The sequence below is a fragment of the Picosynechococcus sp. PCC 11901 genome (assembly GCF_005577135.1).
Taxonomy (GTDB): Bacteria; Cyanobacteriota; Cyanobacteriia; order Cyanobacteriales; family MRBY01; genus MRBY01.
Genome location: NZ_CP040361.1, coordinates 115344 through 169328 on the forward strand (window position 1 = coordinate 115344; position 53985 = coordinate 169328).

At 47.9% G+C, this 53985-nt stretch carries 40 protein-coding genes and 3 pseudogenes (1 of these 43 cut by a window edge); 21 read left to right on the top strand and 22 right to left on the bottom strand.

Annotated elements, in window-relative coordinates:
• The 12 genes from FEK30_RS16360 to FEK30_RS16415 form a co-directional block, all read right to left on the bottom strand.
• Positions 1-2408, bottom strand: partial view of a TonB-dependent receptor domain-containing protein gene (locus FEK30_RS16360; RefSeq protein ID WP_255448036.1) — the 5' portion only. 112 nt of this gene lie to the left of the window's left edge; the window shows 2408 of its 2520 coding nt (coding positions 1-2408); its start codon is at positions 2406-2408; its stop codon lies off the left edge, out of view.
• A gap of 156 nt (positions 2409-2564) precedes the next feature.
• Positions 2565-3545 (bottom strand): AraC family transcriptional regulator, encoded by a 981-nt coding sequence (locus tag FEK30_RS16365; protein ID WP_138073897.1) that lies wholly within the window; start codon positions 3543-3545, stop codon positions 2565-2567.
• A 178-nt stretch (positions 3546-3723) separates the two neighbouring features.
• On the bottom strand, positions 3724-4770 hold the full coding sequence (locus FEK30_RS16370; RefSeq protein ID WP_138073898.1) for an ABC transporter substrate-binding protein: 1047 nt from the start codon (positions 4768-4770) through the stop codon (positions 3724-3726).
• A gap of 49 nt (positions 4771-4819) precedes the next feature.
• Positions 4820-7315, bottom strand: a complete 2496-nt coding sequence (locus FEK30_RS16375; RefSeq protein ID WP_138073899.1) for a TonB-dependent receptor — start codon at positions 7313-7315, stop codon at positions 4820-4822.
• Between the two features lie 189 nt (positions 7316-7504).
• Positions 7505-8593 (bottom strand): helix-turn-helix transcriptional regulator, encoded by a 1089-nt coding sequence (locus tag FEK30_RS16380; RefSeq protein WP_138073900.1) that lies wholly within the window; start codon positions 8591-8593, stop codon positions 7505-7507.
• A gap of 210 nt (positions 8594-8803) precedes the next feature.
• Positions 8804-10579 carry an ABC transporter ATP-binding protein gene (locus FEK30_RS16385; RefSeq protein WP_138073901.1) on the bottom strand — a complete coding sequence of 592 codons (1776 nt, stop codon included), beginning with the start codon at positions 10577-10579 and terminating at the stop codon, positions 8804-8806.
• A gap of 27 nt (positions 10580-10606) precedes the next feature.
• Positions 10607-11008: a DUF1636 family protein gene (locus FEK30_RS16390; protein ID WP_138073902.1), complete on the bottom strand. Its 402-nt coding sequence runs from the start codon at positions 11006-11008 to the stop codon at positions 10607-10609.
• Complete coding sequence (locus FEK30_RS16395) at positions 11005-12030, bottom strand: ABC transporter substrate-binding protein (RefSeq protein ID WP_138073903.1); 1026 nt, start codon at positions 12028-12030, stop codon at positions 11005-11007. Before FEK30_RS16395 ends, FEK30_RS16390 begins: the two co-directional genes overlap by 4 nt.
• A gap of 24 nt (positions 12031-12054) precedes the next feature.
• Positions 12055-14532, bottom strand: a complete 2478-nt coding sequence (locus FEK30_RS16400; protein WP_138073904.1) for a TonB-dependent siderophore receptor — start codon at positions 14530-14532, stop codon at positions 12055-12057.
• Between the two features lie 231 nt (positions 14533-14763).
• Positions 14764-15717, bottom strand: a complete 954-nt coding sequence (locus tag FEK30_RS16405) for a helix-turn-helix transcriptional regulator (protein WP_065711855.1) — start codon at positions 15715-15717, stop codon at positions 14764-14766.
• Between the two features lie 167 nt (positions 15718-15884).
• Positions 15885-16070, bottom strand: coding sequence for a DUF433 domain-containing protein (locus FEK30_RS16410; RefSeq protein WP_397429013.1), 186 nt, complete (start codon positions 16068-16070; stop codon positions 15885-15887).
• Positions 16071-16129: 59 nt separating this feature from the next.
• Positions 16130-17482, bottom strand: coding sequence for a cytochrome P450 (locus FEK30_RS16415; RefSeq protein ID WP_138073905.1), 1353 nt, complete (start codon positions 17480-17482; stop codon positions 16130-16132).
• A 249-nt stretch (positions 17483-17731) separates the two neighbouring features.
• Here FEK30_RS16415 and FEK30_RS16420 point away from each other — a divergent pair, with 249 nt between their 5' ends.
• The gene (locus tag FEK30_RS16420; protein ID WP_138073906.1) at positions 17732-19330 is read left to right on the top strand and encodes a hypothetical protein; all 1599 of its coding nucleotides are present in this window, start codon (positions 17732-17734) and stop codon (positions 19328-19330) included.
• A gap of 148 nt (positions 19331-19478) precedes the next feature.
• On the opposite strand, the gene FEK30_RS16425 is transcribed toward FEK30_RS16420, so the two are convergent.
• The 3 genes from FEK30_RS16425 to FEK30_RS16435 all read right to left on the bottom strand — a co-directional run bounded on the left by FEK30_RS16425 (position 19479) and on the right by FEK30_RS16435 (position 22621).
• On the bottom strand, positions 19479-21209 hold the full coding sequence (locus FEK30_RS16425) for an ABC transporter ATP-binding protein (protein WP_138073907.1): 1731 nt from the start codon (positions 21207-21209) through the stop codon (positions 19479-19481).
• Between the two features lie 145 nt (positions 21210-21354).
• Positions 21355-22095, bottom strand: coding sequence for an SH3 domain-containing protein (locus tag FEK30_RS16430; protein WP_138073928.1), 741 nt, complete (start codon positions 22093-22095; stop codon positions 21355-21357).
• Between the two features lie 250 nt (positions 22096-22345).
• Positions 22346-22621: a hypothetical protein gene (locus FEK30_RS16435; protein ID WP_030008123.1), complete on the bottom strand. Its 276-nt coding sequence runs from the start codon at positions 22619-22621 to the stop codon at positions 22346-22348.
• Between the two features lie 376 nt (positions 22622-22997).
• Between FEK30_RS16435 and FEK30_RS16440 the strand changes: the two genes are divergently transcribed.
• Complete coding sequence (locus FEK30_RS16440; protein ID WP_065711860.1) at positions 22998-23759, top strand: hypothetical protein; 762 nt, start codon at positions 22998-23000, stop codon at positions 23757-23759.
• Positions 23760-23762: 3 nt separating this feature from the next.
• Here FEK30_RS16440 and FEK30_RS16445 read toward each other — a convergent pair whose 3' ends face one another.
• On the bottom strand, positions 23763-24671 hold the full coding sequence (locus FEK30_RS16445; RefSeq protein WP_138073908.1) for a zinc ribbon domain-containing protein: 909 nt from the start codon (positions 24669-24671) through the stop codon (positions 23763-23765).
• Positions 24672-25215: 544 nt separating this feature from the next.
• On the opposite strand from FEK30_RS16445, the gene FEK30_RS16450 reads away from it, so the two are divergent.
• The 11 genes and pseudogenes from FEK30_RS16450 to FEK30_RS16500 all read left to right on the top strand — a co-directional run bounded on the left by FEK30_RS16450 (position 25216) and on the right by FEK30_RS16500 (position 38109).
• Positions 25216-27042 (top strand): hypothetical protein, encoded by a 1827-nt coding sequence (locus FEK30_RS16450; RefSeq protein ID WP_138073909.1) that lies wholly within the window; start codon positions 25216-25218, stop codon positions 27040-27042.
• A 238-nt stretch (positions 27043-27280) separates the two neighbouring features.
• The gene (locus FEK30_RS16455) at positions 27281-28285 is read left to right on the top strand and encodes an extracellular solute-binding protein (protein ID WP_255448037.1); all 1005 of its coding nucleotides are present in this window, start codon (positions 27281-27283) and stop codon (positions 28283-28285) included.
• A complete protein-coding gene (locus tag FEK30_RS16460; RefSeq protein ID WP_138073911.1) occupies positions 28285-29877 on the top strand; it encodes an ABC transporter permease in 1593 nt (530 codons plus the stop codon). The genes FEK30_RS16455 and FEK30_RS16460 overlap by 1 nt, the downstream gene beginning before the upstream one ends.
• Complete coding sequence (locus FEK30_RS16465; protein ID WP_138073912.1) at positions 29874-30530, top strand: ABC transporter ATP-binding protein; 657 nt, start codon at positions 29874-29876, stop codon at positions 30528-30530. Before FEK30_RS16460 ends, FEK30_RS16465 begins: the two co-directional genes overlap by 4 nt.
• Complete coding sequence (locus tag FEK30_RS16470; RefSeq protein WP_138073913.1) at positions 30517-31569, top strand: ligand-binding sensor domain-containing protein; 1053 nt, start codon at positions 30517-30519, stop codon at positions 31567-31569. The genes FEK30_RS16465 and FEK30_RS16470 overlap by 14 nt, the downstream gene beginning before the upstream one ends.
• Before the next feature lie 2 nt (positions 31570-31571).
• Complete coding sequence (locus tag FEK30_RS16475; protein ID WP_138073914.1) at positions 31572-34079, top strand: AI-2E family transporter; 2508 nt, start codon at positions 31572-31574, stop codon at positions 34077-34079.
• Positions 34073-34861: a double zinc ribbon domain-containing protein gene (locus FEK30_RS16480; RefSeq protein ID WP_138073915.1), complete on the top strand. Its 789-nt coding sequence runs from the start codon at positions 34073-34075 to the stop codon at positions 34859-34861. The genes FEK30_RS16475 and FEK30_RS16480 overlap by 7 nt, the downstream gene beginning before the upstream one ends.
• A 175-nt stretch (positions 34862-35036) precedes the next feature.
• A pseudogene (locus tag FEK30_RS17335) lies at positions 35037-35186 on the top strand (GFA family protein); the annotation flags it as partial.
• 191 nt (positions 35187-35377) lie between these two features.
• Complete coding sequence (locus FEK30_RS16490; protein ID WP_138073916.1) at positions 35378-36109, top strand: DUF4386 domain-containing protein; 732 nt, start codon at positions 35378-35380, stop codon at positions 36107-36109.
• A 17-nt stretch (positions 36110-36126) separates the two neighbouring features.
• Positions 36127-37140, top strand: a complete 1014-nt coding sequence (locus FEK30_RS16495) for an AraC family transcriptional regulator (RefSeq protein WP_138073917.1) — start codon at positions 36127-36129, stop codon at positions 37138-37140.
• A 108-nt stretch (positions 37141-37248) separates the two neighbouring features.
• Positions 37249-38109, top strand: coding sequence for an NAD(P)H-binding protein (locus FEK30_RS16500; protein WP_138073918.1), 861 nt, complete (start codon positions 37249-37251; stop codon positions 38107-38109).
• 47 nt (positions 38110-38156) lie between these two features.
• Here FEK30_RS16500 and FEK30_RS16505 read toward each other — a convergent pair whose 3' ends face one another.
• A complete protein-coding gene (locus FEK30_RS16505) occupies positions 38157-38777 on the bottom strand; it encodes a hypothetical protein (RefSeq protein WP_138073919.1) in 621 nt (206 codons plus the stop codon).
• Positions 38778-39191: 414 nt separating this feature from the next.
• Here FEK30_RS16505 and FEK30_RS16510 point away from each other — a divergent pair, with 414 nt between their 5' ends.
• Positions 39192-41390, top strand: a complete 2199-nt coding sequence (locus FEK30_RS16510; RefSeq protein ID WP_065711873.1) for an amino acid permease — start codon at positions 39192-39194, stop codon at positions 41388-41390.
• Between the two features lie 117 nt (positions 41391-41507).
• The gene (locus tag FEK30_RS16515) at positions 41508-42083 is read left to right on the top strand and encodes a DUF4126 domain-containing protein (RefSeq protein ID WP_012305601.1); all 576 of its coding nucleotides are present in this window, start codon (positions 41508-41510) and stop codon (positions 42081-42083) included.
• A 1062-nt stretch (positions 42084-43145) separates the two neighbouring features.
• Here the strand turns inward: FEK30_RS16515 and FEK30_RS16525 are convergent.
• On the bottom strand, positions 43146-43727 hold the full coding sequence (locus tag FEK30_RS16525; protein ID WP_255448038.1) for a DUF4360 domain-containing protein: 582 nt from the start codon (positions 43725-43727) through the stop codon (positions 43146-43148).
• A gap of 535 nt (positions 43728-44262) precedes the next feature.
• Between FEK30_RS16525 and FEK30_RS16530 the strand changes: the two genes are divergently transcribed.
• Both FEK30_RS16530 and hemB read left to right on the top strand, forming a co-directional pair.
• Positions 44263-45056 (top strand): IS5 family transposase gene (locus tag FEK30_RS16530; protein ID WP_138071976.1). Its coding sequence is split into 2 segments (ribosomal slippage): positions 44263-44596 and positions 44596-45056, totalling 795 coding nucleotides; the frame shifts between segments, so codons are not numbered across the junction.
• A 423-nt stretch (positions 45057-45479) separates the two neighbouring features.
• A pseudogene (gene hemB / locus FEK30_RS16535) lies at positions 45480-46352 on the top strand (porphobilinogen synthase); the annotation flags it as partial.
• A gap of 14 nt (positions 46353-46366) precedes the next feature.
• On the opposite strand, the gene FEK30_RS16540 reads toward hemB, so the two are convergent.
• Positions 46367-47245: an IS982 family transposase gene (locus tag FEK30_RS16540; protein WP_138071026.1), complete on the bottom strand. Its 879-nt coding sequence runs from the start codon at positions 47243-47245 to the stop codon at positions 46367-46369.
• A 73-nt stretch (positions 47246-47318) separates the two neighbouring features.
• Between FEK30_RS16540 and FEK30_RS16545 the strand changes: the two are divergent.
• Positions 47319-47537 (top strand): annotated as a pseudogene (locus FEK30_RS16545) (porphobilinogen synthase); the annotation flags it as partial.
• A gap of 121 nt (positions 47538-47658) precedes the next feature.
• On the top strand, positions 47659-48297 hold the full coding sequence (gene folE, locus FEK30_RS16550) for a GTP cyclohydrolase I FolE (protein ID WP_099238270.1): 639 nt from the start codon (positions 47659-47661) through the stop codon (positions 48295-48297).
• A gap of 94 nt (positions 48298-48391) precedes the next feature.
• On the opposite strand, the gene FEK30_RS16555 is transcribed toward folE, so the two are convergent.
• The 3 genes from FEK30_RS16555 to FEK30_RS17190 form a co-directional block, all read right to left on the bottom strand.
• Positions 48392-49132, bottom strand: a complete 741-nt coding sequence (locus FEK30_RS16555; RefSeq protein WP_138073921.1) for a metallophosphoesterase family protein — start codon at positions 49130-49132, stop codon at positions 48392-48394.
• Between the two features lie 2 nt (positions 49133-49134).
• On the bottom strand, positions 49135-49953 hold the full coding sequence (locus FEK30_RS16560) for a metallophosphoesterase family protein (protein ID WP_138073922.1): 819 nt from the start codon (positions 49951-49953) through the stop codon (positions 49135-49137).
• A gap of 67 nt (positions 49954-50020) precedes the next feature.
• Complete coding sequence (locus FEK30_RS17190) at positions 50021-50830, bottom strand: GTP-binding protein (RefSeq protein ID WP_255448040.1); 810 nt, start codon at positions 50828-50830, stop codon at positions 50021-50023.
• A gap of 101 nt (positions 50831-50931) precedes the next feature.
• On the opposite strand from FEK30_RS17190, the gene FEK30_RS16570 reads away from it, so the two are divergent.
• Positions 50932-52197, top strand: a complete 1266-nt coding sequence (locus tag FEK30_RS16570; RefSeq protein ID WP_255448041.1) for an FAD/NAD(P)-binding protein — start codon at positions 50932-50934, stop codon at positions 52195-52197.
• 417 nt (positions 52198-52614) lie between these two features.
• Positions 52615-53859, top strand: coding sequence for a hypothetical protein (locus tag FEK30_RS16575; protein ID WP_138073923.1), 1245 nt, complete (start codon positions 52615-52617; stop codon positions 53857-53859).
• Positions 53860-53985 lie beyond the last annotated feature (126 nt).

Here is a 53985-nt window from a genome sequence, read left to right on the forward strand (position 1 = left end):
ACACCAATTTGTAGAGTGCCGCCGCCGAGACTCACACTGCTGATGTAATCCACAACGACATAACCTTCAATTGCCTTAGGATCGACTGGTCTACCACGATCATCAAGGGTTTCAAAGGCGCGATCGCGATCACCGACATATAACAGTTGCAGACGATTATTCCAGCCTGGCAAAGTTTCATGTTGCACATAGGCGGTTAGTTTGAGTGGCTGAATGCTGAAACTATTGAGAGCTTGGAAATTACCATCGTCGTTGGGATCAGATTCCCCCTCGTTCCAACCAACGACGGCCCCAAGTTGCCAGCGATCACTCGGTTGCCAGTCTACACTCGCTTCTAGCCCGTAGATTCTCTCTGGAGCCCGTTGTAGCGTGAGAATACCTCGGTCGTTTTCCACTAATCTGGCACCCAAATCTGAAGTATTGTAAAAACCAGCTAGAGAAAACTGCACCGTATTCCAACGACCACGAAGGCCTAGTTCATACTGATTAACTTTCTGGGGTTGTAGATCATCGATAGAGCCATCAATAGTAAAAGTAGAAGGCGTAGGCGGAAAGCCCAAAAAACTTAAAAAGCGAGGCACAGAAAAACCTTGGGAAAAGTTGGCAAACGCACTCAACTCAGGTGTCATTTGATATACAGTCCCAACATTGAAAACCGTTGCATCAAAGGTGCGCTCTCCTCCCTCGATAGTCGCTTCAGCCTCATCAAAGCCCGGATCAAAAAAGCGATTAAAATCATCATCGTAGAAGGTTACGTAGTCATCAACGCTGAACCCAAAACGGTCATAGCGTACCCCACCACTCAACAGAAATTTATCGGTTACATCCCATTGCAACTGTCCAAACAAACCTAAGTTATCAAGATCATAGGCCGGAGCGAGGTTGTCATATTCATTGATCGTGCGAAAAATGCCGTCTTGATCAAATGCAACGGGATCTGCTTCTTCCGTAACGCTAGCGCCGTTTTTCTGAAATTCAAAATCAGCTCCCCACAATAAATTGGCATTCTCTGCTAGAGGAGTATCAATTTGCAGTTGTCCACCAAATGCCTCTTCCTCGGCCCGAGTTAAAACAATGGCATCAAAGAAGAAATCATTTCTTGCGTCACTGGGAATGCCACTCTGGAAGCTATTACGATAATAGGCCTGAACATCAACTTGGCTATCTAAAAAAAGATTGTCGTGGGTGTAGGTGAGATAGGTACTTAAACTCCGGATTTCGGGATCCGTAGCACCTGAAAAACCAATAGTGCGGCGGGTTGCGAGGGTTTTGCCATCGGGGTCACTGTTGGGAACAGGGAGAATTTCAATGTCGCGATCATCGGAATTATAGGTAAAGTTAAATTCCAACCGTTGCGCTTCATCAATATCTATCCCCAACTTCGCCAAAAGACCAAGGCTCTCTGTGTTATCCAGAGTACGGTTATCTGTCGGAATTAAATCTCCTTCTGCATCGTAAAAATCTCCCGTTGTTGTCCGACTTAGGGAGAGCCGATAGTCAACATTGCCTTCCTTGCCGGAAATGTCATAGCGTAAATCTGTACCAACACTTTCTTCTTCGCCAAAGGCAAGATTATTAAATCCAACTTCAGCTGTAGAAAGAAACTGTTCTTCTTGGGGCTGACGGGTAATGATATTAATCACCCCCCCTAGGGCTTCTGCACCATAAATGGCTGTGGGGCCACTGACCACCTCAATGCGTTCGATCTGATCGGGGTCAATATACTCTAATTGAATATTCGGGCTACGATTGGAGCGTTGGGGAATGCCGTCAATTAAAACAGAAAAATCCCGGCCTCGTAGGGTTTGTGCGTTGGCACGATTTGATAGGTTAGGAGCGCCCAGGCCAGGCACGAAGCGAGAGATAATATCAGCAGTGTTGTTACTCACAGCACTTTGTGCTTCGATCTGTTGGCGATTAATAACCGTAATTGAGCGGGGAATATCAAGGGGGTCTTCCTCTGTCCGGGTGGCAGTGACCACTAACTCAATGACCTCTAAGTCTTCAGTTTCTGCCATGGCAGTCACCACATTGAGGCTTAACCCTTGGGGACTTTGGACAATCTCGGCTTGAGGAGCGTTTATGTCTCCGGTAATCGTTACTTGAAGGGTGTTGGGATCGAGATTGAGAGCTGTTATTTCCGTTATTCCCAGAATAGGATCAACTTCACGAAATGTACTTCTCGATAATTGAGCATTGGGAATAGTCGCAATAATACTATTGCCTTCTTTTACAATGGCAGCTTCTAAGGGGACATTATCTGAAGTATCTAAAATAACTTCTAGTCCGAAATCCGTTGTCAAAACTCGAATATCAGTGACGATGCTCACCTGGGCAAAAACAGGTGCAGTGGCAATGACTGAAGTGATTCCAGCCACGAGCATATGGCTCAGTAAAGTTCTTTTCATGTCTGTCCTCACACAAAACTAAATTGCTCAATCGTGATCTTGGGAAATATCCCCAAGCAACTGTTGCTAAAGATATCCAATAAGCCTACAGGGTGAAAAAGTAATTTTGGAGGGGTTGACCTCTTTGAAACGGACCCTCGACCTCTTTGAGGCGGACTAAATTTGTTTTTGGGTGCAGTATAAACTTGGTGCAATCCCAAATTTCTTGCGGAAAGCGGTGTTAAAGGAGGTGGGACTGGCATAACCCACGGTCTTTGCGGCGTCTTTAACTTGCATTTGTCCGCTCAAAAGTAATTCCTGTGCTTGCTCAAGACGACGATCGCGCAAATATCCAAATACTGTAGTGCCAAAGACTTCGCGAAAGCCTTGCTTCAGTTTGCGGTCATTGATGCCGACTAATTTTGCGAGCTCTGTCAGGGAAGGGGGCATCGATAATCGTTGCAGGAGAATTTCACTCGCTTCATAAATACAGTCAATGTCCTTATTGGGTAACTTGGGAGAAGATTTTCTATGGGTTTGATCAAGTTGATCAATTTGCAGCGAAATTAATTCTAAAATTTTCCCTTCTAAATAGAGTTGTTTTGTTACACCTTGATATTGACAGTTAAGAATTTGCTGAAGCACCAGTTGAATGACTGGGTTGATAGGCAAAGATTTTCGGTAAACCCAATCTTCTGTGGGTGAGCTTAGTCGGTATGCAATTGAATTTTTGGTTGACAAAAAAGGAGAGATTAATCGATTAAAATAATCCACGCCCATATGAATGCTAATGATTAATCGTTTCTCCCGTTCTGGATGTTGCAGGCAGTCTTGGGGAGCAATTCCACCGCTAAAGACAAAACTTTCTCCTGCCTTAACTTCGCCTAATGATGAAATTTGACAACTACCTTGCAGATAAAAACAAAATTCTAAACAATGCTTTCGTTCTGGCAATTTGAGTACCAGAGCATTTTTGGAACGGTAGTTCGTAATTGAGAGGGAAATGTGGGGATTAATCCAAATTTCTTTCTCGATGCCATGACCCAATTGAAAACTATATTGCCAGCTTTTTTCAAAGTTACTATTAATTGAATGCTGCAGGACTGCTGCTTCTTGCATTAATTCCCAATATTGATCTAGTGAGATAACAATAGCCATTAATCAGCAATAGCTCGCATAAATAGTAACTCTTGCCCAAGATTATACAGGAGATGGATATTTATTGCTATACACTTGCAATAAACTGCGTAGATCATAGTCCCTGAGTTTCTGATTAGCGATCTGGTCTATTGGCAAGTGGCGATCGCCGGAAGAAAAAGACCAATAATCAAAACAACTACTGAGCCAACAAAAATTGACGTAACTCTTCTAGGATCAGTTCTGTGCCGAGGGGTCCATTGAGACCATTCCACATCCAGTAAGTTGCGAAATAAACTTGATCTGCTTGGCTGGCAGGTAGGGCTTGGGCGATCGCATTCTCTGCCCAATCTTTCTCAATGCCTGCCGTCTGTGCCGCCAATAATTCATCGGTATTGGCTGTTGAGATATCTTGGTTATTGCCCACATCATAGCCCAAAACAAAAATACGGTCTGCTTCATCCATTGTCGGTAACACTTCCAGGGAAAGAGGTGCATAGTTCAGGGTCGTAGGCGGCGCAATCACTTGAAAGCCCAAACTTTCCATCAATTCACCAAGGTAGCTTTTTGGAGTAATCGCAATAATTTCACCACTGTTAAGACGACTAGCACCCAGGAGCAGGGCTTTGGGTGCGGCTTCGATGGCAACACTTAGATCACTACGGGCTTCGGCAACGAGGTTATCATAACGGGCGATCGCCGCTGTCTCTTTTTCTGGACTACCAAGGGCTAAGGCCAAGGCTTGGATATTTTTTTGCCACTGTCCTTCCTTGGTGCGAATATCCCAGAGCAACGTCGGCGCAATTTGGGAAAGCAGTTTATAGTTGTCCTGATTACGCCCCCCTTCGCCAACGATGAGATCCGGTTTTAACTGGGTTAAGACTTCTAGGGAGGGTTGACTAGAATCACCAACATTAACGGGCTGAGTCGTTACAAATTGGCCAAGGTAGGGGATCTGGGCCTCAGGGTTATCAAAGGTTTCTAGGTGAGCAAAGGCATTGACACTCCCAAGTCCCGCTGGTTGACGTCCCAGGGAAAGCAACAAATCGAGCGAATGGTCCCCCAGTACCACTACTTTTTGCGGTGTGCCACAGATCGTTGTGGAGCCCATCAGATGGGGCACTTCCCGACAATCGGTAGTAACGGGAGTCTCCGGCATTTCGCCAGCACAAGCCCCCAGCAAAATCGCAATTAAGAAGCCGCACACACTCAGCAGCCAATAGGGTAAGTGAAAAAATCGCAGCATAAATCGATTGTTGCGCCCCCAGCGCGGATAAAATTTACCGAAAATGTTTTTAGAACTCAACCGCGAGGGTACCCAGAAGCGTAAAGCCTTCGCCAGGATACACCTCAAAGCGATTATTGCGGGTACCTGTGATGTGCTCGACATCAAAGAGATTGCGGAAATTTAAAGCCGCCCGCCAGTTGTCCTGTCGGTAGGCGATCGCCGCATTAGTGAGGAAATAATCCCCTAGGCTAAAGCTGTTGTTGAGATCCCCGAAGCGATCGCCGACATAATTCACGCCGACCCCAAAACTCAGCCCCTTAAGCGACCCCGTTTGTAACTCGTAGGTCGTCCAAAGATTAGCGCTATGGTAAGGGGAATTGATCAGACGATTTCCCGCTTGACCATCATTGTTCGCCGTCACCCGGGCGTCGGTATAGGCATAGTTCGCCACAATTTTCCAGCCGGGGAGAATTTCCCCCATCACATCCAGTTCAATCCCTTGGCTGCGTTGCTGACCCGCATTAATCGAAAAACCAATATTGTCTGGATCCGAGGTGGCAACATTATTTTTACGGATATCAAAATAAGCAAGATTGGTAACTAAGGCTCCTTCTAGTGCCTCAGCCCGCACTCCAACTTCAAACTGCTCTCCCGCTTCGGGCGGTAATGTGTCCCCATCGACATTTGTGCCACTGTTGGGCGCAAAAGACTGACTATAACTGGTATAGAGAGAAATCGGTTCGATGGGACGGTAAACCACTCCTAGACGAGGCACAAAAGCATCATCATTCTGAGTTGTTTCAGCTAGTGAGGTAGGATTCACAACACGTTGGGAAACGGTGTCATAGCGCAGCCCGGCTAAAAGATGGAGGCGATCGCCGATATCCATCTGATCCTGGAGGTAAATGCCAACCGCATTAATATAAGTATCTCCAAAACGGATGATGGGTTGGGTCTCAAAGTCTGGTCGCGGCACTGTACCGTAGATTGGATTAAAAATATTTTGAGTAAAGGATGAATTTGGCCCAAAACCACGAAGGTTGTTCCCTGACTGATTCCGATGAATGTAATCAACGCCCATCAGTACAGTATGGTCAACTGCTCCTGTGGAAAATTCTCCAACAACATTCGTTTGCACAGCGTAGGTACTACTGGGTTGATCTAGTTGAATATAGCTCCGGTCTAGATCACCAGTGGTTGGATCAAAGCCTAACGTGAATGAAGACTCAAAAATGGTGTTGTAAGCAATGTAGTTAAACCCATTCCGCACTTTCCAGTTGTCACTAAAGCGATGCTCAAACTCATACCCTGTGCGCCAGTAAGTTGCTTCGTTAATATCATCAAGCTGACTCAAGTTTCGATCAAAGGGGATGTCTGCCACGCTATCCCCAATTGCCACCAGGCCTGTATCATAGGGCCGCTGGTCAGCGGAATATTCCACAAACAGATCTAAATCCGTGCGATCGCCAATCTGCCAAGTCAGTGTTGGGGCGATAAAAGTCCGTTCTAGATCAACATTAAAATTTCGATAGTAATCGCTGTTCCGGTAGAGGGCATTTAGGCGGTAGAGCAAATTACCATCCTCATTTAGGGGGCCTGACAGATCCACCCCCACCGCAACCTGATTTCGATTACCCAACTCCAGGGTTGCCTCATAGAACGGTTCAGACAGAGGTTTTTCACTGACTAGGTTAATGACCCCACCCGGCTCCGAGACTCCATAGAGAATTGCGGCTGGCCCCTTCAATACCTCAACTTGTTCGATATTTGCCAGCTCAGGATAACCAATGTTGCCACTGAAGCCGAAGGTCGGCCGAAAACCATCCCGTAATACCGAAGCACTATCAAAACCTCGCACGACGAACCGTTGTCCCCGCGCATCCGCCGAATTTTGTAGAACACCACTGGTATTACGCAAGGCATCATCGAGGCTACTTACCCCTTGATCTGCCAAAATAGCTTTGGGAATGACCTGAATTGATTGGGGAATTTCTGCGAGGGGAGTATCAGTACGGGTTGCTGTTGTCGCTTCACTGACAGTGTAGCTGTTCGCCGTCGCATCTGCCGTGACCACAAGCTCTAGATTTTCAGCAGTTGATTCATCCGGCGTTACTTCAACAATCAATTGTTCGCCTGTTAATTGTGGCGCGGCCATCGGCGGCGCTGTTAAACCAGTAATAACAATTCGTCCACCACCATTTTCTCCTGGAGATATCTGCACAGATTCAATCTCTGCCGTTGGTTGAAGCACCTCAACGATATTTTCTCCTGGCAAACTCAGGATCACATCAGGAATCTCGATAATTAGGCGATCGCCGACCGTTGTCGTTGTTACGGCTGGTAATGCTTCTGCCGTCGTCTCAAACGTGATCACCAGTCCGCTTTCTGTAGCCTGAACTTGCACATCGGTAAGCACATCAGCATTTTCTGAGCTTATTTCGATAGTGGGTGGCAGCACCTCAAAATCCTGGGTCTCGGCTATGACAGGCGCGGCGTTCAGGATTGCAATTCCTGTTACTCCTAGAATGGTTAACGCACTCCAATGACATAGATGATTATTCATTTGATTCCTCACGACCTTCGATTACAGGCTTTCCCTGCAACTCCTTTATTGACTACGCGGATTCGTAAATTACGACAGCCCATTGATTGAGCTTGGAACAAAATATTCTCAATAAAGATAGAAGAAGGACTAATCCTTGCCTAGATATTTTTCGCCCTAAACGCATTTTTTTTGACATGTATGTCAGGATTAGCTTGCTAATTGCCAAGCTTGCAACTGAAAGGCTTTGGGGTTGAGGCCAAATTGCTGGCGAAAGGCTGTGGTAAAACGACTGGGACTGCCATAGCCGACCTGACAGGCGACATCACTAACCGATAGTTCCGTGGTCATCAGCAATTTACGGGCCTGCCTCACCCGACAATCCCGTAGGTAGCGAAAGGGGGTAGTGCCATACATTTGATGGAACCCTTGGTTCAGTTTGAGGCGATTTGTCCCTACCTGGCGAGCAAGGGCTTCAATAGAAGGAGGATTTGACAGTTCTTTCCTGAGAATGGCAGCAGATTCATGGATATAGTCAAATTGCTTTTCGAGGCGGGCATAGGCGGCGATCGCCTGGAGATAGAGAGAGACCAAGGTGAAGGCCTGTTCTTGTAGATAACGACGGCGATTTGCACCGTGGTAAGGACAACTTAGAATATGTCCAAGGGTCTCCTGCATTGCTGCTGTAATTGGTGCCTGGGCAGCATAATCTAAGACCATTGCATCGGTATATAAACTATCTTGCAAAACTTCTTCTAGCCGCACTGGCAAGCAGCGATCGCCCTGTGTTGCCCTGGGGTACAGATGTCGTTTATGGCCAATGGTTGAGACATTGGTTTGTAATTGATAAATAGCTTGGAGTAATTGCTCTGCAACCTTTTGACTCCGGCTAGATAAATGGTCTAAACAGGCTTGAAAGTAAGCGTTGAGGGTTGGTTGCCGAAAAAACAGTTCTACTTTAAAAAACCGTTGACCAGCGGGCTTGATGTAGAGACTGTTAAACCCAAAATAAGGTAGAAAAAAACTATAGCCTGCTTGGGAACCGCTCAACTGAAATTCAAATTCTAAACAATCTCGATCTTCTATCCCATCGATAATGACATCTTGCTCAAGGGTATAGTCTAGTACCCAAAGACTCAGATCTTCCTGTAGCGGAATCTCTTGCCTATATCCCCGTCCTAAAGCCGAGGGACAAACCCAGACTCGATCTGAAGGATCCCCATGGAGCAGAGCTGGATTATCTGGGCTACCCGGCACAAACCAGTTTGTTTCTTCGTTTAATGACAGCCGGATAGCCATAGTTAAGTCTTTGATGTTGTTTGTTGCTTAAGCTTCGATTTTAGTTAATGAAAAAGTTTAGCATGTATTTTGCACATTTATATTAATAAGAAATACACCGCTCCCTAATTCTCGCTTGATAGGTTTAGGCGAATGGTCGTTGACTTTGAACACCAGATTAATCCTCAAGGTAAATTTCGAGGCAAGGGTAGCAATTTCTCCTGATAAGGCCTAAGTTTGGGTGATTATTTTTTCCAGCCGTCCTGCCTGAAGATAAAGGATTTGATCAGCCTGGGTGAGGATCTGGGGTCGATGGGAAACAATCAGATACGTTTGAGAAGATTTAGCCTCTTGGGAATGGCCTTTGGTGCTGAGAAGACGCCGCCAAAGCCGTTGTTCTGTTTCGATATCCAAGGCGCTAGAAAGGTCGTCACAGATCAGAAGTTGGGGTTGACGGAGGAGCATCCGGGCGATCGCCACCCGTTGTTTTTGCCCTCCGGAGAGGCGTAAACCCCTAGTCCCAATTGGCGTTTCGAGGCCTTCTGGGAAAGTTTTGAGATCAGTGTCTAGGCTAGCGGTGGCGATCGCCCACTCCAATTCGGCGGTGGTATTGGGCCAATTGAGGCAAATATTTTCCCCCAGGGAGGAGCTAAACAATTGGGGGATTTGTGGCAAATAGGCCACCTGGGGCGGAATCAGCCAATGCTGGGGATTGGCGATCGCCTGCCCATTCCAAAACCAAGCCCCTCGCTCACAGGGCAATAGCCCCAAAAAGACTTGCAATAAGGTTGTTTTACCCGCACCAATTGGCCCCGTAATCACCGTTAAACTGCCCTGGCGGAGAGTAAAACTGATATCCTCAATGCCCCGCCGTTGATCTGGGTAATAGTAGGTCAAACCTTCGATCCGTAGCGTTTTGAGGGGAGAAATCTGGGAACAACGCTGGGCAGGTGGTAGCGGGGGAGCGGCCTTTAGGGGAGAAGGAAGATAAAGGGGGGCGGCAAGGGTCAGGGGGTGAATATCGGGGGGAGCCGGGGGCGCATCGAGGATCTCGCCCATCCGCTGGCAGGATACGTCGCTTTGTTTCGCGGAAGCAAGGAAGCTTCCCAGAAAGCTGAAGAAATGGGTAATCAGGTTTAGATAATACACAAACAGAGCAAAATCACCCACCGTTAAACCTTGGCTTAATTTTGGTGCAGTCAGGAGGAGGACTAAACCCGTGCCGAAATTGGTCATTTGCGCAAAGCCCGCTTCCAGTAAGGCGGTAAAAACGCGATCTTGAACCATCAATTTTTGGCGGCGATCGCCCCGTCGGTGGAGTTCTGCTAAAACATAAGCTTCTGAGCCTGTCACCTTAACGGCTTGCACAGCGGTAAATAGTTCGTTGATCAAAGCCGTAACCCGTTGGGTAGCGTGGCGGCTGGCCTGGCGGTAGCGTTTAAGACGATGTTCCGACCATTGCACCAGGGCAATAATGATGGCGAGGGGCAAAAAGAGAAATAAGGTAATCGATACATTGACCGTGAGTAACAAACCCAAGGCGGCGATCGCCGTAATCCCAGCGGCCATAATTTCATTTGTACCAACGACGAGATCCTCTAATTGCAAGACATCTTCGCGGAAGTGGTTGACCACGCTGCCGATGGAGTGGGTTTGACCCTGGGCATTGGTTTGGGTGAGGGTTGCCGCCGGACGTTGGAGGAGGGCTTGCAAAAGATTGTGGCGCAGCAGGGTACTAATGAGAAAGCGATGTTCTGTTTTAGTGAGTCGTCCCGCAAAAATTGCCACCACCCGCGCTAGGCCCGTTGCTAACACCAAACTAATCCAGAGCCAACGGGAATGGTCGGCGGGTGATCGCCCCGTGAGTTGGTCGAAAAAATTTCGAATAAAAATCCCCGGTAACGCCCCCAAAGCAGCCATCAAAAACCAAAGCGCCGCATCCAGCCAATACAACCGTTGGGCATAGCCAATTAAATGCCAAAGAATGCGCCAGATAGAATTCGCCATGATTTGTCTGATTTGAGGTTAAAAACTTTAGGGAGCCGGAGGAAGGCGGGCGATCCGGTGGGGTCGCAAGGATTTAGGGAGTTGATAGAGGGGCACCATACCATCTTCGCTTTCCACGTACAACGCCGCTGTAGTGAGAAGATCTGCCGCTGTGGTTTCTGGATCGAGATCGCCAAAGAGAAAACTGGGTTTCTGTCGCCCCACAAAGGCGATCGCACAGGGGTTATCACAGATACACAGGCAACTGGTGGTTTTGAGACTGAGCTGATCCCGGTAAGGCCACCGTTGATGCAGTGCTTGAAGTGCGGCCAAAAGGTCGGCCCCTGTGAGACAGTTCGTTTTTTCTTCATCTGCGGGGTGATCGGTTGCAGCGGTTGGCCAAGTGCAGGCTTCACAGACAATTAATTGATGGAGAGCAGCGGCAGTCATAATTCAGTGGTTTCCGTTGTTGTTTCTGTAAAAAAATCAGTTAAGTGGGTAAATAAATCATCCAAAATTGCCTCTGCAGCCACTGGCCCACTCCCAATCCAATAACTTGGCACTTGATAGACTTGCCCTTTTTGTACCGCTTGCAGTTGGTTCCAGAGGGGATTTTTTTGGAGGTCGGCTAATTTTTTCTGAGCTTCAGCGTTGGCAGTGGCGGTATTTTCCCCTGTCCAAACAAAGATCACATCGCCATCTACCTCGGACAGTAGCTCTTCGCTTAAGACGGCTTGGATTGGGTTACCAAACTGGGCTTGGGCTGTTTCGGCATCGACGGCCTGGGCTGGGGAGCGGCTTAACCCCACATCCTGGAGGATCGTGCCACAAAACGAATCTTGTAAATACATGGTGATGCTGTCGGGATAAAGACGGATCACGGAAATCTGGAGATCCTGGCGGCGATCGCCCAAACGATTTTGTAACTCTTGGACACGCTGGTTGTAAGCAGCGAGTTTTTCGGCGACCACATCGGTTTTTCCCAGAGCTTCTCCAAAATTCTGAAAGATCGGCTTCCAAAGGCCACTATGCTCAAAATTCAATAAAAAAGTCGGCGCAATTTGACTGAGTTGGGGATAGATCGCCCCGTGGAAATCTAAACCGACCAACAAATCTGGGTCAAGCTTGAGAATTTCCTCTAAACTCGGTTCGCCGCTTTGACCAATATTGGCCACGTCGGTTTGGAGGGCAGGCAACGCTGTCTGAAAATTGCTCAGGGTCGTGCCGACGGGTTGGAGATCGGCGGCGATCGCATATTCAAATGACACGGAATCTAACGTCACCAATCGCTCGAAAGTTTTGGGGATGCAAGTTTCCCCCGCACTGTGGCTCACCGTCACACAGTCAGCAGTTACGTCCTGGGATGGGGGAGGCGAAGGTTGACAGGCCACCACCAGGCAAAGGCTTACCAGTCCAATCAGCCAGAGTTTTAGCCAACCTTGTATCCTACGCCCCAAGTACCATCCTTGCATGTCCCAAACCTCCTAATTGATGTTTTAAAAATCCACCGCGAATTTAGCCGTCACCGCAAAGGGCGCACCGGGAGTCGCAAATTGGAATTCATCGGCAGCGGTGAAGTATTCCGTGTCAAACAAATTTTCAAAGTTCAACTGAGCGCGCCAATTGTCCCGCCGGTAATAGATCGCGGCATCGGTGCGGAAATAACTGGGCAAGGTGAATTCATTGTCGATGTTGCCGGGGCGATCGCCGACGTAGAAAAAGCCCAGACCAAAGCCCAAACCCTCTAGGGCTCCCTGTTGGATATCGTAGGTCGTCCAGAGGCTGAACTGATTTTGGGGCACATTCGGCAGCTGGTTACCTTCAAGATTAGGGTTAATATCCTCCTTACTGACAAAAGCATCTAGCAATGTGTAGGCCGCCGTCACATTCCAACCAGGGGTTAAGGCTCCATTGAGGTTAAACTCTAAACCGCGACTGGTTTGTTCCCCCGTCTGGAAGCCATTGAAAGCACCATCCCGGACAATGACATTCTGTTTGCGGATATCAAAGGCGGCGGCGGTAAAACTAAGGCGATCGCTTAAGTCTGCTTTAACCCCCACTTCCCATTGGCGGCCCCGTTCCGGCTCAAAATTCATTCCATCAGGATCACGGGAAGTGCCAAAGGTTGGCTCAAAGGATTTGCTGTAGGAAGCATATAGAGAAATAGGTTCGATGGGCTGGTACACCACACCCAAACGAGGGGATAGGGCCTCATCGCTTTGGAAAAATTCATTACGGGGGCCGCCCAGGTCTTGGGTTGACCGGAGCTGCTCCACAAAATCGTAGCGCAGACCCGCTAGGGCTTTAAATTGGGGCGAAAATTCGATCTGATCTTGGATATAAACCCCGACCGTGTTGATGGTGTCATCCCGGAAAAATTCTGGGGCGATCGCATAGGGAATCCCCGTATATACCGGATCAAAAACATTAATCGGTGTGTAGTCATTACTAAACTGAAACTCCGGCTGTTCTAAGGTGTTGCGATATTCAACGCCCCCTAAAACCTGGTGTTTAATGCTGCCGGTTTCAAACTTGGCGATCGCCTCGATATTCGTAAAAAAGCGTTGGTAAGATCCCCCCGCAAAATATTCCAGTCGATCAACATTACCGGTCGTTTCATCAAAAGAAGTGTAAAGGGGTGCATAACGGCGCGGTCGGTATTGCAAAAACTGGAGCTGATGTTTTAATGAGAAATTCTCGTTGACCTCGTGGTTAAGGTCATAGCCGAGATTAAATCGTTTCTCAGAAAACTCCCCAAAATCTTCTCCCACAAAACGACTACGAGGTACATCCACTGGCCCAGATGCCGTAAAAGGAATCCCTTCATCAATAGTTTCGCGGGTATAGGCATACTGACCATAGACATCCAGGGAAGTGGCTTCACTCAGATCAAAACTCAATCGAGGCGAGACCACCACCCGTTCCCCATCAACTAAATCCCGGAAACTGCCGAAATTGCTATAACTAAAATTCAAACGATACCGGGCTGCACCGTCTTCTGTGAGGGCATCGGACAGATCAAGATTGCCCCGATAATTCGCAAAGCTACCGATGGCTGCATCAATGCCAAAGAAAGGTTCTGCGAGGGGTTCTTTCGAAACGAGGTTGATTACCCCACCGGGATCTCCCTGGCCAAAGAGAACGGAGGCTGGCCCCTTGAGCACTTCTACCCGTTCAATGTCATTCGTATCCAGGGCCGCCAGGGAAAAGGTTTCAATACCATCGCGGAAAACGGATTCTTCCGCCGCGAAACCACAAATCAAAAAACCAGGCCCAAAAACACTGGTTCCTCGGCCACCACTAGAAACAATACTCCCACTGGTTTCGAGGGCTTCGCCTAATTCGGTGACGTTGCGATCCTGGAGCACCGCCTGGGGAATCACCTCGACGGATTGGGGAATATCCCGTAAGTCTGTTTCTAAACCGGTGGCGGTGGTGGCACTGCGGGGATTGTAAGGTTGTTCCGCATCGGTGACCACCAGTTCAAAGGCTTCAATGTTATCTTCGTCAGTGCTCACAAGAACGGGTTCAATATTTAGGGTCAAACCTGTAGCTGTAGTAATCAGTTGGGTTTGGATTTGGCGATCGCCATTGCGGATCAAAATTTGGACACTATTGTCAGCTTGATTGCGAATTTCAATCTGTTCCAAACCGGATTCCGGCGCAAATTCCTGGAGTATCTCTGCTTGGGTCACACTGGCATTGGGAATCGTAATTTCCGTTGTTGCCGCCCTTTGGATCACTGTGGCATTTTCTAGGGGAGCCGTTGCCGTAAACTGTAGTTCAACCTGGTCGCCTTCGGTGGCGATCGCCACATCCGTAATGATCGTCGTCGCCTGGGCCAATGTCATGGAAGTAGGAACTGCCGTTGCGTCAGAGGGTTGAGGCGATGCCGCCACAGCGGACAATTCTTGGGCGGCCCAGAAAAGGGCAACACCGCCCGTCAAACCTAATAATCGATACCAATAGTGCATAAACTCACTCCCACAACACGAACACTTACTTCAAAAAGTTCTTAATAACGTACTGAATTATTTCGCCTTACACTGCCGAAAATGATCCAAAGCCGGAGTTTTTGCGATCGCCTGCGGGAGTTTTTTGGGATCATGGGCTACAAATCCATGGGTTTTGTCTAGAATTTAAGGCTGACTACAACAAGAATTTGGCCGAAAAACCCCATTCAATACACCTTAATAAATTGATTGCTATAGTTTTCTTTGGCGGGCATAAAGACTCGGATTTATGCCAAATTTACGCCGAAAAGCAGCGGCAAAATGACCCCGATTTGCAAACCCGACCGCCGATGCTGCTCCCGTCACCGTCATCTCACCAGATTCTAAAAGTTGTCGCGATCGCTCAATTCGTTGATCATGGAGATAGCCAAATACCGTCGTTTTAAAAACCTGCCGAAAACCCACCTTTAATTTGTGATCATTAATCCCAATTTCCCGCGCCAACTCCATCAGGGAAGGGGGATTTACCAACCGTTCCTGGAGGATTTTTCCGGCGTAGTGAATCCGCTCTAGATCATCTGCCTTTAACGAGTAGTCGGCAAAAGGAATCGCCGTTGCGACCTGGGTGAGATCTTCCAAAATAAGGGCAGTCAACTCCCAAATCTTGCTTTCTAAATACAGGCGTTGGGTTAGACCTTCAAATGGACATTGGGTAATTTGTTGGATGACCATTTGCATCGCTGCGGTTTGTTTACGGGAAACTTCATAATATTTTTCTTCCGGCGATCGCAGTATTTTTTTTAGACAAGGACAATCCCCTTCTACATCCCCTGACCAAGCACGAAGTAACGGTGCTTCCATATGAATATTAATACTCGAAATAGTTGTATCCCGATGATGGGTATAGGTTTCCACTGGCGCTAAACCAGTGCCATATAAAGCATAGCGATGTTCAGTTTTGCCAGAATGGTGAATTGTTTCAAAATTATATTCAATGGGATGGAATCGTTCGTTATGTTTTAAGGCAATTGTTTCGGTTAAAGCAACATTTTCAACTGCCAAATCTAATTCTTCTCGCAAATGATATTCTCGCAATAATCCTTGACCCCATAGGCTGGGAAATGCATAACTGGCTGTAGCTCCCTGGGAGTTTGGTATGCGCTGAAACAAATCCCAATATTCTGCTTGAGAAAGGGTAATGGTCATTAGGATGAAGAATAAACAAGTTAAACCGAGGCAGAATCAGTCTACCTCAATTACCAATTATTCTCAATTGTTTGTTTTTTTAGGACTGCTCTAGGGTCTGGTTCAAGCCCAATAAATGAGCATAGTGGGAATCGGGATTGACGATGAGATCTTGGCGATCGCCTTAGTCAGATCTTGCAAAAGTAGCTCCGTACCACAATTGTCATCGTTCTTTGCTCCCGATCAGCAGCAGGGCTAAGACAAGCAGGAATATCTTGTTCTGTTAGATGGGGGAAATCGTAAAGGATTTCTTTTTGAGTCATGCCAGATGCCAAAGACAGTAATACCCATGCTCCGGACACGGGCTTTACCATTGTGTTTACCTAGCTCTAGGGGATGATGTCTTGGTCATTCGTTTCTCTTGGGAATGGCACTATGCCGTTGTTGATGACGATTCTTTCCGTCGATAAAAGCGTATCTGTAAACCATCTTTCGGCAATGGCGTCGGAATCACTTGCATCGATAGGTCTTGGTCAGGTAATAACTCCCAGTCATAATCACGGGCAAGCATAGATGCCAAAATTTTTGCTTCTAGACGGGCAAACTCTTTGCCAATGCATTCCCGCATACCGCCGCCGAAGGGAATAAAGCCAAACTTTTTCTGTTTATCTGCCAGACGTTCCGGTGAAAAACGCTCCGGGTCAAATTTTTCGTGATCAGGATATAAGGCTTCGTCCTTATGGGTTTGGGCAATTTGATACTGAACCGCCCAACCTTGAGGAATTTGGAAATTTTTGTACTCGAAGGTGTTGATTACTTCCCGGAAACCACCGCCCACTGGGGGGACAAATCGTAAAACCTCTTTGAAAACTTGATCCAGATACGTCATCTGTTGAAGCGTCGCCATATCTAACCCATTGCCAATGTCCAACGCATCTTGTTCCGCACGGATTTTTTCAAAAACGTCGCGATGCTGTCCGACCAATAATCCAAAAGACACCAGAGACGAAGTAAGGGTTTCGTGACCAGCAAACAATAGCAGCAGAATTTGATCCTTCAGTTCATCGATGGAAAGGGAATTACCGTCTTCATCCTTCGCCCGAATCAGTAAGTCAAGGGCATCGGTGGGTTCTGCATTGGCATCGTAGGTTTTCAGGCGATCGCCAATGATCATTTCTAACTCACGCAGCAGTTTTCGCCGACACTTCATCGCCTTACCGAAGGCCGTCCAGGGAAGATTAATCGGCAGGGAAAATAATCCTTTAACCCATTCCTCAAATAGATTCGCTAAGGGCGTTTCCGCACCGCCATCTTTGCCGATAAATAAGGTACTGGCGACATCAAATGTGTACTTGCGGAGTTCGTCGTACCAAGCAAATTCCTGTTTTTGCTCCCATTGAGTGAGATAACGCTGGGTAATTTTTTCGATGGTGGGAATATAACTTTCTAGGGCGCGGGGCTGAAATGCTTGAAAGATAATGCGCCGCCGGGAACTATGAATACCGCCTTCCTGGGTAGCGAGGGAATCGGCACCGAGGAGAATCCGGGTACTTTTTGGCCAGGTTGCCTTGACATATTTATTTTCGTTGCGGAATAACACCTCATTGGCCTCTGCCCCAACCATTACCACCGTGGGTTTGGTAAAAATATTTGTTTTGAAAACGTCACCATACTTCTCCAATCGCTTTTTTTGAAAATTACGGTCTGTGAAAAATTCAATGGTTTCGCCAATTACAGGCAAACCGAATTTTCCGGGAGGTAAGGGCAGTTTACTGGGGGAAGTCATGGGCGATCGCCAAAGAGTCGTATATTTATCAAGCCATTAGGTAAGGTAACAAATTGCCCTATGATTGTAAATTTTCAGATAAGACAGCAGATCTGCCACCCAGAAAGACCTTGTGTTTCCCTAAAGCCACATCCGAAATTTCTTTATAGGGTCACGGCTGAAAATTTATTGCGATCAGCAATTTAACGCTAGAACGCACAGTAGCCTATAACTAAGCACACTCTCCAAATGTGATATGAGGTATTCGCCATGACATTTCTGATTGGTCAACTAGATAATCTGGACTACGATGCAGCCGAATCTATCCTGGAAGAGTACATCATTGAAGCAATTCAGAATTTTGTTAACTCTGAAACTGGGCAAGAGTACCTCGACAACCATCCCATAGGAGGCTTCTGGACGGGCACATTTATCGAGATGGCTTACATTTATGGCGGCTATACCCTTTCAAAGATGACCAAGGGTAACGCTCAGGAAATAATGGAGTATATCTTGCCCCGTAAACTCACCCTGTTCGATCCCAGTGATACGGATGATGCCATTGACGAACTAATAGCATTTTGGACTTATCTCCACAAAGCATATAAGTTGCGCAGCGCTAAGGCCATCATCAAATACCTACACTCTATCAAAGACCAATTTCCCCGATGGATGTTTGATCCGGAGCGGGGCGGCATGGCCAAAAACTTCATGATACAGGGTATGGAAGCTGGCTATGACATGACTACCCAACAAGGTTTACAGGCATTTCAAGCAGAGTACAACCAGAACCTGTCAAAACGACCTCCATCTACCTCAGCAGATATAAAGGCTGTCCTTGAGGAACTGGATCAGGCAATGTTGCTAGAGGGAGAACAGATCGATATGGAAGAACTGGTCACTCGGTTTTTGGGAGCCTTGACAGAATTGGAACCCGAGGCGATTGAGGACATAATATCCATGCTAGAAGCGGAAATTGGAGTAGAACCAGTGTCCTCAGCATCCCCAAGTGAAGCCCTGGGTAATATGCGGCGCAGCTTGATACGAGAAAGCTTAGAAACTGAGTTTTCTCCCCTTTCGGCAGAAGAAAAGAATATTCTCCAGAACCAAGCCATTAGCGCAACAGAACCCGGCACGATTCTGAAGGACTTCCAGACCACACTAGATTTTATTAGCGAGGGAGTTCCTGTCAGCAGCAAACTCAAACAGCTATCGGCAAAATTTGTGATCGACTTGAATAGCCGTTTGAGCCATCCTATTGATTCGGATCTGAAGCGCCCCGTGCAGAAGTCTTATCCCAATATTCACGGGCTTTATCTGTTGCTGCGGGCTACCGGCATTGCCAAGATCGACGCTAGGGGCAAGAAGCTACAGATGGTTTTAAATCCTGATGTGTATGCTTCATGGCAAAAACTCAACGCCACAGAAAAATATTTCACCTTACTGGAGGCTTGGCTCGTCCGAAGTCATCCCAAAATGCTGGGAAATGAACGTTCAGGCCCCTTGACCATGGGCGATCGCCTGATCAGTAGCTGGTCAAAATTAACTCAACAAGAATCGGTTACGTTTAAAGAGGCAAAAGACTATGACTTTCTCAGTTACTACCCAGGCTTCGAGAATATATTTCTGATGGAAATGTTTGGTCTGCTTAACCTCACCCTTAGCAAGCCAGCAAAAGGTCAAGGCTGGCAGATGAAAAAGTTGCAGCCCGACCCCTTAGGTTATGCCCTGGTGAAAGTGTTCTGTAGTGCTTGCATAAACGCGGATTTGCAATGGGACTCCCAGAATGACGCAACTCTGCCTTTTGGAGAACTACAACCCGCACTGCAGAGCTATTTCCCGGAATGGCAGCAAACTTTATCCTGGTAGCGATCGCCAAAATTCCCTAACAAAGCATCTTTCCTTAAGCAGAAATGCTGGTCTCAGATATTTCTGCTTACATGACCCGTTTAATGCTGAGGCGTTTGACCACCTAAGTATTTACTCCAGGCAAAAGCTCTGATTCTTTTTAGGGCCGCTATAGAGTCTGGTTCAAGCCCAATAGACGGGCATAGTGGGAATCGGGATTGGCGGCGAGATTTTGGCGATCGCCATATTCGAGACATTGACCCTGGTTCAGGATCAAAATTTTGTCCACTTGGGCCACGGTTTCGAGACGATGGGCAATGATAATGCCGGTACGACCTTTTAACAAACGTCGAATTGCCCGTTCCAAGAGCTTCTCCGTCATCGGATCAAGACGGGAGGAAACTTCATCTAAAATGACCAAGCGCGGATCCCGCAGAAATACCCTTGCCAAGGCCAAGAGTTGTGCCTCACCAGCAGAAAGGGTGCTGCTATCGGCCCCAAGTTCTGTGTCTAGACCCTGGGGTAACTTCGCGAACCAAGGGCCGAGGCCCAACTCCTCAAGGGTAGTAAAAATGTCTTGATCGTCGATGTGGGGATTAAAGAAGGTTAAATTTTGACGCACCGTTGCCTGAAAAAGCTGGACATCCTGGGTGACAAAACCGATCTGTTGGGTGAGCTGTTGGGCACAGAGGTGGTTAAGATCAACCCCACCGAGACAAATTTGGCCCCGTTCGATGGTGTGAAGCCGCAACAGCAGGCGCATTAGGGTACTTTTACCGCTCCCGGTGTGGCCCAAAAGACCGAGCACCTGGCCTGGGGGTAACTGAAACGATAAATCTCGCAGGGCATAATCCCCCGTGGGGTAACGGAACCAAACCCCCTGGAATTCGATGCTAGGGGCCGCATTGGGTAGGGCAATGATGGTGCTGGGTGGCTTGGGTTGAGGCTGTTGCAGTAGAGTTTGGATGCGCTGGAGACTGGCGATCGCCTGTTGAAATTGTTCTAATTCTTCCCGAATCCGTTCAATAGGTTCCTGGAGGAGCGACGCATAGTAATAGAGGAGGTAAATGGTACCGATGGTGATCGCCTGCTGTGACCAAAGATAAGTGCCAATGCCCAAAGCGAGAACATTGCCCCCGGTAAACAGGCCCACTGTACCGCCCCAAAGGAGGGTACTTGTCCAGCGGGCGCGGTGATAGGTGCGTCGCCACCGACGAATGAAACGATAAAAACGTTGGCGCACATAATCCGTCGCCCCATTTGCTTGGAGGTCGGCTAATCCCCCTAAATATTCTGCGACCATGCCATAAAATTCGGCGCTGGCTTGGCGATATTGACCCCAGGGGCCAATGGCCACCCGTTGCAGAAGACCTAAAATTCCCAATACCCCCAGGGAAAACAAACTCAGACTTATCCCAGCTAAAGCGTTTTCCCACCACACAACACTGAGAATTCCAATCACCAACAGACCATTGCCCAGCACTTGCAACACAAATTGCGAGAAAAAATGGGAGAGTTGTTCGACATCACCATCGACTTGTTCGACGAGGCTACCGGGGGAATAGCGACGGTGGAAATCGAGATCGAGCTTGAGGCAATGTTCCACCAAGTTCAGGCGCAGACGATTTGTCACCTTCCAGGCAATGGTTTCACTGTAATAGGTAGAGGCGATCGCCAAAAGTTGTTGCACCACCGTAAAACCAATAAAAGTCAGGGCGGCCCCCAAAAGAAGTCGTTGGGAACCCCCATCCACTGCCGTATCAATGAAAAAGCGAATAATTTGTGGGTTCACAACCTGTAAACCAATGCTCCCCAATAGGGCGATCGCCAAGACGAACAGGGGCGTTTGCTGGGATTTGAGATAGGTTCTGAGAAATTGGTAACTGGTGGCGGTGTTCATTGTTTAAGTCGATCCAGGCAACGCAAATCGTTTCGAGTTCATCGCAGCATCATTCTGTGGCGATCGCCCCAAAGTGTAAATAGTTTTTCCGACATTGTCCAATGGCAACACCCTCACAAGATACAGTGTTGAGAAAACTGTCCTTCTATCGGGTGCAGTCAAGCAGTGAAGCATGAATATAACCTGCCTGGGGGCCGCCGAGGGTAAAGGTAACAAAATACCAATCCGTTACATTATTGACATTTTCACCCATCACCTTCTCCTCAACCCTTACCTTTGCATCTCGCGTGAGTTCTTGGACAATCGTAGAATCGGTAGACAGTTCTACTCGAACGCGGCCTAGACCTCCATCTGCGGAAACATTAATTGCACACCAGGTTGGCAGATTAGCGGGTAGGAGAGATTGGATCGTTGACGGTACAACCGCGTCAGTGTCGATGAAGACGGAATAATCGACCAAAATAGGTAGACCCTGGCCATAGGCCAAATAGCCCTCTAGGCTTTTCGCTAAATCATAGAGACGTTGGTGTTCTGTCACGCGAACACAGCCATGGCCATTGGGATCAATGAAGCCGTTATGTTGCAGAGGGCCTTCTCCCCAGATGGGTGCATGGAGCGCAAAGCCACGATGGATCTGCATAAAGTTCTGGATTCCCAAGGATGTCCTTTTTTGTAGACCATGGATATTGAAGTGAGCCCCCATCACATCACCAAATTGCTGCTTGGTTTGCCTTGCAAGCTGTACTGTTTCTGGTGCCCAGGAAATGAGTCCCAGTTCAAAAACCACCTCGCTGCCCCCATAATCTCTGGTCACTTTGCCATGCATTCGACCAGCGGCATCTTTATAAAATTTGATGTAGTAAATATCTTCTGCTTTTGCACCCATTTTTTGCAGACGGGTTTGCCAATCAGCTTGACCCCTAATAATTTCCTTAGAAGACGTTTCGGTTGTTTCTGAGAGCTTTAAATTTAGGGACGCGTTTTCCTGGGGCAATCTATGATGACAACTCGCTAAAACGTATAGACAGCCGCATAGAAAAATCAATCTAGACAACCGATGGTTTGTGGCACTCATAACTCTATTTTAAATGCCATCTATGGGATCCAAAATATCGCTTTGGACTTCGGGATTCGCTTTAGGATAATTGTGTCGTTGAAATGACCCAGCCATAGGCAACAACAACAACTAGGAGCAATCCGTAAACGAATTCCTTTTGATCACGAAACCACCCTTGCAGCATATTTTTGAAACTGCGTAGGCTGCGGCGTCGCTCATCGCCTAACTCTCGCATTAGTCTGGCTACTTCTGCATCAACTTCTTGTAGCGAAATTTCTCCCTGTTGATACCGTGCTTCCAGGGCATCTAGCTTGCGCCAGTATTCTTGGGTGGCATTGAGGAGGTTAGGAAACATGAGTAGGTAAACCAGTAGCTATCAGTAAAGGCGATCGCCGTAAATATTGAGTCAGTTGCAATTCTCGTAGCGAGGATCGTGATTCTCGATTTTTATGGGGTATTGATATTTTCGCCTTGGCCACATTGTAACGCAATGTTAATTTTGCTGCGTTAGAGCTTGACAATCTGGCAGACATACAAACTTTGTAAGCGTAGATGACATCGTTGCTCCATCCAACGATTGGATCCCTTCAACCCTTGAGCTTATCTACATTCTGTAGATTTCAGTAGAATAGGATTAGCATCAGGGGTTAAGTTACGGGCCAAAATACTCTATTCAAAAAAACTTTTGGTCTACAAAAATACAAAACTTCTTTGGGTTGATAGGCGGCCTAATGAAATCACAACCGATTCCCAATCCCCTCTACCCCGTGGTGGTCAGCGCTGGTGTTGTTTTGGCTGGGGCGATCGCCTTAATGTTTTTGCCCGCCCTGATTCAGCTTGATGGGATGGATGGGGGCTTTGCCATTACTTTCGGCGCTCTGTTTCTCGCCATCTCTGCTTTGGTCACGCTCTTGATATTTTGGCGCAATGCGGTGCTTCTGGATCGGGTAATTGCCGGGACAAATCTCCTGGCCCACTGGACCTACGAACCGCAAGAATGGGCCCAGTACCTCGACAGGGAACGTCAAGAACAAATTGACGAAAAATTGCCCTTAGTCTTCATCGTCGCGTGTTGGGCATTGCTCATCGGCGGCGGCTTTTGGCTGTTTGATCCGGAGGCAGGTTTTATTGTGTTTCTCGTCATGGTGGGGCTGATTATCTTGGTGAGTTTGCTGGCCTATGGTTTGCCTTGGTTGCGGTTTAAACGCGATCGCCATCGCCTGGGTGAGGTGTGGATCGCCAGTAGTGCCATTTATTTTCGCGGTAACTTTGTCCATTGGGGAGAGTTGGGCTTGCAATTGGAACAGGTGAGCCTCCGTCCGGCGAGCGAAAACCAGGCCCCTTGTCTGTGTTTTGAACTGAGCTATCCTTCCCAGGCGGGGATGCAGTATTACAACCTACGCATTCCCATTCCTCGGCGTTATCGGGCCGCCGCCTACGATTTATTTGAGCATTTCAGCCAAACTACAATTCAGGACTCTCCCCCAGGGTAAGCTTTAAGGCAACATCTCGAAGACCATCCCTGTTTGACGATCCACTTCGTACCAGCCGTAGGTCGCAGTGTGGCTGGGTTCACCAGGATTATTAACGGTTTCGTAAACGTGTATCAAATAATTGGTGGGCGTTTGTTCGACGACTTCGATGTAGGTGCTATTTTGGGGGGCAACGGTACGCACCAGTGCTTGCCATTCGCTGACAGCCGCTAAATTCGCCACCTGTTCAATGGCGATCGCCTCGGTGATTTCTGGGGTAGAAGGTGTGGTGATTGGTGCTGTGGTAGAGTTCCTGGAGCCAGGTTGTACCCGTTGGGCGACGGCCACCATTGGCTCGCTATTGGGGGGACTGACCGTGAAAGTAATGCGCTGTTTATCTTCGTTGAGTTCGGCATCCACGGGCGTCGGTACGTCTTCATAGACACTCCACACATAACCCGATAATGTCCGACTGGTGAGATTAGAAAGTTCGAGGCGATCGCCTTCAATGTCCGCCACAATTTTGTCACCTTCTCGGTAGAGCACGAGGGTGTCTGTCTCTTCCCCCGGATTTCCTTCTGCCGGAATCCAAGCCCCCACAAAATCATCGAGGGTCACGGGCGCTTGGGTTGTGGGTGATGGCGGTGGATTTTCCCCAACGGGTTGGGTTTGGGGTGTACTGGCTTCGGGTTGCCCTAAAAATTTCAGTAACTGAGCCGGATCCTTCAGGAAGAAGATGCCTAGCCCGGTGATTACAACAATGCCTAAACCCAAAATCCAGTTCCCGTTTGACCGATTAGGTGGGGGTGCCTGGGGTCTTGGGGGAGGGGCCGATGGATAAGCTGGCGTGGTTGCACTGCCACACACCTCACAAAAGCGATCGCCTGGGTTGAGGGCAGCACCACATTGCATACAAAAATGGGGAGTAGTCATGGCAGTTAGACCAAACGCAGCAAAAAAGCACAACTAACCTTAATTGATCAAAATTCCTGTAAGGGATGATATTCAGATAAATAGCCTGGAGCTGAGGAAAAAGAGTTTCTTTAGAAAGATTTTAGTTTTTTAATGGCTAGCAGATCTAGCTTTGCTTTTAACAACAAAATAGTTTCTTTTCTTTGGGAAATCCCCTTTATTTATATTGTATCAAAAGGCTTCAAGAGACATAATTAAGCATTGATTTTTTTATTTAACAAACTCATTCTTTAGGCAATATAAAATTCAACTTTATTTAATAGTTCTCAACGAAGGACTGAATCGCGAAATAATGTAAAGAGGATTCAATATTTAACTCATTTAGCAATTATTAATACCTATAATTGGTGTGGAGCCAGAAAAAATTTTAAGCGTTATCAATTGCTTAGGTACTGACTCAAATTTAGTTTGCTGGTTTTCTCGACGATAACTTCAGGCCTGCGCTACTGGACTTAGCTGTTTCCCTCACCCGCAGGGGAACTTTCTCGCGACGGAGGTCGGCTCCATGAAAAAGCAACATCGAGCGGCAAGTATTGGCTTGCAGTTATTAGCCGTTACCTGCCCAGTACTATTTATCAATAATTTGGCGATCGCCCAAAGCTTGAGCGAATCCCCCCAGGATGTTCTCAATAACTATCTGCTGGAACGTCCCCCCCTGAGAACTATCCAGTTTCAAAATCTCCAGGATATCCAGGCCCGCCGCCACGAATTACAGTTCCAGGCCAGTGATGGGGTGACCCTTGATTTTTTACCTTATCTTCAATCCCCCGGTGCCCTGCCCCAATTGGCCAACATCATCAGAACCCAAGGCATTGACCCTAATCCCCAGCTCACCGTCGCCGCCTACGATTTTGCAGATCGGCTGATCATTTTGCAGCGGCTGGAATATCAAGGTAGTGCCCTTGCCTGTGACCAACGGGGCGAAGCATTAACCGACCTCGGCATTCTTTGTTTCAATCGCCAAACCAAACCCAGAACCCTACAGCAGCCTGCACCAACCCAGAACAACATCAGCACCAAAATTACAGAAATTAGAGGTAAGCTCAATCAACTGAACACTAGCCCCATTAACGGCTACACCCTCAGCCAACTGCGGGCTCTCCCAGACGACGAACTGCTCCAGGTGGCCCTTAACAATGGCAGGATTACCGAAGAAACCTATCTCATGGTGCCCAAGGTTCAATACAGAACCTTACTGGATGTACCCTTTGTTCGGCCTAATGTTGACTTTACACAACCGAACTTTAGCTTTCTCGAAACCAGCAATCTCTATCAACCGATTCCCCGAAGGTCGATCACCTCAAACCGGAATCTGCCCCTTGAAATGCGTGACAATAATCAACGGCCGAATTTTTCCCTCGTCCGCCCCCAACTGGATTTATCACAACTAGCCCGTGGCGATCGCCACACAGAAACCCATTACCTAGTGAATGGTTTTACTTGGGGCAGTGGGCGGGAATGGCGACACCGCATTGGCGACTGCATCGATTTATTCTTTGGTGATGTTTGTGTCTATGCAGAACCCTATGCCAGCCTTGGTTATGGCTTGGGTTTAAGGATTCCTCTCCAGTTGGATCTAACCGTTGACCGGACAATTCAGGTGGCGAATAATCAACTAACGGCTTTTTCCCCCACCGTTGATCTCACGCCCATCGATGGCAATGCCAACACCTACCAAGCAGCGGGTATCCCCAGTGATCAGATCTTTGGCGGACAGGAAATCGTTGCAGAAGTTCAAGGTACCGTCGGCGTTAGGTGTGACCTAGAAGTGTGGAGCTGTGGCAACAATAGAAAGCTAGGTATTGGAGTAGACCTAACGGACTATCTGAGTTCCGGTGGCAACATGACACCCCCTGCCCCAGGACAAAGTTTCTCCATCGGCGAAGTGTGGTCCCCTGATGTAACTGGAGGAACTTTAAACTACGGCATCGTCGGCGCGACTTTCCACCTTGGTTCTCAGCTGAATATGGTTGGTCAAGATCTGGAGATGTTGGCCCAGTTTCCCCCCGTGGTTGGCCCCAACAATGGCACCCACACCGTTGAACAATTTCCGGCAACCTATCAACCCCTCGTTTTTAACAACAATTCCTTTTTCAGGATTTATGAACCGACCTACCAAGCCAATTGGAATATCATCCCCGGCATGAAGGTCAAAGCCTGGTTAGGGGTAGATATTGGCGTGGCCTATCTAGGGGCAAAAACAGACCGGACTTGGTGGTTTGAAGATCTCAGTATTGAATCCCCCAATTTTACTTTTACGTCCCATGCGGACACAACAACAGGCTACAACATTCAAGTGGATCACGATAATTTAAACATCACTGCCTTCTAGTTTCAAAAAATTAAAAATAATTTCTGTCCAGGATTCTCTGTTGGTTATAAAGCAGTTGTACCTGGACAGATTACCTCTGCTTTAAAGGCATTGAGTATTTCTAAGGATTGGGGTTGAGATTTGTTGCTAAGTTAATTTGTCAAATTGGACATGGTGCTAGCCTAAAAATATTAAAAGATTTTCATTTTTTGGTGGTGTTAATGAAGTGTTGATATCCATTAAAAAGTATTGCAAAATATTGGTTTTTTCTGCATTTTTTGCTGGAGCAATTATTGCTTGTCAACCCGAAAATCAGCAGCAAAAAGTTGTCGTTTATGTCTCTGTTGATCGCACCTATGCAGAACCAATTTTGACGGAATTTACAGCGGCAACGGGCATTGATGTGTTGCCCGTCTATGATGTGGAGGCGACAAAAACCACGGGTTTAGCCCAGCGTCTCTTGCGGGAAAAGGAACGACCCCAGGCGGATGTGTTTTGGAGTGGAGAATTCGCCCAAACCTTACTGTTGCAAGGAGAGGGAGTTTTAGTACCCTATGAACCGCCAGTTGCTGCGGCGCTACCACCCCAGTACCGGGATCCCGAAGGTTATTGGACGGGAATGGGAGGACGGGCAAGGGTATTGCTGATTAATACGGATCGTTTAGCAATTGATGAAGCGCCCCAGTCTTTAACCGATCTCACCAGCGATCAATGGCCTGGGTCAGAAATGGCGATCGCCTATCCTTTTTTCGGCACCACAGCGACCCATGCAGCCGCCCTCTATGCAGTTTGGGGGCCAGAGCCAGCCCGGGCGTTTTTTACTGATTTCCAACGTAAAAATGTGCAGGTCGTCGATGGGAACTCGGTGGTGCGGGATCTGGTGGTCGATGGTCAGGTGAGCATTGGCCTGACGGATACCGATGATGCCTGTAGCGCCGTGGCAAAGGGGGCACCGGTGGCCCTGGTATTTCCGGATCAGGGGCCTGGGGAGATGGGGACGTTTGTCTTGACGGGAACAGTGGCCGTAATTGCGGATGGGCCGAATCCTGACCAGGGGCAAGCACTGGTGGATTTTCTCGTCAGTCCAGAAACGGAACAACGGTTGATGGCCGTGGGGGGTAGCCAATTGCCTTTATATCCTGGAGTGGCGGTGTCCGGTTGTCTGACAGGACAAAGTATCCAAGGAATGACGGTGGGTTTAGATGCCATTTATGGGCAGTTAGAACCGTCAAAGCAAGACCTGAGTGAAATTTTTATTCGCTAATGAAAGGCGATCGCCACAGATTAAATCCATGGACAACCCTGGGGTTGGGGGGGTTTCTGATGATGGTCTTTGGGCCGCTGTTGAGCTTGATGGCCAGCGTGATCGTTGAACTGGGCCAAGGGAATGGCGCTTGGTTATCTCTACTGGTGTCGACGGGGCGACGCTGGCAACTGTTGGGGAATAGTCTGCAATTGGCGATCGCCGTGGCGACAGTGAGCACGGTATTGGGGGGTCTGATTGCCTGTTACCTGTGGCAGACGGCCTGGGCTTGGCGGTGGCGGTGGGGGTTGTTGCCGCTCCTATTTGTGCCGAGCTATATCCATTCCTTCGGCTGGTCGGCGTTGGGTCTGGGGTTGAATGGGGGTTTACGCAGCCTTGGTTTTGGGACGATCCCCCTCCAGGGATGGTGGAGTTGCGGTTGGGTGGAGGTGATGGCGTTTTTGCCTTTGGCGGTGGGTTTGGGCTGGTTGGGTTTGGCGGCGGTGGGTCGGGAAGCAATTGAGGCGGCGCGGCTCCTGGTGCCGGATCTACAGGTGTTGGGACAAATTATTTTGCCCCTGGCGTTACCGAGTTTTGTGGCCAGTTTTGGCTTGATTTTTCTGTTGAGCTTAATGGACTATAGCCTCCCTTCCCTGTTTGGCATTGGCACCTATGCCCTGGAAATTTTCGCGGAATACAGCACCAGCAATGAACCAGCCCGGGCGTTTCTGTTGGCGGTGCCCCTCCTGGCGATCGCCTGGGGGGTGATTTTGATCTTACAACTGCCCCTCCAGCAAACGATGCAACTCTCACCCCAGGAAAATCTCTGGGAAATTCCCCCCTGTTGGCCTTGGTGGTTCATCTGGCTCCAGCATCTAGCCCTTGGTCTTTTTGCCTTGCAAATTTTGGTGCCCCTCGTTAATTTGCTGGTCGTAGCGGCCCAGGAATCCCAGTGGTTTCCCCCGATCCAAACTGCTGCCGGGGAAATAACTTTTACCGTTGGCCTGGGTTTGACGGTGGCGAGCGCCGCTTTACCCCTAGCCTTGGCGATCGCCCAGCTTCTCAACCGTGATGACCGTTGGGGGAGAGTGACTTGGGGGCTAGTCATTTGGGCCTTGGCTTTACCCGCACCCCTAGTGGGGATTGGCTTGATTGATCTGTGGAATCGCCCGCTTCCCCTGGAAATTTACAGCACACCGTTGATGCCATTTTTAGCCCACCTCGCCCGCTTTACCCCCTTCGCGAGTTTGGTACTCCTAGCCCAATTACAGCAATTGAACCAACCCCTCTGGGAGGCGATCCGCTTGGAAGTTGGCCCCCGGTGGCGGATTTGGCTCTGGTTGCGTTTACCACTGCTCCTACCGGGATTGTTGGCGGCGGCGGGCCTGGTCTTTGCCCTCAGTGTCGGTGAATTGGGCGCGACTTTGATCGTGATTCCCCCTGGATATTCCACCCTCACCCTCCGGATTTATAACTACTTGCATTACGGCGCGGCGGCATCGGTGGCAGTGCTATGTCTGGTGTTGGTGGCGATCGCCTTTGGGGTTGGTGGACTGATGGCTTGGGGATTAAGGGGTTGGGGCACCATTTACCGAGGGGGAGATAGACCATGATCCAAGTCGAAAATCTCAGTAAAACCTATCAGATAGCTAAAATTCTGGATAATTTAGCTCTGACAGTGGAACCAGGGCAAACCGTGGCGATTTTAGGGCCATCCGGGAGCGGCAAAACCACCCTGTTACGCCTAATTGCTGGCCTTGAACAACCCGATGGCGGTACCATTTCCCTCGCGGGTCAGGTGGTCAGTTCTTCAACGCAAATCCTTGCCCCCCACCAACGCCACATTGGGTTTGTCTTTCAAACGCCGATTCTCTGGCCCCACATGACCATCTCCCAAAATATTGCCTTTGGCCTGGGCCACCTCACAGCCCCGGTGAAAAAACAGCGCATTCAACAACTCCTCGAACGGTTGGCGATCGCCCCCTTGGCCCACCGCTATCCCTACCAACTTTCCGGGGGGGAGGCGAAACGGGCTTCCTTGGCAAGGGTTTTAGCGCCCCATCCCCCCTATGTCCTTTTCGATGAACCCCTGACGAACCTGGATCTCACCCTTAAACAAACTCTGCTCCATTACATCCGCGAATATCTTGAGCTAACTGCCGCCTGTGCCCTTTATGTCACCCATGACCCGACCGAAGCCCAATATCTCAGCGAGAAAATTTTCTGGCTAAAGGGAGGAAAGCTGCAATCCGATGAAATCCCCTGAACCATACAGCTTAAAACTCTGGAAATACCTGCTTTTTGGCGCAATTGTCAGCACCTTGGGCCTATTTATCTGGGAACTTTTGTCTCTCTTTCAAAGCTGGCAGGGACAACCCAAACAACCAGGCTGGGAAATTATTCGTCCTCCCCAGGAAGTTTCTGCCCTCGTCATCCAAGGTGATCATCTCTGGGCCGGGGGTCAGGCAGGGGTCTTTCAAATTGCTCTACAACCTCCCCATACCGTTGAACCCCTCCAATGCGATCGCTCGTTGCAGTTTGTCCGTGCCCTAGCCATCGATCCCGACGGTGTGCTCTGGATTGGCCATGACAAGGGTTTAAATTATGTCGATGCCCAAGGATGCCACCCCTATCAATCCGATGAGCCGTTTTTTCAGGGTCAAATTAATGCCCTCTATGTGGATCGGGCGGGTCAGCTTTGGGTCGGCACCTGGGAGGGGGCAGCCGTCAAGGAAGATAACGATTGGCGCTTTTTAACCCCGGCGGATGGACTACCGGATCAGATGGTAAATGTCATCCATCAAGATGCCGAGGGGGGAATGTGGTTTGGCTCGGCGGTGGCTCCTAAAGGCGGGTTAAGCCACTGTATTAAGAAATCCTGCCAACTTTTTTCGACGGCCAATGGGCTGGCCCATAATAACATTACAGGCCTATTTAGCGATGATACAGGGCATCTCTGGGTAGGCATGGGCCTTTTTGATCGTGGTGGCCTCGCTCGCCTGGAACGACGCACGACTGGCTGGGCGATCGCCCAAATTTTCACCAAAGCAGATGGCCTTGCTGGAGAAAAAGTCCGCTCCATCTACCAAGATCAAACCGGGGTGCTGTGGTTTGGCTCTGAATATGACGGTTTAGCTCGCTTAGATTCCCAGGGACGATGGCTCATTCTCACGGAAGCCGATGGTCTGGCGGATCAGGAGGTAAAGGCAATGGTACAGGATCGATTTGGTAATCTCTGGCTCGGTACCCGTAACGGCATTACGCGACTCGATGCCCAATATTTACGCAATTTAGAGGAGCAATAACCATGGCGGCTTCTTCTAATGGGCAAAGCCAACAGGCACCGAAAACCCTGGTGCAATTGCTGGGCTGGCTTTTAAAAGCTTTTCTGCAAGCATTACCCCGCCAAATCGTGGTTGGGGTTATCGTCGGTGGTGTGATGTGGCTGGTGCATACTTTCCTATTGGTTGGTGTGAACGAAGGGTTTAATCCGACCACAAATCCTTGGCTCGGTTCCGTCTTGGTGATCTCGGATCAGCTTATACCCGGCACATTATTTTGGCTATTTAGTGGCATTTTGGTGGGTCACCTATTTCGAGGCACCCTGGGTAACTATCTCAAGGGGATTGGTCAACTGCCGCAAATCTGCGTGGATGTTGGCCAACAAGCGAGTCAATTTCAAAGTCCTTTCCCCTGGGTGGGTCTGGCGGTGGCGATCGCCTTTAGTACCTTCTTGGGCAATCTGCTGGTGAGCATCCAAATCGCTCTGTTTGCCCTGGCCGCCGTTTGTGACCCCCAACATCTCCTGCGCCTTGCGGCTCAGTTGGGTTGGCAAGATGCCCATCGTCTATTTCGCCATCAATCTTCCCCAGCTTTGTCCCAGGTCATGTTACAAACCCTCCTAGCTGGCCTCATGGTGGGCTATCTCATTGCGGCCATTTGCTTCTGGTTTTTTGGCGGCATTCCCCAATTACTTTTCCTCGGGGCGATCGCCATTGCTCTTGTTCTCATTTTGAGGGGCAATCAACCACCATCGACCCAGACTTTACTACTGCTATCGCTCAGTTTGGTAGGGTTTTACGTCGCCCATGGCATTCCTGTCCTCGCCGATGACTGTGGTTGGCAAGAAGCAGGTGGTAGCCTAGATCGCTGGTTAGCCAGTGGCCCCTGCGTTATCACAACAGCGACCCTCGGTTTTCCTGCTGCGGGTGGTTTCTGGACAGGCTGGATTTTAGGTAATTTACCTTCAATTCCCACAGTTATCTATGGCACTGGCACGCCGGATGATCCTTTTCGCGACTATCCTGATGCCAATAATCCCCCCTGGAAACAAGGCATCTACGGCACGGGTACAAAAGAAGATCCTTTCCGCGATTATCCTGATGTGAATAATCCACCGCAAACCCCAGGTATCTACGGCAGTGGCACACCCGATGATCCCTATCGTGATTATCCTGATGCCAATAATCCCCCCTGGAAACAAGGCATCTACGGCACTGGTACAAAAGAGGATCCTTTCCGGGACTATCCTGATGTGAATAATCCGCCACAAACCCCAGGTATTTACGGCAGTGGAACACCCGATGACCCCTATCGAGATTACCCCGATGCCAATAATCCCCCCTGGAAACAAGGTATCTACGGCACGGGTACGAGAGAAGATCCTTTCCGAGATTATCCCGACGCGAAGAATCCACCGTGGCAACAAAACATTACTGGAAGCGGCACGAGAAATGATCCCGTTCGCAATGTGAACATCCCACCTGGACAGAATTTTCCAGCTTCACCGGGCCAAGGGCCAGGCGTACCGAAGCAACCTGGGATGCCAAATGCACCTTTTTATAATCCCAATAGTTGGGTTCCTGTAAATCCGGATGCACCTTTTGACCCACGGGTAAATCAATGGATTGGGTCGCGGGAAGTATATTCCAATGATTGGGAAGTAACGCCCGATGGAAAATTTGTCACCCTTAAAGATAATCCGCTATTTGTCATTCCGATTTCTCAAATTACGGGAGATTCTGGGGATGATTGGGCGACGATTTTTAGTACCCCAGTTCCAAGCGCAGATCATGATCAATATGTTGAAGGTATTGTTGATACGGCTTTGATCATTGATAGTCTTGAGGCGTTAACGGGTGATTCTGAGATCCGCCCATTGACAAGATCGGGCTGGAACCAGCTTTCTGATGCGGATAAACAGCAAACCCTACAATACATTGCGAATTTATGTGGCCATAAATTGGGAGTAGGGCCGGTACAGGTCGATTTCGGTTCTGGCCTAAAGGATGCTAATGGCAATATGGTTCATGCCCACTTCGATCCAAATACAGGGCGAGTTGTGTTTAACACTGACTCATACATGTATAAAAATCCTCAACAGGCGATCGCCACCATTGGCCATGAGGTGAAGCACGCTCAACAATGGGATCCGAATAACCCCATGGAAAACCCCACGGCCCGCCACGCCGCGACGACGAATGCCCAAAAATATACAGGCTCAGACACCGATCCAGTGATTTATGCGGGTCAATATAACGAAAATGATGCTGAATCCTTTGGTAACCGTTTGGGCAATGCCCTGAGTAAAGAAGCCTACAAGAAAGAGTTAGCCAGCATTAAAGATGTCTGGGATCAACTGAAGGGAGGCGCAGAACAGGCACCAAAAAATCAACCACCAAAATCCTGGGTACGGGAGAAAACGCTCATGGATTTTGTCAGTAAGGCAAATCCCCAGCAACGGCAGCAAATCTATAACCTTGTTAAATCCGGTGCTTTAAAAGTTAAAGATGATTGGGGGCGAGAGGTATGGTAACGCCACAAGAACATCCGTTATTACCCTTAGCAACGGCGATCGCCAATTTAGGCTATCAACCAACGTCGTTACTCTGGAATGCAACCCAACGCATGGCCCAGGTACCGGGTTTAGCCCAGGATCTTTTAGCCTATGTAAAAACAGGTTCACCGCCTCCAGATTTTTCCCAGCAACAACCGGCGATGTTGTTTAAACCCTTGCCAGGTGGCTATAGTGTTGCAACCCTAATTCGGGATTATCAGTTTCAGGCAATTGGTGCTTTTTTGATCGCTGTAGAACTCAGTCTGCGTCCCGACCAAGGAAAAGCTTTATTAAATTATTTTTCTCACCGGGGTTATTGGCGTACAAATACCGATGGTTCAAGGGATCTGATCTTTCCCCCGCTCACAGAACAACTGCCCCAATGTCCCCAATGCCGTAGCCGCTGGTTTGAAGATCTGCCCCGGTGTCCAAGCTGTGGCTTTGTCCGTCACCATGTCACTGTTGAGGATGGCCCCTTACCCTTCGAGGAATTGGCGACAATGGCGCAAACTCAATCTGTTGATCAAAAAGTTCCAGCGGCGATCGCCCCTAACCATCCCATTCCCCCGACGAGCGTGAATCGACGCTGTGCCCAATGTCATCATCTTTTATCCCAAAACAGTCATTTTTGTCCCCATTGTGGTGCCGTTGTTGCGGTGGCTGCTGCACCTATTGAGCATCCTTCAGCTTGTCCGAAATGTGGCCATCTAGCCCGCCCTGGTGCAAAATTCTGTAGTCATTGCGGTCTGAATTTAAACTAACTCTTGTCTCTGCCTATCCCTGGGACTCATCTCCTAACGATAGAGGGTGAAAATCCTCTCATCTATCATTCATTACAATTCATTATTACTTCTTAAGTACTGTCGTATTGTTAAAGATGGAGTCTCTATTTTTTTAGACGACTCTTAAGTAAAGAAAATCTGGAGAAAAATTATTGTGGATACCGCAGTTCGTAAGGTGAAAGGTCAATGCCGTTGTGGACAGGTGAAATTTGAGGTCACGTCAGAACCATTGATTACAATGGCTTGTCATTGTGTGGGGTGTCAGAAAATAACTGCAAGTGCATTATTTCCAAACGCTACTTTTTTACTTTAGACACAAAAATCTCTGAAAAGCATAGCAAGACAATGATTTACCGATGAGGCGATCGCCATGTTGCATCACGAAAGTCTGCGGTAATATCCTGATAAGCCTGGTTTGTTGTGTGGCAGGTGCGGCGTACCCCCTAGTTCAACCATAAAAACCAAAAAGTAAAGCCCACGGAGAGGAAATATGTCATGGCAGACCAAACATTTAAGACGTCGCCACAAATCTACGCGCGGGCAGTGGGGGTGTTGTATCTGATCATTATCGTCCTCGGACTTTTTAGCGAAATATTCGTGCGATCGCCGCTTATTGCTCCAGGAGATGCAGCGACGACTGCCAGCAACATTATGGCAGCAGAGCCGCTTTTCCGGGTTGGATTTCTAGCCGACTCAATCATGTGCCTGAGTGATGTGGCCGTGGCTGTATTACTGTTCGTACTTCTGCGGCCAATTAATAAAATACTTGCTCTGATTGCTCTATGTTTCCGAGTGACCCAGACAGCAGTAATTGCCCTTAGTCTCCTCAACTATTACGCAGCCATACTTCTTTTGAAAGGTTCAAGCTATACTGCGGCATTCGATGTCGCTCAACTCAATTCACTTTCATTACTATTTCTTGATCTTCACAGTTATGGGTATGATCTCGGCCTGATTCTGTTTGGGGTTCATTGTCTCGTTCTCGGTTACTTAATTGCCAAGTCGCTATATATGCCCAGGGTGCTTGGATACTTAGTCATGGCTGCGGGTGTTACTTATCTGATTGGGAGTTATACACGGTTTTTGTTTCCGGATTTCGTCGAAGCTATCGCGCCAATTTATCTGGTGACGATTATTTCAGAACTCTCCCTATGTCTGTGGTTGCTGATTAAGGGAGTGAATCCAGAACAGTGGCAAGAAAAGGCAGAGAGTGTTGGTTTGCTATAAAAAAATATATTTTTTGAATGGGACAGATTACCTCATTGTTCGTTAGAAAAGTTGTCGGAGTCGTTGAAGATGCCCTCGACAAAGATGACCTCTTGAAATCGCTCGGTATTGATCCAGATAGCGCCGCTGATCCCTCCCAGATGGTTTCTGATACCAATTACTATTCATTTTTAGAAAAGATTGCCATAGCCGAAAATAATGGTACAACTTTGCCACTGCGAGCAGGGGCAGCAATGCGTTGTGATGATTATGGTGCTTTTGGCCTGGCCTGGAAGTCAGCCACAAATCTGGGCGGCTCCTATGAACGGGCAGAACGTTATGCTCGTGTGCTGACAAGCGTTTCGACCTATACAGTTGAGCGAGTAGACCAAGGCGCATTTATACACTTACATCGAATGGGCGATCGCCGCCTGGGGATGCGACTTTCCAATGAAGCGACAATTGCCAGTATCGTCTCAATTAGCCGGCAAGTCTCTACCAAGCCCTTCACACCGCTAGCCGTTTACTTCAAGCACCAAGCCCCTAAACGCATCAGAAAACATCAAGCCTATTTTGGCTGTCCAATGCACTTCGATGCAGACCGAGACGCATTATTAGTTTCCAATGAGTCGTTGCGAACCCCCAACCAGCTTGGCGACAAAAGTATTTCCCAATTTTTTGATACCCATCTTGAGACTGAACTCTCTAAACTAGCAGACCCCCATTCCCTCGAACACCAGGTGCGTATTTACGTTTCTCGATGCCTGAGTGAAGGTGTGCCAACGATCTCTGATGTTGCCGAGCACTTCACCATAAGCGGACGCACCTTACAACGCCGACTCTCAGAGCTAGGTTACTCCTACCAAACGCTGGTGGATGAGTCACGGCGTCAGTTAGCAGAACGGCTTTTACAGCAGACTGATTATTCTCTAGCAGAAATCGCTTTCATGACGGGCTTTTCTGAACAAAGTGCTTTTACACGAGCTTTTAAGCGCTGGGCTGGACAGACACCACGTTCTTTCCGTCTTAATCTCCAGACCAAACCAAATTAAGCCGAACTTGGCGCACTCAGTCAAAATTTCGGCAGCAACTGTCAAGAAATTCCCTAGTTGGACTTTTTATAGTGGGCTTACAGTTCACCCAACAAAGGGAAGCAAACCATGAACACTATTCAACATCAAGCTTATAATTCAAACGGATTAACCCTTGTCCTCGGTGGCACCGGCAAGACAGGACGACGGATTGTTACTGCGCTAGAAGCAAAGGGCATACCGACCCGGATCGGTTCACGCTCAGCCACACCAGCCTTCGATTGGCACCATGAAACTAGCTGGGATGCCTGTCTTAAAAATGTAGCAGCGGTTTACATCAACTATGCGCCAGATCTAGCCATGCCGGGAGCGACGGATGCTATTCAGGCTTTTGTTGATCGCGCTAAAGGTCATGGTGTTAAACGCTTGGTACTCCTGTCGGGTCGAGGCGAAATCGAAGCCCAAGCCTGTGAACAGATTGTGCAGGAGAGTGGTCTTGATTGGACAATCATCCGAGCCAGTTGGTTTAATCAAAATTTCTCAGAGGGTGCGTTCCTCGAAATGGTCACGGCTGGACAAATCACTCTCCCAGCGGGTGATATTTCTGAGCCTTTTGTAGATGTCGATGATATTGCCGAGGTTGCTGTTGCTGCCCTGACAGAAACGGAGCATGCTGGAGAAATTTACGAAGTCACTGGCCCTCGCTTAATGACCTTTGCTGATATTGCGGCTGAGTTGTCAAATGCCAGCGGCTGTAAGATTACCTATGTGCCAGTTCCCCACGATGCTTTTGTGGCTGGTATCAAAGAATCTGGCGCCCCCAAAGAAGTAGTTTGGATGCTGGACTATCTTTTTAACACTGTGCTTGATGGCCGCAATGCCTATCTCACCGATGGCATTCAGCGTGCCTTAGGACGTTCACCCAAGGATTTTGCTGATTATGCTAGCGAGGTTGCTGCCACCGGCCTATGGCAACCAGTGACCCTGTAGGAAGGCACGAGAAGTTTGAGGCAGGACGCAGAAGTTAGAAATTGTTATCAATATTTTTGTGCGTCCTGTTTAAACCGATAAAACTGGTCGGCCGCTAACCCTAGGGAATACATCATCAGGCTGTTGCTCGAAACCCCGACCACTGTACCCACCAGGGGAATCATTTCGAGAAAACTTAGGCCTGTTTTGAGACCATTGCCACCGAGGGACAAGCCAAAAATTGCCAGAATTTCTGCCCGGCGACGGGGATCCTGGAGATTCAGCCCATGGAGGCCAGAAATTTGATAAACCATCTCCGCCTGGAGTCTTGTCATACTTGCCAACTCCCAGCCGAATAATGCCAGAGCCAAAGGGGGCAAAAGATTGGCCACAAATCCTAATTTGGCAGCTTCTAGACTTTTTGCTTGGATAACTCGCTGGGTTAGTTGGGTTGGATTTTCGTTGGGATAAGCCTGTTTTAACCGCTGAATCTCAGCCTGAGCCATTGCCACATCCACATCTCCGACAATTGCTGCTAGCCAACCAAAGCCAAAGATTTTCTGAATTGTTTTAAAAATAGGATTGTTGGCGATCGCCGCCAGATTTTGCCCTGTATTAGCAGTGAAAGTTTCAATGAAATCGTGGAGATCTTTTTGGCGGGCTTTGGAATCGAAGGGATTAGTCGGCATAAACTCCCAAATCACTTACAGGCTAATAGTCGTTTCTTTACGGTAACAAGTTGCTCCCCAATCAACCTCTGTAAAGAGAAGCAGTTTGATGCTAATCACCCAGCATAGAGTGCTAGAAAAAATTGTCTGGAGGTCGTGAAAGAGCTTTGATGGGGCTAGGAGCAAGCTTGACGTAGGCCAGTCTTCAAGCCATGGTGGGGAAAATAGTTATTGTTCACAGTATCCTTTAGGATATGGGTAGCTTCCCTAAAATGTTTTCTCCTGTTTTTGCTGAACTTTCCATGTAGAAAGCTTTTTAGGGCTTGTGTTTGTCAAGCGGCTTAAGTTGACAATGCCGTTTAGCCTCATCCATATTTTGAATTGCTGAAAGTCAGTATATTTTTACCATTACTAACATTCATCAACTTTTTTAAAATGCCTTTAAAAACTAGCTCTACCGCTGTTACGACGCCAGCAGACAAAGCAGGGCTAGGTATGTTCGGTGGGGTCTTTACCCCTTCGCTGCTGACCATTTTGGGGGTGATTATGTACCTCCGCTTTGGTTGGGTGGTTGGCAATGTCGGCCTTTTTGGCACATGGCTGATTGTCACGATGGCTGTGAGCATTACCTTTCTGACAACGTTATCAATTTGTGCGATCGCCACTGATCGGGTCGTGCGAACTGGTGGCGCTTATTTTATGATTAGCCGCTCCCTAGGGATCGAGACCGGAGGAGCCGTAGGGATTCCCCTCTACTTTGCCCAGGCGCTGTCAGTTGCACTTTATACCATTGGATTTGCCGAAAGCGTTGTCAATGCCTTTGGCCGCTTCAACCAGACTTACATTGCCCTAATTGTCACCATTCTTGTGGCAGTATTAGCAATTACCTCAGCCGAAATTGCCATCAAAGCCCAGTACTTCATCATGGCGATCATCGCCTTATCGCTTGTTTCCCTAGCTTTCGGTTCACCACTGGAAGCAACTCAGCTAGAACCCTGGGGTACGGATAGTGGCGAATCTTTCTGGACAGTTTTTGCCGTCTTTTTCCCAGCCGTGACCGGAATTATGGCCGGGGTTAATATGTCCGGCGATCTCAAAGAACCGACAAAGGCAATTCCTACAGGTACATTGGCAGCCGTCGGCGTTGGTTATTTGATCTATATGGCTCTGCCTTTTTTTCTTGCCACTCGAGCCGATGCCAGTACGTTAGTTGAAAATCCCCTAATTATGCAGCAGATCGCCTTTTGGGGGCCATCAATTCTGTTAGGCATTTGGGGAGCGACATTATCGAGTGCTATCGGTAGCATTTTAGGGGCCCCCCGGATTCTGCAAGCCTTGGCAAGGGACCGTGTTTTACCGCGATGGCTAAGCTTCCTAGGCAAAGGCAGTGGTCCTAATAACGAACCACGCATCGGCACGGCGATCACCTTAGGGATCGTCACAGTAGCGGTCATGGTGGGTGATTTAAACTTAATCGCACCAGTGCTGAGTATGTTTTTTCTCACAACCTACCTAGTACTCAACATTGCCGCTGGCGTTGAAGGATTTCTTGATAGTCCCTCTTTTCGCCCTTTATTTGCAGTGCATTGGTCTTTCTCGCTGCTTGGGGCTCTTGGATGTTTAGCAGTTATGTTTTTAATTAATCCAGTGGCGACCATCGTTGCTGGGTTAATTGTTGCGATGATCTTTTTGTGGATTCAGCGACGGGAATTAAAGAGTACTTGGGGAGATGCCCGTCGCGGTATTTGGATGATGCTGTTGAGAACAAGCCTATTTCAACTGGGTCATCACCCCGATCCGAGAACATGGCGGCCCCATATGTTAGTTCTTTCTGGTGCACCAACGCGGCGTTGGGGATTAATCGAATTAGCAGATGGGTTAAATCGCAATCGGGGCCTGTTTACCATTGCAAGTATTTTGCCGATGGATTCTCGCAGTATCCGTCAGCAGCAGCAAATGGAAAAGAGCATTAATGATTATCTGCAAGAGCGAAATATACAAGCATTGGTCAGAGTCTTGACCGCCCAAGATCCATTTGTGGGCGTGGAGCGGCTTGTTGAAATTTATGGCCTTGGCCCCATCGTGCCTGATACAGTCCTCCTTGGTAATAATGAAACCCCCGAAAATCGCAGTAGCTATTGTCAGCTTATCCATGCACTGCATCGCGCTGAGCGTAATGTGATTATCTATCGAGAGAAATCTCAGCCCGAAAGTAAGCAGCATCATCAAATTGATGTTTGGTGGGGAGGTTTGCACGCTAATGGTGCACTGATGATGATCTTGGCAGAGCTACTGCGGGACAGTATGGAATGGCGTAGCGCTCAAATTTATTTGAAGCTAGTGGTGCCGGATCAATCAGCCGCAGCAACTGCCAAACAAAATATTAATGTCCTGGTACAAACGCTTCGCATTGATGCAGAGATTTGTATCTTGGTGGCAGAAGGTCGATCATTTGATGAGATTTTGTCTGAGTCTTCGCGTAATGCAGATCAAGTCATCCTCGGTATCGCAGAACCGAACGAGAATTTTTGTGATTACTATGCCTCCATTGAAGAGAGAATCCATGATCTACCATCTACAATGTTGGTTCTTGCTGCACCAAGCTTCGCCTTTGCTGAAGTCCTAAAAAAGTAGTACTTATTTTTTTTGATCCAACTTCAAATCCTGCTGTATCAAAAAATCTGCACTTCATGACTCTGTAATGGGCATTAGGTCGTTCACAATAAGGGGGTTCCGCAGCTCTCGCTACCCATGGATATTATTTTAGCTCTTTGTATTGGCGTTACTCTCAGTGCTGCTGCTGGCTTTCGTATTTTCATTCCCCCGCTAATACTCAGTGGGATGGCGATCTTCGGCGATCTATCCCTCGGTGAAGATTTTGTCTGGTTGGGAACTTACCCAGCCTTTTTTGCTTTTGGAATAGCGACGATCGTTGAAATACTTGCTTACTACATTCCTGTTGTTGACAATTTATTAGATGGGATTGAGATTCCTTTGGCGATCGCTGTTGGTACTCTTTTAACTTCTGCCAGCCTGGGGCAGCTAACTGAACTGGAACCGTTACTCCAATGGACTTTAGCAATTCTTGCAGGTGGAAGTACTGCCGGTACCATTGAAACTTTTACGGCGGTAACGCGAGGCGCTTCAACTACGGCTACTGGCGGCATTGCTAATCCAGTGGTGTCAACGGTCGAGGCTCTTAGTGCTGGAGTTTTATCTTTACTGGCACTATTTGTGCCGTTCCTGGCAATAGCGATTGTTGTTGGGGTTCTGGGAGTTGCGCTACAGCGACTATTTCGTGTTTTTGTTCGAAAATCTAGATCTTAGTGATCTCAGAGCAATTGATTATGAGATTGCTGAGGAAAACAATCTTGCAATTTTTGACCAGACAATATTTCTGATAATGTGCCCAAGCTGTTAAATGACCTGACTGCCATTGGTCATCAAGGCCCAGTCTTTGAAAAGGTTGCAGTGAATCCTTACGGAGCCTGTTTTGGCAGGAGCAACTATTTATTGTAGGTTTGGCGGTCTCTTCATGTTTTCTTTTTATTTATGCTTGCGAAATTTGTATACTTGCCAGATTGTCAAGTCATAGCGCAAGAAAATTAACATTGCGTTACAATACAATCAAGGTGATAGCGTCAGTGCCCCATAAAAAAATCGAGGATGACAATCTTCGCCGCGAAGACTAAAACTTACTCAATATTCGCGGCGATCGCCTTTACTGATAGCTACTGGTTTACGTACTCATGTTTCCTAACCTCCTCAATGCCACCCAAAAATACTGGCCGCCCTGGAAGCAAGGTATCAACAGGGTGAAATTTCATTACAAGAAGTTAATGCAAAGGTGACCAGACTAATACGAGAATTAGGAAATGAGCGACGCCGCAGCCTACACAATTTCAAGAATATGCTGCAGGGGTGGTTTAGTCAGCAAAAGGAATTCGTTTACGGGTTAATCCTGTTGGCAGTTGTAACCTATGGTTGGGTCATTTCAACGACACAGTTCTCTTAGCTCGACTTTATCCATTGAAAGAAGTGAGGAAACGGTAACGGTAGCAAGATCAGAATAGAAGATTTGCAGAGGTTCTGAGGCAATGCTACCGGGGGCGAGGGAGCCAAATTCTGGTTATCAGTGCTCAATGAAATCTACCATCGCGGGGTAGAGAACATTTGGGTAGTACTAAAGGGGTAATGATGAATTTTAGTGATGGATAAAATTCCACAGTAGTTCAATGTGATTAAATACACACCTGGAGAAAACTAAGTGGCTATGTCCACATTTTTGATGGTGTATTGAGATAGACCGCAACAAACCCATCATTACCTTTTAGGTTTCACCTAATTGCGTAAGCAAAAAGCACTAGCACAACAAAAGCCAGATGTTACTTAAGAACAAGGAATAAAGCCAAACTCAATACGGTAAATGACATCCTCTAAAGTCACATCCACCGTATCAATACCCATAGAAGTAACTTCATCACCGGAACGGGGTCCCCAAGCGCTAATGTTAGTGTTAATGCCAAAGTTTGTTGTAACCGGTCGAGTGCAAGCATTGACCGCTGAGAGGGCAATATCGACATTACGTTCAAAATCGCTTTGAAAGCCTGGGCCAAAGTTGCTGCGGTCAACCCACCCGCCACTTGCACCGAAACTCGCAAAAGTATTCAGCGTACTACGTGCCCCCGATACATTAGGAATATTGGCATAACCTAAATAGCGGAGATTCACTGGCTGTACTGTGTAACCGCTAGGAACATCGAGCTTCATACGAATATTGCAAGAAGCCCGTTTAAATTCCCGTCGGGCCGCTTCGGTATACATTTCACTAAAAATAATTGAAACCGAATTCCCATTCACAATCCCGAAGGCACTGCCAGGAGGACAGCCACTACCATTTACAATGACTGGTACACGTTTAAAGGCAAACCCTTCTTCTGCCTTGACGACTTGAACATTCGCAGTGACCATACCCGAAGCAGCCAATAGACCTAAAAAAGCGTGTTCTAACTTCATTTCAATTACCTCATTAATGATGCAGTTTCCAATTCGTTTTTCTAGATTTAAAGTTCTAGATTTCAAGAAAGTCAAAAGTTCGCCAAAAGATTTGACGCAGCTATTTATTAACTAGTGGGAACCTCGATTAATTGCTTTTTTGACGATTTTTTGAGCCTGAAACAACGAGGATACGTTGCCGATCTGGCGAAATTTTGAATTTTTCGAGGTTCCCTAGTGATGGTATATTAATGCTTTCTTTTTTGAAGAGGTATTGCAGATTGTGTTAGGGTATTTGACTAGATTGGTTATCAATTGTTTCCAATTTTTAGATTTATTTTACGGGAACAAAATTCAAGATTTTTAGTCGATCCAGGCGCTGTTTTCAGAATCGCTCAAAATTAATATTTTTTAGAGGGTGTTTATAAAGTAAAGATAAAGAGAACAGGATTTTTGCCCGTGAAGTCGTTAAGGTCAAGCATAAGCGTAACGACACAGGAGAATAGCACCAATGTCTCAAGCTTCTTACCCCAGTGACCTGACCGATGCAGAATGGGCTTTACTAGAACCCTTGATTCCTGCTCCAAAGTCCGGCGGTCATCCACGTACTACTGATATGCGACAGGTCTGCAATGGGATTTTCTATCTCCTCAAAACCGGTTGTCAATGGGCCTATCTGCCCAAGGACTTTCCTCCCTCCTCCACGGTGTACTACTACTATCGCAAATGGCAGAAGCAGGGAGTTTGGGAAAACATCAACCATGCTTTGCGGACTCGCTGCCGTCAAGCAGTGGGGAAAACCCCAGAACCTAGCGTCCTGATTGCCGATAGCCAATCGGTCAAGACGACAGAAAAAAGGGCGATGTCTATGGCTTCGATGGCGGGAAACAGGTCAAAGGAAGACGGAGAAACTTGCTAGTCGACAGTTTAGGGTTACTTTACAAAGTGATAGTCTCCGAGGGAAATAGCTCAGAACGAACCTTTGCCCTTGCTGCAGTGATGGAGCTAAGGGAGCAGCAACAGCAGATGTTGAAGCGATTGCGGTTGATGTGGGTAGATGCTGGATATCGAGGAGGACGCTTTGCCTTAAGTCTCTGGTTAATGGTGCAAGCCAAGGTGGAAGTGATTAGTAGAAACAGTAAAGAATTCATGGTACTCCCGAAGCGTTGGATTGTTGAACGTACATTTGGTTGGTTGAATTATTATCGTCGCCTTAGTAAAGACTATGAGCAATTATCAGAAGTGTCGGAGGCAGGGATTTATGCTTCCATGAGTCGTCTGATGTTGCGTCGGCTAGTTTCCTAAAGATTTACTTTATAAATGGTCTCTTACATCTAAATCCCAACTAGGTACCTCTCTTTTTTTTCAGAGATATTAATAAGCCAATTAAGAATCTCCCGATACCTGAGTTTTAATTAATTGGCCAATATTTCAGCAAACTCTAGGAATAGCACTAATTCGGAAGGAATATATCCATTAAATCTGAGAGGATACCTGAACGGCATCAAATGCTATTGAGTCGCTACCCTAAATCTCTTCATGTGGGGGACGAGACTTCATTGACTTAGCATTTAGGGGATTTTCCTAGCCTGGGGGAGCAAGGGGGGCTTTGCCATCATTATTCCAAACCAACCCTAAGAAGAGTGAATAACTCTCCACAAAATAAGTCGACATCCAAACGCTTGAACCGTAGTGTAGAATATTCGAGAATGATTATCATTTTTTATTATGTCGATACCCCCACCTCGCCCAGAGTCTCCTTTAGCCACTGTTGTAAATATTTCTACTAAAGCCACAACCCCTGCTAAAACCACTGATGCTACGACTCCTGCTGAAATAGCAATATATCGGCCCCGTCGACTGCGACGGACAGCTGCTTTACGCCGCATGGTGCGGGAAACGGCTTTGACGGTGAATGATTTTATTTATCCTCTATTTGTCATGGAGGGTGAAGGACAAAAAGCGAAAATCCCTTCGATGCCTGGCTGTTTTCGTTATTCTTTGGATTTGCTATTAGCTGAAGTGGCGACAGCTTATGACCTCGGCATTGGGGCGATCGCCCTTTTTCCGCTGATCCCTGATTACCAAAAAGACAATGCGGGTACCGAAAGCTATAATCCTGCCGGGTTAATTCCCAGGGCTATACGGGCGGTTAAAGAAGCCCTGCCCAATATGGTCGTTATCACAGATGTAGCCCTCGATCCTTATAGCAGTGAAGGTCACGACGGTATTGTCGAAGACGGAGAAATCCTCAATGACGAAACAGTCGCTGTCCTGGTCAAACAAGCCCTCATGCACGCAGAAGCAGGCGCTGATTTTGTGGCACCATCAGACATGATGGATGGTCGCGTAGGAGCGATTCGCCGCGCCCTCGATGCCGCAGGCTGGATTAATGTAGGGATTCTCGCCTATTCCGCTAAATATGCATCCGCTTACTATGGGCCATTTCGAGATGCCTTGGATTCGGCCCCTCAGTTTGGTGACAAAAAAACCTACCAAATGGACCCGGCCAATGGTCAAGAAGCCCTCAAAGAAGTGGAATTAGACATTCTCGAAGGGGCTGACATCGTGATGGTTAAACCGGCCTTAGCCTACTTGGATAACGTGAGTTCGGGTTAAGCCGAAGGCTGTAATGCCCAGTCTAACTGTAGCGAGGGCTTTTTCGGCTGATGGCAGTAGGCGATTAAGCCACAAAGTATATTCACAAAGCAATTCACCGGACTACGATGGCGGGAATGCTCAATTTGTGAAATATTCTTTAACTGGTCAATCACTGTCTCAATAATGAAGCGCTTTCTCGATAATAATTTATCTGTCAAACGCATTAATCTGTTCTTCATGTTGCGTTTTGGCTTCGCAAAAAACTCAATCCCATAGGTTTCCCGTAACTTCTCCGTTAACGGTTGAGAAACGTAGCCTCTGTCTGCAAAGACTTTGCCAAATAATTGCTGCACTAACTCCTCTACGGGTTTTCTGTCATCTACATTACCTGCGGTGATTTGAACATTGAGCAACTCTCCCAGTTCATTGACCACTAAATGAAGCTTAAAACCATAGAACCAACCCACGGAAGTTTTGCCGAGAGCCACAAGACCATCAAAGACCTTGTGACTGTGAATACGCCTACTGTGACAGACTTTTAGGCTTGTCGCATCAATGAAACTGATACCTGTGCAGCTCCCGAAACAATGCTTTAAATACACACATAAAGGCACAATCGTCGAAGGTATCCACTCGATAAAACGCTGATAGCTGACGAGGTGTGGAAAGGCTTCTCGCCAATGTTGACAAACATACTTTTCGTAGAAATGTTTGAAATTACGGTAGGATTCGCGATGAAAGGAGATCAAGATTGTCAGAATTTCGCTGAGGCATAAACGACGGGAGCGAAGTCGAGTCACTGTACCGCCTTGAATTAACTCTTGATGCCAGAGAGGCTCAAAGATTTGACAGAAGTCATCCACATTACAGAAAAGTTCTTCTAGACTAGACATGGGGTGAGTAGATTGGTTTAGTTTGGACACTTCCAGACTACTCTACCCCTCTTCCCTTATCCCGAACTCACGTTTGGATATTATCTATCGCATCAAACAACGGACAAATTTACCCGTCGCCGCCTACAACGTCAGTGGGGAATATGCCATGGTCAAAGCAGCGGCCAAACGGGGTTGGCTGGATGAACAAACCGTCATGCTAGAAACCTTGACCAGCATGAAACGGGCCGGGGCTGACTTGATTTTGACCTATTTCGCTAAGGAAGCGGCTATAGCTTTACAGCAAATGTAATTCGCTGATCTTCCCTACATCTAAAACCAGTCAGTCATCCTTCGGCGCGTTGCCGCATAAAACTTGCAGGGCGATCGCCCTCCGACAACCAACAAACCACTAATTGATAAAACTTGATCCCATGAATTTACCCATTTCCTTGACTGATATTCGCCAACAAACCATTAATACTGAAATCAAACCACCAGTTTCAGAAGCCGAAATGCAGGCAGCCGTGCGCACTTTATTACTCGGCTTAGGCGAAGATCCAGATCGTGAAGGGTTACGCGATACGCCGAAACGATTGGTCAAAGCCCTTAAATTTTTGACATCTGGCTACCATCAATCCCTTGATGAACTCCTCAATGGGGCCGTGTTCCATGAAAATACCAATGAAATGGTCTTAGTGCGAGATATTGATCTGTTTAGCTCTTGCGAACACCATATTTTGCCGATTTTAGGCCGCGCCCATGTGGCCTACATTCCAAATGGTAAGGTGATCGGCCTCTCTAAAATTGCCCGTATTTGTGAAATGTATGCCCGGCGTTTGCAAGTACAAGAACGCTTAACCCAACAAATTGCCGATGCCCTTCATGGATTATTACAACCCCAGGGGGTCGCCGTTGTGGTTGAGGCAACCCACATGTGCATGGTGATGCGTGGGGTCGAGAAACCAGGATCTTGGACGGTGACCAGTTCAATGCAGGGCATATTTGCCGACAATGACGCCACTCGCCAAGAATTCATGGAGTTAATTCGCCATCGTCCTTCGTTCCACTAGAAAATATTGATTCCCCTGAGAATCTAAAAAAATCCCCCTAAACCACCAAAAAAGGTAATTTAGGGGGAAATTCTGCTTTTTTTGGACGAAAAAATCAACCAAATCCCACGGTGCCATAGCGCACTGTCCGAAAGGTCACTTGGTCTGTATTGGGATTGTAGAGGGTGTAGGTGGCTTGCTTGGGGACTCGGCCCACACTGCCAACACCAACAATCAAACGGGCGGCAGTACCAACAGAGTCGCCAATAGTATAGTTCTGACTGACCGCAGTCTGGTCAAGGGTAGTGACTGTAGCCGCCAATTTTCCGGTGCTCACCTGATATTGGAAGGTTTGGCCCGATCGCCCGCAAAAAAGACGATTACTCCCCGTACGGGACAGACGATCTAATAAAACCAAAGGAGAAATGTTTGGTGTGAGGGCTTCAAACACCGTCAGGCTACTGCCGTGAAGCAAAAGACAGTCTAATTCTGCAAAGCCGAAGTGGAGTTGTCTAAACCATTGCACCGTTTCTAAGGGAACATGATCCCACAGTTGCTTGAGCATGGCACCACCTTTTTCTGCGAGAAAAGGATTTTCTTCGGGTTCTGCTGCTAAACCCCGCACGATTAGACATTGTTCTTCCCAAGCACCCTTACAGACCTGGGGCATCAGTTCGCCTTGTTTCGGGTGGCGGATGCGCTCTACAACGGCATTACCTGCCGGGGTTCCGTCAATTAGATCGCCTAGAATATATAGCTCTGTGACCTTGGGGGTTTGTCGCCGAATATCTTGTAGTACCGCTTCATAGGCCGCTAAATTCCCTTCGATACCGCTTAAAATTGCCCACTGCATCATCGTTATACTCCCCGTTCGCAAAGGTGGCTTGGATCGTCGGCCCGTTCGGCAAATTCCATCCCCTGAGCTAAGCGCCAGGCAAAAATCGGCGGTAATCCTTTTTCGATAATCGCCCCACAGGTTTTGTGATAGTCATATTCCACTTCCCGTAATGTCACCTGATCGCCATCGTAAATGACATAAGTTGCATTGGGGCGGCCATGGCGCGGCTCACCGACAGACCCAGCATTAACAATCCGTTTAACGGGGGCGGTAAATTCCTGCTCTGGGGCGATCGCCTTCCCGGAATTGGTACGGACAGAAAATTTCAGAGAATGCTGATCAAGGGTGCGCACATAGGGCACATGGGTATGGCCACAAAACAGAATATCTGCCCCCGTGCTCAAAACCCGCTCTAGGGCGAGGAAACCATCTAGTTCTGGCAGTAAATATTCATGCTGACTTTGAGGACTGCCGTGGGTAAAAGCCAGTTGATCCTGCTTGAGCACTTTTGGTAACTGGGCTAGATAGGTGCGGGTTTCGGGGTGAATTTCTTGGTCTGTCCATTGGTGGGCAACTTTACCCCGTTTTTCTGCGAGCAATGATGGATAACTGCATTCGCAGGCATTTAAACCATCGACAATATCTTCATCCCAGCAGCCTTGGACAGTGGGAATATCCAGCGATCGCACGAGGGTCACCACTTCATTGGGGTAGGGGCCATAGCCGACCAAATCCCCTAAACCATAAATCTGGTCTACATTTTGGCTGTCAATGTCCTTGAGCACCGTCGTTAAGGCTTCATAATTCCCATGAATACAGGAAATAACGGCAATTTTCATGATTTTGAGAAGATTTTCTTAATTTTGTTAGACGTTTTAGCAGGCTGAATAAATTAGGCGTTTAATTTTAGGTATAGACATACTGTTGTTCTGGGTCAGGTTGCTGCCGTTGTCGCCGTATTTGCCCTTGGTAATAAGCCAGTAATTCATCATTGAGACAGCAATCTGGGATGGTAGCGGCCATTTGTCGCCCATCGAGTTGAGTGCCGATCACTTCTAGGCCACTAAAGCGTTCGGGTCTACCTTCCAGCCAAGGCTCACAGGGAAGCTCGCGATAGAGACTGTCTGCCATCCCTGCCACATAGTCGAGATAAAAAGCTCTGCCATCAATGATTTCGACAATGCCCTTGGCCCGCTGGATCTGGCCATAGGCCCCGGCGGTGAGTTCATCCCAAAAAATATTGAGGCTCGCCGGATCAAAGACCTGACCCCTCAGGGGCGATCGCCACACCTGAATTTCATTCGTCGGCAGCGGTAGGGGTACTTCAATCAATTGATCGGCCCAATCATGCCAAGGGGAACTGGCGATCTGCTCGGAGACAAAGGCCAATCGCTGACAGGGAAAACCAGCCTCTTCCAATGCTTTTAGCAATTCTTCCCCAGACGCTAGGGCCACATAAAAACCAAGCTCTAAGATGGCGATCGCCCCCTGTTCTACAGCGCGGATCAGTTCAATTTCCTGCCCTTCTTCTAAAAACTGCCAATGGGGAAACTCAAGGGCAAGGCAATGGCGATCAATGGCACAGTCCACCGTCCGCGGTGCGAAATAGGTAACAGGCACCGTTTTCCCCTGGAATTGCTGCCGGAGCCACTGGGTTTTTCCGGAGCCCGCCAGACCGGCGATCGCCACGATAGCTGTTTTTGTCCAATCGATCATTATGTTTTCTTCCTGCTAGCGGACAAGCCAGCGCTTGGTTCAGTGATTTGTTATTATCGATATTTTGATAATAATTATCATTTTTATTTAAAGTCGTGAAAATGTCTATCCCCCCAAGAATTTCCGTCAAGGCGATGCAGCAGTGTGACATTGCAATTATTGGCGCAGGCGTCCAGGCCCTGACCTTGGTGCTTCATCTTTTAAAAAAACGTCCCCAGTGGCGTAAGCGAATTGTTGTTTTTGATCCCCATGGTTGTTGGTTGGCCCGCTGGTCTCACCAGTTTGCGGCCCAGGAGATTCCCCATTTGCGATCGCCGGCGGTACATCATCCCCACCCAGATCCCTTTGCCTTGCGCAGGTTTGCTGAGGGACGCCCCAACGAACTTTTTCCGCCCTATGATTTACCCAGTACCCAACTTTTTGAAGATTTTTGCCGAGAGGCGATCGCCGAATTTCAGTTAGACCAACGACTAATCGCCGCAGCAGTTACAGAGTTAATCCCTCCCCAGAGAGGTCAACGCAAATTTTGTTTAACCCTCGATAACGGCCAACAGTGGCAAGCCAAGCGGGTCGTTCTAGCGACGAACCAAACCCAACGACAGCTACCAGATTGGCTGGAACAGATCGAAGCTAGCTATCCATCTGATCGTCTTTGCCACAGTGATCGCGTTGATTTACGGAAGTTACATCTTCAGGGTGAAAAAATTGTCATTGTTGGTGGTGGTCTCTCCACAGGTCATCTCGCATTGGGGGCGATCGCCCGCAATGCCCAGGTTACGATCGTTGCCCGTCGCCCTTTCCAGGAGAAACTTTTTGATGCCGATGCAGGTTGGTTAGGGCCGAAATATCTCAAGGGATTTGCCGCTGAAACCGATTGGCAAAAACGCCACCAAATGATTCTGGAAGCCCGTAATGGCGGTTCCCTTACGCCAGCGGTGATGACCCAGCTCCGCCGCGCCGAACGCCAGGACAAAGTTACCCTCAAGCCCAATTGCCAAATCCAAGCCGCCCATTGGCAAGGGAATCACTGGCAGTTGCACTGTGACAATGGGGAAATTCTCCAGGGCGATCGCCTCTGGTTAGCAACGGGGAGTCGCTTTGATGTCATGGCCGAACCCCTACTCACGAAGGTGATGGATCGCTATCGCCAACCAATCTTGAACGGTCTCCCTATTTTGGATGAATATTTACGCTGGCAAGGCTGTGATCTGTTCCTCATGGGGGGATTGGCCGCCCTGCAACTTGGCCCCACCGCTCGCAATATCTCCGGGGCGCGTCTGGCTTGCGATCGCCTTGTCCCTGCCCTAACCAAGTCAAGTCTACAACGCATTTACCAAGCGAATACCTGCTCTGGAGTTAGCGCCTAGCAATGTAGGTGTGAATGAAGAGTTTTTAGGAGTTTGCTCTAAGTTTAGAGACATAAAAGGCGATCGCGGTGGGATCATTACTTCAAAAGTACAAGTTACCCACCTAGCCTGCTGGAGTTTTTGTGTACTTTTGTTAAATTATGGCTGATCTATGACTTCGGCTAAATACTTCCAGGATACTTTGCTTTTCATCGCGCTAGCCCATCAATATTAAGCTGGCCTGTGCTGATCTTGGGCGAGCGCCTTTTCTTTTCCTGGAGAAGATCCTGTAGAATTAGAGAAATTTAAAAAAGATGAGGGTCGGCGAAAATCTGCTTCCACCAACCCAACAAAGAACTTTTTGCACCGGTTCTTAATGGGTACATTCTAGCAGCTTTTTTGCTGATTCTCCAACCCCCCATCTGGAGAATAAAAAAAATGACTGCCTTTGCCATGATTACCGCCGATAGTGACTACCTCCTCAACCAAGTCAGTCGCTGCGCCGCCACCCTCTACAACTGGCTTCTACGCAAACGTCCCGCCGGTACAACCTTTGAAGTAGACCTCGATACTTTCCGCCACTGGACTGGCAAATTCCGCAAGAAACCCTACTGTTCTAAGTGGATCCGCCAGGCCGTGACCGAACTCGCAAACATTGGTCTCGTCGATATTCAGCGCCAGTACAACAGCAAAATCTACAAACTCGCCGCTTATCGTCCCGGGAATAAAACTTCCCAAATTGAGAACAAAACTTCCCAGTTTGGGAATAAAACTTCCCAAAAACGCGCCTCAAACCCTGATGCTGCCGTACCTTCTTATATAGATACTAAAGATCCAACAGATCAGGCTTGTTCTGCTGTTCAATTAAAATTTTCTTTTTTGGACTCTCAAGTGACTGATGTATTGGAACAGAAAACTCAGTCTAGCCAAGGGGAAAATGTTAAAAACCATGAAGCTGGAAATGCAGTAACTGGTGAAACTCACAAGTTAGACCGAGAGAAAGAAAAAGCGGCAGGTCAAAGTGTAGATTCAACAAGAAATGTTTGTGATCACGATAATGGGCTGGTGACTGAGAAATCGGCGATGATTGGGCCTAGGGAGCAAGGAGAGAGTCAATCAACTTCTAATTCTGGGAAAAGGGTTGAGTTTTCAACGGAATCAAGGGAATTGAGGCAAAAAGAGAAAGAGAAAGATAAGCGAACTCCAGTTCAGGAAGCTAAGGATGGCGCAACCGAGACTATTGAGGAAAAGCAATCGCAGACGGAAGAAGCGGATAAAGCGGATGTGGTGGTGAATGCCCAAGCCAAGGCTCATTTGGAACGGCTTGATGATCTAGGGATTGTGCTGAATCCTTCTCTGGTGCGGTTAGTGAAAACGACGGCGGCAGAAATTATTGAAGGGGCGATCGCCGCCTATCAGCGGTATCGGCGTGACCACTATGTGAAAAATCCAGCGGGCTTTTTTGTTTATGCAGTCAAGAATGCAGTGGCCAACAATCACACAAGCGAAAGGGCGAATTTCTTCTACTGGTTTGAGGCGATGAAGAAGTTGGGGCGTTTGGGTTACTACGAAGAGGTGGATGGGGATTATCTAGTGCGGGATGGCATTCATCTGGTGTCCTGGCAGGTGCTAGTGGACCGGGGCTGGACTTGTGAGTATTTGCAGAAACGACTGCAGCGCTAAAGGCTCTAACATCAAGTGATTTGGCTTCGTAACTTACCCTAAAGACAGATCTCGATTTTCAACTGAAAATCGAGCTATGGAAAAAATCATAATGCATTCTCGATCAAAAACAATTAATCAAAAACG

What these genes read in the sequence shown, in the direction of transcription:
- FEK30_RS16375 (WP_138073899.1), bottom strand. Translation starts at nt 7,315, where the DNA reads ATGAATAATCATCTATGTCATTGGAGTGCGTTAACCATTCTAGGAGTA.
- FEK30_RS16450 (WP_138073909.1), top strand. Translation starts at nt 25,216, where the DNA reads ATGAAAAAGCAACATCGAGCGGCAAGTATTGGCTTGCAGTTATTAGCC.
- FEK30_RS16430 (WP_138073928.1), bottom strand. Translation starts at nt 22,095, where the DNA reads ATGGGTGCAAAAGCAGAAGATATTTACTACATCAAATTTTATAAAGAT.
- FEK30_RS16380 (WP_138073900.1), bottom strand. Translation starts at nt 8,593, where the DNA reads ATGGCTATCCGGCTGTCATTAAACGAAGAAACAAACTGGTTTGTGCCG.
- FEK30_RS16415 (WP_138073905.1), bottom strand. Translation starts at nt 17,482, where the DNA reads ATGACTTCCCCCAGTAAACTGCCCTTACCTCCCGGAAAATTCGGTTTG.
- FEK30_RS16445 (WP_138073908.1), bottom strand. Translation starts at nt 24,671, where the DNA reads ATGACTACTCCCCATTTTTGTATGCAATGTGGTGCTGCCCTCAACCCA.
- FEK30_RS16495 (WP_138073917.1), top strand. Translation starts at nt 36,127, where the DNA reads ATGGGACAGATTACCTCATTGTTCGTTAGAAAAGTTGTCGGAGTCGTT.
- FEK30_RS16410 (WP_397429013.1), bottom strand. Translation starts at nt 16,070, where the DNA reads ATGGTAAAGCCCGTGTCCGGAGCATGGGTATTACTGTCTTTGGCATCT.
- FEK30_RS16510 (WP_065711873.1), top strand. Translation starts at nt 39,192, where the DNA reads ATGCCTTTAAAAACTAGCTCTACCGCTGTTACGACGCCAGCAGACAAA.
- FEK30_RS16555 (WP_138073921.1), bottom strand. Translation starts at nt 49,132, where the DNA reads ATGATGCAGTGGGCAATTTTAAGCGGTATCGAAGGGAATTTAGCGGCC.
- FEK30_RS16540 (WP_138071026.1), bottom strand. Translation starts at nt 47,245, where the DNA reads ATGTCTAGTCTAGAAGAACTTTTCTGTAATGTGGATGACTTCTGTCAA.
- FEK30_RS16560 (WP_138073922.1), bottom strand. Translation starts at nt 49,953, where the DNA reads ATGAAAATTGCCGTTATTTCCTGTATTCATGGGAATTATGAAGCCTTA.
- FEK30_RS17190 (WP_255448040.1), bottom strand. Translation starts at nt 50,830, where the DNA reads ATGATCGATTGGACAAAAACAGCTATCGTGGCGATCGCCGGTCTGGCG.
- FEK30_RS16435 (WP_030008123.1), bottom strand. Translation starts at nt 22,621, where the DNA reads ATGTTTCCTAACCTCCTCAATGCCACCCAAGAATACTGGCGCAAGCTA.
- FEK30_RS16465 (WP_138073912.1), top strand. Translation starts at nt 29,874, where the DNA reads ATGATCCAAGTCGAAAATCTCAGTAAAACCTATCAGATAGCTAAAATT.
- FEK30_RS16385 (WP_138073901.1), bottom strand. Translation starts at nt 10,579, where the DNA reads ATGGCGAATTCTATCTGGCGCATTCTTTGGCATTTAATTGGCTATGCC.
- folE (WP_099238270.1), top strand. Translation starts at nt 47,659, where the DNA reads ATGAATTTACCCATTTCCTTGACTGATATTCGCCAACAAACCATTAAT.
- FEK30_RS16570 (WP_255448041.1), top strand. Translation starts at nt 50,932, where the DNA reads ATGTCTATCCCCCCAAGAATTTCCGTCAAGGCGATGCAGCAGTGTGAC.
- FEK30_RS16490 (WP_138073916.1), top strand. Translation starts at nt 35,378, where the DNA reads ATGGCAGACCAAACATTTAAGACGTCGCCACAAATCTACGCGCGGGCA.
- FEK30_RS16505 (WP_138073919.1), bottom strand. Translation starts at nt 38,777, where the DNA reads ATGCCGACTAATCCCTTCGATTCCAAAGCCCGCCAAAAAGATCTCCAC.
- FEK30_RS16525 (WP_255448038.1), bottom strand. Translation starts at nt 43,727, where the DNA reads ATGGTCACTGCGAATGTTCAAGTCGTCAAGGCAGAAGAAGGGTTTGCC.
- FEK30_RS16575 (WP_138073923.1), top strand. Translation starts at nt 52,615, where the DNA reads ATGACTGCCTTTGCCATGATTACCGCCGATAGTGACTACCTCCTCAAC.
- FEK30_RS16425 (WP_138073907.1), bottom strand. Translation starts at nt 21,209, where the DNA reads ATGAACACCGCCACCAGTTACCAATTTCTCAGAACCTATCTCAAATCC.
- FEK30_RS16475 (WP_138073914.1), top strand. Translation starts at nt 31,572, where the DNA reads ATGGCGGCTTCTTCTAATGGGCAAAGCCAACAGGCACCGAAAACCCTG.
- FEK30_RS16460 (WP_138073911.1), top strand. Translation starts at nt 28,285, where the DNA reads ATGAAAGGCGATCGCCACAGATTAAATCCATGGACAACCCTGGGGTTG.
- FEK30_RS16420 (WP_138073906.1), top strand. Translation starts at nt 17,732, where the DNA reads ATGACATTTCTGATTGGTCAACTAGATAATCTGGACTACGATGCAGCC.
- FEK30_RS16370 (WP_138073898.1), bottom strand. Translation starts at nt 4,770, where the DNA reads ATGCTGCGATTTTTTCACTTACCCTATTGGCTGCTGAGTGTGTGCGGC.
- FEK30_RS16400 (WP_138073904.1), bottom strand. Translation starts at nt 14,532, where the DNA reads ATGCACTATTGGTATCGATTATTAGGTTTGACGGGCGGTGTTGCCCTT.
- FEK30_RS16515 (WP_012305601.1), top strand. Translation starts at nt 41,508, where the DNA reads ATGGATATTATTTTAGCTCTTTGTATTGGCGTTACTCTCAGTGCTGCT.
- FEK30_RS16395 (WP_138073903.1), bottom strand. Translation starts at nt 12,030, where the DNA reads ATGCAAGGATGGTACTTGGGGCGTAGGATACAAGGTTGGCTAAAACTC.
- FEK30_RS16365 (WP_138073897.1), bottom strand. Translation starts at nt 3,545, where the DNA reads ATGGCTATTGTTATCTCACTAGATCAATATTGGGAATTAATGCAAGAA.
- FEK30_RS16440 (WP_065711860.1), top strand. Translation starts at nt 22,998, where the DNA reads ATGAAATCACAACCGATTCCCAATCCCCTCTACCCCGTGGTGGTCAGC.
- FEK30_RS16500 (WP_138073918.1), top strand. Translation starts at nt 37,249, where the DNA reads ATGAACACTATTCAACATCAAGCTTATAATTCAAACGGATTAACCCTT.
- FEK30_RS16480 (WP_138073915.1), top strand. Translation starts at nt 34,073, where the DNA reads ATGGTAACGCCACAAGAACATCCGTTATTACCCTTAGCAACGGCGATC.
- FEK30_RS16470 (WP_138073913.1), top strand. Translation starts at nt 30,517, where the DNA reads ATGAAATCCCCTGAACCATACAGCTTAAAACTCTGGAAATACCTGCTT.
- FEK30_RS16390 (WP_138073902.1), bottom strand. Translation starts at nt 11,008, where the DNA reads ATGACTGCCGCTGCTCTCCATCAATTAATTGTCTGTGAAGCCTGCACT.
- FEK30_RS16405 (WP_065711855.1), bottom strand. Translation starts at nt 15,717, where the DNA reads ATGACCATTACCCTTTCTCAAGCAGAATATTGGGATTTGTTTCAGCGC.